The sequence below is a fragment of the Pseudomonas sp. UF-293 genome, from assembly GCF_058245595.1.
On the sequence record NZ_JBSICA010000018.1, the window covers coordinates 1 to 57,671 of the forward strand.

The 57,671-nt window shown below is 59.3% G+C and carries 47 protein-coding genes and 3 tRNA genes (1 of these 50 running past the window's edge); 17 read left to right on the plus strand and 33 right to left on the minus strand.

Translation table 11 applies throughout. The features are described 5' to 3' along the window. The first annotated feature begins 98 nt into the window (after window positions 1-98). Complete coding sequence (locus AC4IHP_RS18335) at window positions 99-1,022, plus strand: sugar kinase (protein WP_490832382.1); 924 nt, start codon at window positions 99-101, stop codon at window positions 1,020-1,022. A gap of 116 nt (window positions 1,023-1,138) precedes the next feature. On the opposite strand, the gene AC4IHP_RS18340 is transcribed toward AC4IHP_RS18335, so the two are convergent. Beyond that, window positions 1,139-1,414 (minus strand): peptidylprolyl isomerase, encoded by a 276-nt coding sequence (locus AC4IHP_RS18340; RefSeq protein ID WP_007912322.1) that lies wholly within the window; start codon window positions 1,412-1,414, stop codon window positions 1,139-1,141. 52 nt (window positions 1,415-1,466) lie between these two features. Then, window positions 1,467-4,004 carry a PAS domain-containing hybrid sensor histidine kinase/response regulator gene (locus AC4IHP_RS18345; protein WP_490832383.1) on the minus strand — a complete coding sequence of 846 codons (2,538 nt, stop codon included), beginning with the start codon at window positions 4,002-4,004 and terminating at the stop codon, window positions 1,467-1,469. Between the two features lie 109 nt (window positions 4,005-4,113). Here AC4IHP_RS18345 and AC4IHP_RS18350 point away from each other — a divergent pair, with 109 nt between their 5' ends. Together AC4IHP_RS18350 and AC4IHP_RS18355 are read left to right on the plus strand one after the other, a co-directional pair. After that, window positions 4,114-5,220, plus strand: a complete 1,107-nt coding sequence (locus AC4IHP_RS18350; protein ID WP_490832384.1) for a PilT/PilU family type 4a pilus ATPase — start codon at window positions 4,114-4,116, stop codon at window positions 5,218-5,220. A gap of 146 nt (window positions 5,221-5,366) precedes the next feature. Next, window positions 5,367-9,050, plus strand: a complete 3,684-nt coding sequence (locus AC4IHP_RS18355) for a hypothetical protein (RefSeq protein ID WP_490832385.1) — start codon at window positions 5,367-5,369, stop codon at window positions 9,048-9,050. Window positions 9,051-9,098: 48 nt separating this feature from the next. Here the strand turns inward: AC4IHP_RS18355 and AC4IHP_RS18360 are convergent, their stop codons facing one another. From AC4IHP_RS18360 to AC4IHP_RS18405, 10 genes are all read right to left on the minus strand, one after another. Then, window positions 9,099-11,054 (minus strand): acetoacetate--CoA ligase, encoded by a 1,956-nt coding sequence (locus AC4IHP_RS18360; RefSeq protein WP_490832386.1) that lies wholly within the window; start codon window positions 11,052-11,054, stop codon window positions 9,099-9,101. A gap of 64 nt (window positions 11,055-11,118) precedes the next feature. Next, window positions 11,119-11,892 carry a 3-hydroxybutyrate dehydrogenase gene (gene hbdH, locus AC4IHP_RS18365; protein ID WP_490832387.1) on the minus strand — a complete coding sequence of 258 codons (774 nt, stop codon included), beginning with the start codon at window positions 11,890-11,892 and terminating at the stop codon, window positions 11,119-11,121. Window positions 11,893-11,899: 7 nt separating this feature from the next. Then, complete coding sequence (locus tag AC4IHP_RS18370; protein ID WP_460118831.1) at window positions 11,900-13,291, minus strand: GntP family permease; 1,392 nt, start codon at window positions 13,289-13,291, stop codon at window positions 11,900-11,902. A gap of 275 nt (window positions 13,292-13,566) precedes the next feature. Continuing rightward, the gene (locus tag AC4IHP_RS18375) at window positions 13,567-14,982 is read right to left on the minus strand and encodes a sigma-54 interaction domain-containing protein (protein WP_490832388.1); all 1,416 of its coding nucleotides are present in this window, start codon (window positions 14,980-14,982) and stop codon (window positions 13,567-13,569) included. Between the two features lie 132 nt (window positions 14,983-15,114). Continuing rightward, a complete protein-coding gene (locus AC4IHP_RS18380) occupies window positions 15,115-16,689 on the minus strand; it encodes an ABC transporter ATP-binding protein (protein WP_490832389.1) in 1,575 nt (524 codons plus the stop codon). Window positions 16,690-16,698: 9 nt separating this feature from the next. Continuing rightward, on the minus strand, window positions 16,699-17,721 hold the full coding sequence (locus AC4IHP_RS18385; protein ID WP_490832390.1) for an ABC transporter permease: 1,023 nt from the start codon (window positions 17,719-17,721) through the stop codon (window positions 16,699-16,701). Next, on the minus strand, window positions 17,721-18,782 hold the full coding sequence (locus AC4IHP_RS18390; RefSeq protein ID WP_039758569.1) for a microcin C ABC transporter permease YejB: 1,062 nt from the start codon (window positions 18,780-18,782) through the stop codon (window positions 17,721-17,723). Before AC4IHP_RS18390 ends, AC4IHP_RS18385 begins: the two co-directional genes overlap by 1 nt. Then, entirely contained in the window at window positions 18,782-20,650 is a 1,869-nt protein-coding gene (locus AC4IHP_RS18395) for an extracellular solute-binding protein (protein WP_490832391.1), read from the minus strand. The genes AC4IHP_RS18390 and AC4IHP_RS18395 overlap by 1 nt, the downstream gene beginning before the upstream one ends. A 130-nt stretch (window positions 20,651-20,780) precedes the next feature. Beyond that, window positions 20,781-21,062: a peptidylprolyl isomerase gene (locus tag AC4IHP_RS18400; RefSeq protein ID WP_122590857.1), complete on the minus strand. Its 282-nt coding sequence runs from the start codon at window positions 21,060-21,062 to the stop codon at window positions 20,781-20,783. 95 nt (window positions 21,063-21,157) lie between these two features. Beyond that, entirely contained in the window at window positions 21,158-22,027 is an 870-nt protein-coding gene (locus AC4IHP_RS18405) for a lipase family alpha/beta hydrolase (RefSeq protein WP_490832440.1), read from the minus strand. Window positions 22,028-22,360: 333 nt separating this feature from the next. Here AC4IHP_RS18405 and AC4IHP_RS18410 point away from each other — a divergent pair, with 333 nt between their 5' ends. Next, window positions 22,361-23,440 (plus strand): hypothetical protein, encoded by a 1,080-nt coding sequence (locus AC4IHP_RS18410; RefSeq protein WP_490832392.1) that lies wholly within the window; start codon window positions 22,361-22,363, stop codon window positions 23,438-23,440. A 53-nt stretch (window positions 23,441-23,493) separates the two neighbouring features. Here the strand turns inward: AC4IHP_RS18410 and AC4IHP_RS18415 are convergent, their stop codons facing one another. Beyond that, on the minus strand, window positions 23,494-24,567 hold the full coding sequence (locus tag AC4IHP_RS18415) for a 3-deoxy-7-phosphoheptulonate synthase (protein WP_490832393.1): 1,074 nt from the start codon (window positions 24,565-24,567) through the stop codon (window positions 23,494-23,496). Between the two features lie 608 nt (window positions 24,568-25,175). Here AC4IHP_RS18415 and AC4IHP_RS18420 point away from each other — a divergent pair. The 6 genes from AC4IHP_RS18420 (at window position 25,176) to AC4IHP_RS18445 (ending at window position 29,063) form a co-directional block, all read left to right on the plus strand. Next, entirely contained in the window at window positions 25,176-25,619 is a 444-nt protein-coding gene (locus tag AC4IHP_RS18420; protein ID WP_490832394.1) for a GNAT family N-acetyltransferase, read from the plus strand. A gap of 127 nt (window positions 25,620-25,746) precedes the next feature. After that, window positions 25,747-26,388: a response regulator transcription factor GacA gene (gene gacA / locus AC4IHP_RS18425; protein WP_024012761.1), complete on the plus strand. Its 642-nt coding sequence runs from the start codon at window positions 25,747-25,749 to the stop codon at window positions 26,386-26,388. 2 nt (window positions 26,389-26,390) lie between these two features. Continuing rightward, window positions 26,391-28,214 carry an excinuclease ABC subunit UvrC gene (gene uvrC, locus AC4IHP_RS18430; protein WP_024012762.1) on the plus strand — a complete coding sequence of 608 codons (1,824 nt, stop codon included), beginning with the start codon at window positions 26,391-26,393 and terminating at the stop codon, window positions 28,212-28,214. A 32-nt stretch (window positions 28,215-28,246) separates the two neighbouring features. Then, window positions 28,247-28,807 carry a CDP-diacylglycerol--glycerol-3-phosphate 3-phosphatidyltransferase gene (gene pgsA / locus AC4IHP_RS18435; protein WP_460118847.1) on the plus strand — a complete coding sequence of 187 codons (561 nt, stop codon included), beginning with the start codon at window positions 28,247-28,249 and terminating at the stop codon, window positions 28,805-28,807. 60 nt (window positions 28,808-28,867) lie between these two features. Next, window positions 28,868-28,943: transfer RNA gene (locus AC4IHP_RS18440), tRNA-Gly, on the plus strand. Window positions 28,944-28,989: 46 nt separating this feature from the next. Next, window positions 28,990-29,063 (plus strand) — tRNA-Cys (locus tag AC4IHP_RS18445). 86 nt (window positions 29,064-29,149) lie between these two features. Here AC4IHP_RS18445 and AC4IHP_RS18450 read toward each other — a convergent pair. Continuing rightward, the gene (locus AC4IHP_RS18450; protein WP_490832441.1) at window positions 29,150-29,683 is read right to left on the minus strand and encodes a GAF domain-containing protein; all 534 of its coding nucleotides are present in this window, start codon (window positions 29,681-29,683) and stop codon (window positions 29,150-29,152) included. A 503-nt stretch (window positions 29,684-30,186) separates the two neighbouring features. On the opposite strand from AC4IHP_RS18450, the gene AC4IHP_RS18455 reads away from it, so the two are divergent. Together AC4IHP_RS18455 and AC4IHP_RS18460 are read left to right on the plus strand one after the other, a co-directional pair. Beyond that, window positions 30,187-30,273: transfer RNA gene (locus AC4IHP_RS18455), tRNA-Leu, on the plus strand. A gap of 160 nt (window positions 30,274-30,433) precedes the next feature. Further along, the gene (locus tag AC4IHP_RS18460; protein WP_256205753.1) at window positions 30,434-30,562 is read left to right on the plus strand and encodes a hypothetical protein; all 129 of its coding nucleotides are present in this window, start codon (window positions 30,434-30,436) and stop codon (window positions 30,560-30,562) included. Between the two features lie 7 nt (window positions 30,563-30,569). Here AC4IHP_RS18460 and AC4IHP_RS18465 read toward each other — a convergent pair whose 3' ends face one another. The 17 genes from AC4IHP_RS18465 to rfaH form a co-directional block, all read right to left on the minus strand. Then, window positions 30,570-31,907, minus strand: a complete 1,338-nt coding sequence (locus tag AC4IHP_RS18465) for an MFS transporter (protein ID WP_337957967.1) — start codon at window positions 31,905-31,907, stop codon at window positions 30,570-30,572. Window positions 31,908-32,195: 288 nt separating this feature from the next. After that, on the minus strand, window positions 32,196-32,870 hold the full coding sequence (locus tag AC4IHP_RS18470) for a polysaccharide lyase family 7 protein (protein ID WP_490832395.1): 675 nt from the start codon (window positions 32,868-32,870) through the stop codon (window positions 32,196-32,198). 42 nt (window positions 32,871-32,912) lie between these two features. Continuing rightward, on the minus strand, window positions 32,913-34,088 hold the full coding sequence (locus AC4IHP_RS18475; RefSeq protein ID WP_490832396.1) for an MFS transporter: 1,176 nt from the start codon (window positions 34,086-34,088) through the stop codon (window positions 32,913-32,915). Between the two features lie 407 nt (window positions 34,089-34,495). After that, window positions 34,496-35,974, minus strand: coding sequence for a family 16 glycosylhydrolase (locus tag AC4IHP_RS18480; RefSeq protein WP_490832397.1), 1,479 nt, complete (start codon window positions 35,972-35,974; stop codon window positions 34,496-34,498). A gap of 31 nt (window positions 35,975-36,005) precedes the next feature. Continuing rightward, on the minus strand, window positions 36,006-37,061 hold the full coding sequence (gene galE, locus AC4IHP_RS18485; protein WP_490832398.1) for a UDP-glucose 4-epimerase GalE: 1,056 nt from the start codon (window positions 37,059-37,061) through the stop codon (window positions 36,006-36,008). A gap of 31 nt (window positions 37,062-37,092) precedes the next feature. Then, entirely contained in the window at window positions 37,093-38,511 is a 1,419-nt protein-coding gene (locus tag AC4IHP_RS18490; RefSeq protein WP_490832399.1) for an oligosaccharide flippase family protein, read from the minus strand. 17 nt (window positions 38,512-38,528) lie between these two features. Then, window positions 38,529-39,458, minus strand: a complete 930-nt coding sequence (locus AC4IHP_RS18495) for a glycosyltransferase family 2 protein (RefSeq protein ID WP_490832400.1) — start codon at window positions 39,456-39,458, stop codon at window positions 38,529-38,531. Then, the gene (locus AC4IHP_RS18500; protein ID WP_490832401.1) at window positions 39,452-40,759 is read right to left on the minus strand and encodes an O-antigen ligase family protein; all 1,308 of its coding nucleotides are present in this window, start codon (window positions 40,757-40,759) and stop codon (window positions 39,452-39,454) included. Before AC4IHP_RS18500 ends, AC4IHP_RS18495 begins: the two co-directional genes overlap by 7 nt. A 1-nt stretch (window position 40,760) precedes the next feature. After that, entirely contained in the window at window positions 40,761-41,867 is a 1,107-nt protein-coding gene (locus AC4IHP_RS18505) for a glycosyltransferase (RefSeq protein ID WP_490832402.1), read from the minus strand. Next, entirely contained in the window at window positions 41,864-42,943 is a 1,080-nt protein-coding gene (locus AC4IHP_RS18510) for a glycosyltransferase (RefSeq protein ID WP_490832403.1), read from the minus strand. The genes AC4IHP_RS18505 and AC4IHP_RS18510 overlap by 4 nt, the downstream gene beginning before the upstream one ends. A gap of 11 nt (window positions 42,944-42,954) precedes the next feature. Next, on the minus strand, window positions 42,955-43,662 hold the full coding sequence (locus AC4IHP_RS18515) for a WecB/TagA/CpsF family glycosyltransferase (RefSeq protein WP_490832404.1): 708 nt from the start codon (window positions 43,660-43,662) through the stop codon (window positions 42,955-42,957). Next, window positions 43,659-45,017, minus strand: coding sequence for a UDP-glucose dehydrogenase family protein (locus AC4IHP_RS18520; protein ID WP_490832405.1), 1,359 nt, complete (start codon window positions 45,015-45,017; stop codon window positions 43,659-43,661). The genes AC4IHP_RS18515 and AC4IHP_RS18520 overlap by 4 nt, the downstream gene beginning before the upstream one ends. Before the next feature lie 46 nt (window positions 45,018-45,063). Then, the gene (locus AC4IHP_RS18525) at window positions 45,064-46,455 is read right to left on the minus strand and encodes an undecaprenyl-phosphate glucose phosphotransferase (protein ID WP_281895177.1); all 1,392 of its coding nucleotides are present in this window, start codon (window positions 46,453-46,455) and stop codon (window positions 45,064-45,066) included. A 66-nt stretch (window positions 46,456-46,521) separates the two neighbouring features. Beyond that, window positions 46,522-48,831 (minus strand): GumC family protein, encoded by a 2,310-nt coding sequence (locus tag AC4IHP_RS18530; protein WP_490832406.1) that lies wholly within the window; start codon window positions 48,829-48,831, stop codon window positions 46,522-46,524. Window positions 48,832-48,833: 2 nt separating this feature from the next. Continuing rightward, complete coding sequence (locus AC4IHP_RS18535) at window positions 48,834-49,367, minus strand: polysaccharide biosynthesis/export family protein (protein ID WP_375123650.1); 534 nt, start codon at window positions 49,365-49,367, stop codon at window positions 48,834-48,836. A 12-nt stretch (window positions 49,368-49,379) separates the two neighbouring features. Next, complete coding sequence (locus tag AC4IHP_RS18540; RefSeq protein ID WP_490832407.1) at window positions 49,380-50,537, minus strand: outer membrane beta-barrel protein; 1,158 nt, start codon at window positions 50,535-50,537, stop codon at window positions 49,380-49,382. Window positions 50,538-50,588: 51 nt separating this feature from the next. Then, window positions 50,589-51,107 carry a transcription/translation regulatory transformer protein RfaH gene (rfaH, locus tag AC4IHP_RS18545; RefSeq protein ID WP_460118880.1) on the minus strand — a complete coding sequence of 173 codons (519 nt, stop codon included), beginning with the start codon at window positions 51,105-51,107 and terminating at the stop codon, window positions 50,589-50,591. A gap of 684 nt (window positions 51,108-51,791) precedes the next feature. Between rfaH and AC4IHP_RS18550 the strand changes: the two genes are divergently transcribed. After that, window positions 51,792-52,766 carry an NAD-dependent epimerase gene (locus tag AC4IHP_RS18550; RefSeq protein ID WP_490832408.1) on the plus strand — a complete coding sequence of 325 codons (975 nt, stop codon included), beginning with the start codon at window positions 51,792-51,794 and terminating at the stop codon, window positions 52,764-52,766. A gap of 1 nt (window position 52,767) precedes the next feature. Here AC4IHP_RS18550 and AC4IHP_RS18555 read toward each other — a convergent pair whose 3' ends face one another. Continuing rightward, window positions 52,768-52,977, minus strand: a complete 210-nt coding sequence (locus tag AC4IHP_RS18555; RefSeq protein WP_490832409.1) for a hypothetical protein — start codon at window positions 52,975-52,977, stop codon at window positions 52,768-52,770. A 91-nt stretch (window positions 52,978-53,068) separates the two neighbouring features. Then, window positions 53,069-53,995 (minus strand): alpha/beta hydrolase, encoded by a 927-nt coding sequence (locus AC4IHP_RS18560; RefSeq protein ID WP_460118886.1) that lies wholly within the window; start codon window positions 53,993-53,995, stop codon window positions 53,069-53,071. 118 nt (window positions 53,996-54,113) lie between these two features. On the opposite strand from AC4IHP_RS18560, the gene AC4IHP_RS18565 reads away from it, so the two are divergent. From AC4IHP_RS18565 to AC4IHP_RS18580, 4 genes are all read left to right on the plus strand, one after another. Next, complete coding sequence (locus AC4IHP_RS18565) at window positions 54,114-55,019, plus strand: LysR family transcriptional regulator (protein ID WP_490832410.1); 906 nt, start codon at window positions 54,114-54,116, stop codon at window positions 55,017-55,019. Window positions 55,020-55,220: 201 nt separating this feature from the next. After that, complete coding sequence (locus AC4IHP_RS18570; protein WP_056785656.1) at window positions 55,221-56,468, plus strand: ABC transporter substrate-binding protein; 1,248 nt, start codon at window positions 55,221-55,223, stop codon at window positions 56,466-56,468. A gap of 76 nt (window positions 56,469-56,544) precedes the next feature. Next, a complete protein-coding gene (locus AC4IHP_RS18575) occupies window positions 56,545-57,420 on the plus strand; it encodes a branched-chain amino acid ABC transporter permease (protein ID WP_073474651.1) in 876 nt (291 codons plus the stop codon). Window positions 57,421-57,431: 11 nt separating this feature from the next. Next, on the plus strand, window positions 57,432-57,671 hold the 5' end (the start) of the coding sequence (locus AC4IHP_RS18580) for a branched-chain amino acid ABC transporter ATP-binding protein/permease (RefSeq protein WP_490832411.1). 1,542 nt of this gene lie beyond the right edge of the window; the window shows 240 of its 1,782 coding nt (coding positions 1-240); its start codon is at window positions 57,432-57,434; its stop codon lies off the right edge, out of view.

Below are 57,671 nucleotides of genomic sequence, written 5' to 3' on the forward strand. Positions count from 1 at the left end.
GGCTCGCTCCCACAAGATCAATGCGTTCCATTGTGGGAGCGAGCCTGCTCGCGAAGACGCCCGCTTAGCCTCCACTGAACCACCCGAGATCCCACCCGATGAAAATCCTCCGCAACACCCCACGCATCGCCCTGATCGGCGAATGCATGATCGAACTGCAGCAACGCGCCGATGGCAGTCTGCAGCAAAGCTTCGGTGGCGATACCCTCAACACAGCGGTGTATCTGTCCCGTGCGCTGGGCGATAAGGCGCACGTCGACTACGTCACCGCGCTGGGCGACGACAGTTTCAGCGATGCCATGTGCCAGATCTGGCGCAGCGAAGGCATCGGCCTTGATCTGGTGCAGCGTTTGCCCGGTCGGCTGCCCGGTTTGTATTGCATTCAGACCGATGCCAGCGGCGAGCGGCGTTTCCTGTACTGGCGCAACGAAGCGGCTGTACGCGATTGCTTCACCACGCCTGCGGCCGAGCCGATCCTCGCGGCCTTGCCGGATTACGACGTGCTGTATTTCAGCGGCATCACCCTCGCCGTGCTTGGCATGCAAGGCCGCGCCCGTTTGATCAAGACATTGAGCGAAGCCCGGCAGCGTGATGCGCGTATTGTCTTCGACAACAACTACCGCCCACGCCTGTGGGCGTCGGTGGAAGAGGCGCGGGCGGCATATCGCAGCGTCTTGCCATATGTGGATCTGGCGTTACTCACCGTGGATGACGAACAGGCGCTGTTCGGGTTTGCCGATTGCGCTGAGGTGTTTGCGTCGTATGCCCAGTTCGGCACACCGGAAGTCGTGCTCAAGCGTGGCGCCGAGGCGTGCCTGATCCGTTGCGGTGGTGAGGCGTTTGAAGTGCCGGCGCACAAGGTCGACAAGGTCGTCGACACCACGGCGGCGGGGGATTCGTTCAGCGCCGCGTATCTGGCCAGGCGCTTGCTCGGCGGCGGGCCGGCAGAGGCGGCGCAAGCGGGACATGAATTGGCCAGTCGGGTGATTCAGGTGCCCGGGGCGCTGATCCCCAAAGCCTGAAATGCACTCCCTGTAGGAGCTGCCGAAGGCTGCGATCTTTTGATTTGATCCGCAACGCCAAGGTCAAGAGATCGCAGGCCTCGTTGCACTCGTCAGCTCCTACACAGGAGCACCGATCAATCCCGATAAAACACCTGCACCAGGTGATAACCAAATTTGCTCTTGATCGGCCCATGCACGGTGCGCAGCGGTTTCTTGAAAATCACTGCATCAATCGCGCCGACCATCTGCCCCGGCCGCACTTCGCCCAGGTCGCCGCCGCGTTTGCCGGACGGGCAGGTGGAAAATTTCTTCGCCAGCACATCGAACGCTTCGCCCTTGGCGATGCGCTGTTTGAGTTGTTCGGCCTCTTCGGCAGTTTTCACCAGAATGTGGCGGGCTTGGGCTTTCATCGTGCGATACCTGATAACGGGGTGACGGCGGGGCGCGCGATTATGCCTCAAGTCACGGGGTCGGGGTGCTCAACTTGCGGATCTTGCTCGCCAGCACTTCAAGGACAAACGGCTTGGCGACCATGTCCATGCCTGCTTCGAGAAAGCCCTGGCGCTCGGCAGCAATTTGCGCGTAACCGGTCATGAACAGCACTTTCAGATCCGGACGATGCTGGCGAGCGATCTCCGCCAACTGGCGACCATTCATGCCCGGCAGCCCGACATCAGTGACCAGCAGATCGACGCGTTGTGCGGATTCGAGCAAGGGCAGGGCGGTCTGGGCGTTTTCCGCTTCGAAGGTTTTGTAGCCCAGTTCCTTGAGCAGATCGAGCACCAGCATACGCACCGCCGGATCATCCTCGACGACCAGCGCGGTTTCACCGGTCGATGATGAAGCGATCGGTTCGGCATTCTTCACCGACACCGCCTCGGCATCCAGTTCAAGCAAACGCGGTAAGTACAGACGTACGCAGGTGCCTTGCCCCGGCACACTGTCGAGGCTGACATGACCGCCGGACTGCTGGGCAAATCCGTAGATCATCGACAGCCCGAGTCCGGTGCCCTGGCCGATCGGCTTGGTGGTAAAAAACGGGTCGAACGCCTTGGCGCGAATTGACGGCGTCATGCCGGTGCCGTTATCGCTGACTGCGAGCATGACGTATTCCCCTGCCTTCACCGGTTCGAGAATGGTGATGTCACTGCTGTCGAGGTACACGTTCGCGGTCTGGATCAGCAACGCGCCGCCCTCCGGCATCGCATCGCGGGCGTTGATCACCAGGTTGAGCAGGGCATTTTCCAGCTGACTGACGTCGGTGCTGACTGGCCACACGTCGTCGGGCAGGCGCAATTGCAGATCGATGGCATCGCCCTTGGTGCGCCGGATCAGGTCTTCCAGCGAGTGCACCAGTTCATTGACGTTCAGTTGTTTGCGGTCCAGCGACTGGCGCCGCGAGAACGCCAGCAAGCGATGGGTCAGCGCCGCTGCGCGATTGGCCGATGACACCGCCGCCTCGGTGAACCGGCCAATCTCGTCGGCGCGACCGTTGGCGATATAGCGCTGCATCAAATCCAGACTGCCGATGATGCCCGTGAGCATGTTGTTGAAGTCGTGAGCGATACCGCCGGTGAGCTGGCCGACCGCTTCCATTTTCTGCGCGTGGCGCAGAGCATCTTCGGCGCGCTCGCGCTCGAACATCTCGTTCTGCAAGCGCTGGTTGGCCTGGGCCAGTTGTTCGGTGCGGGCACTGACCCGCTCTTCGAGGGTTTCATTGAGATTGCGCAGGGCTTCTTCGGTTTTTTTGCGCTCGGTCTCATCGATGACAAAAATGTAAAAACCGTTGACCGCACCGTCCGCGCCATGACGGGGCAGATAGTTCATCAAAGCGTGACGGGTGCTGCCGTCGCGGTGCGGCGTGTAGAAACTGAAGGAACAGGAGCGTCCGGCCAGCGCTTCAGCGATAAAAGGTGCGCGCAGGAAATACGCCTCTTCGCCGATGACTTCGCGAATTGTGCGGCCGTACAGCTCTTGCGGAGTCAGCCCGTACCAGTCGAGATAGGCCGCGTTGTTCAGGCGAAAACGTTCTTCGGCGTCGACGTAGCTGATCAGGATCGGCATGGCGTTGATGATCAACTGCAATTCGGTCTGGCTCTGACGCAGCGCCTGTTCAGTGTGTTTGCGCTCGGTCAGGTCCAGCGCCGCGCCGAGAAAGCGCGTCGGCCGACCATGGTGATCCTTGTAGCAGCGCCCGCGTGCGAATACCCAGCGCAGTGTGCCATCGGCCTGCAGCAGGCGATATTCCTCAGCGTACTCGGTGCCGTGGGTGATGCAGTGCTTGATGCCGCGCGCGACCATGGCGCGATCTTCGGGGTGCACCCCGTGCATATATTCGCTGATCGGCAACTGCCCGGCCCTGGTCGGATCGACGCCGTGCAATTCGGCGAAGTGCGCATCGGCGATGAAACGGTCTTCGCCAATGTCCCAATCCCAGGTGCCGACGGCGTCGGTGGCAGCGAGCGCCAGTTGCAGACGCTCCTCGGACTGGCGCTGGGCCTTGAGGCTTTCCTCGGAACGGCGCTGCAATTCCAGGGCGATGCGTCGGCGCTCGTTGGTTTCGATGGCGGTGATCAGAATCCCGGCGACCTGTGCGGTTTCGTCGCGAATCGGGCTGTAGGTCAGATCCAGCCAGAAATCGGTTTTTTTGCCGTCCCGCTGCACGCTGAAGCGCTGCTCGCTGAAGCTGCGCACCTGACCCTTCAGCACCGCCTGGTAAATCGGCTCGGCAAAATCCCGCACTTCCGGCCAGACCTCATGCGTCGGTTGCCCGAACGCTTCGGGATGCTTGCTCCCAGCGAGCAGGGCAAAGCCATTGTTGTAGATCTGCGTGAGTTGCGGGCCCCACAACAGCAGCATCGGCATCGGCGAATGAATGACGATATCCACCGCCGTGCGCAGGCTCTGCGGCCAGGTGCCGGCGGCGCCCAGCGGGCTGCGGCTCCAGTCGGTGCGGGCAATCAGGGCCTGAGCGTCATCGGTGGTGGGTACAGCGTTCATGTTTCAATCCTGAGCGTGGTTCGGTGAGACGGGGTCTATCATTGTTGCAGGAGCCGCGCCAAGCGTAGGCCAAATCTGCTCATCCAATGCTTCGCGGGTGCTTTCAGCCATGGAAATCGATGCACTGTTGACAATATTGTCGCAAAAAAACGGTTCTGATCTGTTCCTCTCTACCGGCGCAGCGCCGGGCGCGCGCATTGACGGTGTGCTCAGAGCGTTGAGCGATCAGCCATTCAAACCCGGCGAAACCGCAGCCATCGCCGCCTCCCTGATGGACGCCGAGCAGCGCCGGGAGTTCGACCGGGATCTGGAAATGAACCTGGCAATCTCCCGAACGGGCGTCGGACGCTTCCGGGTCAATATTTTCAAGCAGCGCAACGATGTGTCGATCGTCATCCGCAACGTCAAACTCGACATCCCCCGATTCGAAGACCTGAAGCTGCCGCCGGTGCTGCTGGAGACGGTGATGCTCAAACGTGGCCTTATTCTCTTCGTCGGCGCTACCAGTTCAGGCAAGTCGACCTCACTGGCCGCACTGATCGATCATCGCAACCGCCACAGTGCCGGGCACATCGTGACCATCGAAGACCCGATCGAATATATCCATCGGCACAAGCGCTCGATCATCAATCAGCGTGAGGTTGGCGTCGATACGCGCAGCTTTCATGCTGCACTGAAGAACACTCTGCGCCAGGCACCGGATGTGGTGTTGATTGGCGAAATACGCGATCGCGAAACCATGGAGCATGCCTTGTCATTCGCTGATACCGGCCATCTTGTGTTGTCCACGTTACATGCGACCAATGCCAATCAGGCGCTCGATCGAATTATCAATATATTTCCCGAGGAGAAGCGCGAACAGCTTTTGCAGACATTGGGCAACAACCTGAAAGCATTTGTCTCTCAGCGTTTGGTGCGCACCATTGACGGACAACGCAGGGCGGCTGTGGAGGTGTTATTAGGCACGCCAACGGTGGGAGATCTGGTTCGACGGAATGAACTGGGAGAACTTAAAAGCGTCATGGAAAAGTCGGAAGTTGCAGGCATGCAAACATTTGATTCCGCACTTTATAAACTGGTTGTAGAAGGTGTTGTTAGCGTGGACGAGGCAATTAAATACGCAGATTCTGTGAATAATTTAAGGCTGCGAATAAAGCTGCATTCGGACGATCGGGTTAATGATAGTTCGCCGGGCGATTGGGGGTTGGTTGATTGAGGGAGTTCTTGCTGGGTTGATAATTGTTTGGCTTAAAATTGTATTCTGAAATCTTGACTAATAACTAACTGGTTGATTGATGTTCTGTTCTGTCTAAAGTTCGAGGCGCCGATTGTGGCGTGACTGAATTTAAATAAGGATAGGGCGTGAAGATAAGAAGTGGTGTTGCTGGTGGTGCAGTTACGACTGTGCAGGACAATCAACTATGTATCAAAGCTGATGCGGTGGAGCGGAAGAGAATAACTTCAGTGCTTTACGCACTCTATAAGGTGCGACAAAGTGCGGTATCGCTCGATATGGACGCAATCACTCTGACCCTGCACGAAGACTCGTCTTTTTATTATGTGCACAGGACTTTCAGCGGGATGCTGGCGAATCTGATCAAGTCTTACCATCGTGATGCAGTTGCAATCGTCACCAGCGCCGGACTGGACGTTTGGATCGATAACGGCAGTGGCGCTGATAGCATTCGACAGCAAATCCATTCTGATCCGAGTGCACAAACCGTCCTGAAACTGATTATGCAGGGTGCGGAGCAAACGGGTGGAGCAGTCCGCTCGGTAGTGGATGACGCCAGTTATGCTCAGTGGCTGCGTTTTCATGGACTGCTCGTCCCAACTGATGTCGAGCAACTGGAACGTCTATTGACTTTTCTGCAATGGGAATTTCGAAGTAGCAACCGTATCGCCAATTACTGGGAGTACATAAACGGGCATGAGGGTGGCTCAGCCGCATTGACCGAGGCTCAATGTCGAGAGATTCGAACTTTGACCGGAAGGCTGGTTCCTGATGGAAAGAGCTTGCTGAGCATGTTGTATGAAAACGTCAAGCCTGTTTTACACGATGGTATTGATTGGGAAACTGCCGATGAGGTCTTGCAGGAACTCGTGCATCATGATTATTCCTACGATTTGGCGAAGAGGTATATTGACGCACTCGCGTGGTGGGGCGCTGGTGCCGGGGAGGCGTGTGACGCGAATGACTACGCGCAAGTTCTCTATACGGCCGTTCTTCTTCAGCTTGATCCAGGTATCGGCAGCGAAACACAGCGCAACCTGATCGCCGGCTATGATCTCTATCATCCTGCTGTTGCCGCTGATAAGAGCTTGGCCAGTATTCGGCAGAGCTTTGAGCAGCATCTTGTCAGCCAAAAAAGCGTGACCCGCGTATTGGTGCCTTTAGCTTCACACATGCTACTGTCGGCGCGGGCCCCGGCGCTGCTGATCAATAATGTGCCGAAGTGGCTCACGGCTGGATCAATCGGATGGGTAACCTTTACTCAGGCGGTCGGCATGATCGAGCTCAGCGTCAGAGGAGCGTCACGCTTTGTGGATTACGATGACGTGATGCTATTTGCCGACATGGGTTCGATCAGTCATGCATTGAGCCAGCTTCAGGGCCTGGCGGCAGTTGGTGTCATCATCGATTGGGCGTTGATAAACGAGGTAATCGTCCAGAGTGATCTGAGTGCTTGCGTCGCGAGTGCTGCCGAGAGGGCTTTGGGTGCTTATCGAATTCATGTAGAAACGATGGTCAACGGCGTAGAGGCGTTTTCCACGCCTGTACCCAATCGGAAGAAACTAGCGCTGACGGCTTTGCAAAAAGCTGTACCGGAATGTGACTTCCTTGAGGATCCGATACTTCGGCCAGAGACGTTTTCCAACACAAGAGTATCCATGCTGGATTTGCATATTGAGGGTGAACTGACTTCGGGCGTATGGGACTGGAATGAAACACCACACATTCTGAGCCAGTATCCACAATTGATGGGGCTGGCGAATAATCAAAGTGTCTTTGAGGATGAGGTTCGAAAGTATCACCGGAACATTCACAAGGCGATAGCTTCCAATATAAAACTGGCGTTGTCGGGCATGCCACGTCAGGATCGCGACGTATTTTCCAAAAGCCAGATAACTTTCTTTACTGTTCGGGCGCCAGTCACTGAGCTAGTCTATTCAGCTAGCAATTACAACTTGATTGGCGTAGGCAACAAGGGGGCTCAACTTGTCGAGGTTCAAGCAAAGAAAGATCAGGCAAGGGGTCGCTTCGCGGTGATTATGATCGCCTCTTGTGGTGACAATAAATTTCTGTGTTATGAGTTATTCAGTCTCGTGGGCGAGTGTCGAAGAAATGATGCTCTGGGTGACTTGGTTCTGAAAACGCAAAAGATGAATATGCCAGCCAGGCTGGATTTTAAAGGTAATAGCAATGATGCCTTTTTTCCTCTGCCTGAAACCCATCATGTTCCGACTGACTTCCAGAGCTATACACAGGGTAAACGCCCCCGTCCTGATGCCTCCGATATCATGGTCATAGAAAAGCTGGGTACGCTCGCAGCGCCGACAACTGCGCCAGAAAAAAAGCACAGCCTTTATCAGTTTTTTATCAGCGAGCATATAAATAATATTGCGCAATTCGTGGTTGCCCATCGGCCTGTCGGTAGTATTGATGAGCTCACATTAGCGTTTACTGAGCTCACAAAAAGAGAGTCTCTTACCAAGAAAACCGACGAATGGGTGACATTTGTAGTTGATCTGATTGTGCCTTTCAAACGATGCATTGAAGACCTTGCTTCGGGCGAGCGCAACAAAGTCGTGGATGGCATTTATGCTTGCACGATGGATGCTATCGGGATTTTCTTTACCATATTGGGCGCCCCGGCAAAAATTCTGACAATTGCAGCAAGAACAGTTTCGTTGACGGCGAAACTAGCTAGCGTCGTGAAGTACTCATTGAAGCTGACAGTGTCGACATTAAACCCTATAGATGGTCTTCCGACGGCCGGATACCTCGCGACCAAGTCACTTTTGAAAAGCGGACTTGAATTAAGCAAGGATGGCCTCAAACTGCTTGAAACGGCTACCTCTCAATTACATCGAATGACTGGCAGGCGTCAATCCGTAGACTTTGTTCAATTAGCGAGTTTGCCCCAAACCGGTCAAGGTAAATGGAGACCGCGTGCCAGTGCCGCCGATGTGGTTAACGTATGTGCGATGAGTAGAAACAATCAATGGTATGCGATCAGTACACGCGGTACACCGTGGGGAAAAAAACTTGCGGACTTTCAGTTCCAGCAAGCATTCACTGTGCCTAGCGTGCGTCCCGAGAGCTATACGCGGCATATCATTCAGAACAGTTTGCCGATTATGCGGGAAAAGGTTGACGCGACTATCAAACTTCTCAATCTGCCAAAGCTCAATACCAAGACTGATCTTGCTATTGGCTTGTTTTTAGGTAGCACCCCTGGAGGGCGTGATGAGTTTGCGACTGTATTGACGGCTGTCCGCCTCAACATCCTCGACACGTCGGTCAGCAATTTCGTATTGGACAGTGCGAAGGTCAATGATCAAACCATTCAAGTCAACCAGACACAATACAGCGAATGGAAAAAAGCCGGTTTGCACGAGAAGGAAAATTTACAGTACCTGAGCATCAGTAATCAAAATCTCAATCGCCGTTTCAACGCAGCAGGTTTCAATTATGGTGAGGTTGCTGACGATCTGCTTCATGAGATGTTCCGTGCAGGGTCAGGCAAGACCGATTTGATTGTCGCCACGGCGAGTATGCAGAACAGCGCTGCGGTATTGGATGTAGCACCTTTGCTGAATCTTGCGGCGGGGCGCCTGCCCAAGGCGGGCGGAGGTTTTCATAGTGCATCTGAAGCCCGGTCGAATGCCGACTCTTATGCGCTGCTGACTGCTCTGCTGAGTCAAGTGGGAAGTGATGCCGCTGCGTACTTCAAGAACATCGAAATCCTGAAGGCAGCTGTTGCCAGTCACACCGGTCGTACAATAGAGAAAGAGGTTCTCATTCAACTGAACGGCGAATGATCTGTATCGATGCCCCACGCTGGCATGGGGCAGTGATGTTGGCGGCGCTCAGTCGCCGAGCTCCGGCCGATCCCGAAACTGCTCCAGCGCTTCGGGATTGGCCAGTGCGTCGGTATTTTTCACTGGCCTCCCATGCACGACATCGCGCACCGCCAGCTCCACGACTTTTCCGCTGATGGTGCGCGGTATATCGGTTACTGCGACGATGCGTGCGGGAACATGCCTGGGTGTGGTGTTGGCGCGGATCACTTCGCGGATTCGCTGTTCAAGCCCTTCATCCAGCTCGACGCCGTCGCGCAAACGCACGAACAACACGACGCGCACATCCTCCTGCCATTGCTGACCGATGGCGACGCTGTCCAGTACCTCAGTGATTTTCTCGACCTGCCGATAGATTTCCGCCGTGCCGATGCGTACGCCGCCCGGGTTCAACACCGCATCCGAGCGGCCATGGATCATCATCGCGCCATGGGGCAACTGTTCGGCGTAATCACCTTGTGCCCAGACGCCGGGGAACAGGCTGAAGTAGGACTGGCGGAGTTTTGTGCCGTCGGGGTCATTCCACAACCCGATCGGCATCGCCGGGAAGTGCCGCGTGCAGACCAGTTCACCTTTCTCACCGACAAACGGCTGGCCAGCGTCGTTCCACACCTCGACGGCCATGCCCAGGCTCTTGCCCATGATTTCTCCGCGCCGTACCGCTGACAGCGGGTTGCCATTGACGAAGCACGAAACGATGTCGGTGCCACCGGACATCGAGGCCAGACACACCTCGGTTTTGAAGTCGCGATAAACGAAATCGTAACTTTGCGGTGACAAAGCCGAGCCTGTGCACAGCAGGGTTTTCAAACTGCTCAAGTCATGACTTTCGCGGGGCCTGGCGCCGCTGCTTTCCAGCGTCGCGAGGAATTTCGGACTGGTGCCAAACACGCTGATGCGTTCATCGTCGATCAGGTCGAGCAGGCGCTGGTGATCCGGGTGGAACGGCGAGCCGTCGTAGAGCACCACGGCGCTGCCGACTGCGAGTGCCGAGACCAGCCAGTTCCACATCATCCAGCCGCAGGTCGTGTAGTAGAACAAACGGTCACCGGGACCGAGATCGCAGTGTAGGCCGTGCTCTTTGACGTGTTGCAGCAGCACGCCGCCGGTGCTGTGGACGATGCATTTCGGCACGCCGGTGGTACCGCTGGAGTACAGCACGTAGAGCGGATGATTGAACGGCACCGGGGTGAAATCCGGTTCGCCGCCGGGTTGATAAAAATCTTCCCAGAAGCAGACATCGGCTAGGGTTTGGTAATCCTCGATGCGCGCTTGCGGACGGGCGTACGGGACGATGATCAACTGCTGCAGTGACGGCAGTTGTGCAAGGATTTCGTTGAGCTTGGCGGTCTGATCCAGAGTTTTTCCGGCGTATTGATAACCGGCACAGGTGAGCAGCACTTTCGGTTCGATCTGGCCAAAGCGATCGATCACGCCGTGGGTGCCGAAGTCGGGCGACGAGCAGGACCAGATCGCGCCGAGGCTGGTGGTGGCCAGCATCGCCACCAGGGTTTGCCAGGTGTTGGGTATGCAAGCCGCCACGCGATCACCCCGACCGACGCCCGCAGCGCGCAGGCTCGCCTGAAACCCGGCGACCTGTTCGGCCAACTCGGCCCAGGTCAGTTGTTCGCGCTGACCATTCTCTGCAACTGCGATCACGGCCACGGCATCGTCGCGGCGGCGCAACAGGTGTTCGGCGAAGTTCAGGGTCGCGCCGGGGAACCACTCGGCGCTGGGCATTTCTGCACCTTCACGCAAGACGGCGTCGGGCTGAGTGTGGAAGCGGATGTCGAAGAAATCGACGATCGCCTGCCAGAACGCCGGGCGCTGATCGATGCTCCATTGGTGCAGGGCAGGGTAGCCGTCGAGCTTAAGCGAATGCCGCTGATTGATATCGCGCCGGAAGGCATCCATACGCGAACCGGCGATGCGCTGGGCGTCGGGTTGCCAGAGAATGTCGGACATGGGCTTGCCTCTTCTTATCTGATTCGCACAGGCCAGGGAGATCGCCCCCACAATGGCCAGGTGTTTATTGCGCCAGCCAGCCACCATCGATATTCCACGCCGCGCCGCGCACCTGGCTGCCAGCTTCGCTGCACAAGAACAGCACGAGCTCACCCAGATGCTGCGGGGTGACGAACTCCAGCGACGGTTGTTTTTCGGCGAGCAGATCATGCTGCGCCTGCTGCGGGTCGACGCCCTTGGCCGCGCGATCATCGATCTGCTTCTGCACCAACGGCGTCAATACCCAGCCGGGGCAGATCGCATTGCAGGTGACATTGCTGGTGGCGGTTTCAAGCCCGACCACTTTGGTCAGGCCGATCACACCATGCTTGGCGGCGACATACGCGGCTTTGCCGGTAGAACCGACCTGACCATGCACCGAGGCGATATTGATGATGCGGCCCCAGTTCTTGCTGCGCATGCCCGGCAGGCTCAAGCGCGTGCTGTGAAACACCGACGAGAGATTGATCGCGATGATCGAATCCCAGCGCTCCACTGGAAATTCTTCCACCGCCGCAACGTGCTGAATACCTGCGTTGTTGACCAGAATGTCGACGCCGCCAAACTCACGCTCGGCGTAAGCAACCATGTCGGCGATCTGCGCCGGGTCGCTGACATCGGCGGGATGATGGCCGACCTTGCCGCCGTACTGAGCGACTTCGGCGATCACTTTCGAGGGGTCGCCGAAGCCATTGAGAATCAGATTGGCGCCGGCCTTGGCCAGGCCCAGCGCAATGCCCAGGCCGATGCCGCTGGTGGAGCCGGTCACCAAAGCTGTCTTGCCGGAAAGAGTGGTCATGAATACCTCACACAATGCCAGTGGCGTAGAAAGTGCCGATCACCACGAAAACCGCCAGGGTCTTGATCAGCGTAATACAGAAAATGTCTTTATAGGCTTCGCGGTGCGTCAGCCCGGTCACCGCCAACAGCGTGATCACCGCACCGTTGTGCGGCAGGGTGTCCATGCCGCCACTGGCCATGGCTGCGACGCGATGCAGCACTTCCAGCGGAATATTCGCCGCATGCGCCGCGCTGATGAACTGCTCGGACATCGCCGCCAGCGCAATGCTCATGCCGCCCGAGGCCGAGCCGGTGATGCCGGCCAGCAGCGTCACGGTGATCGCTTCGTTGACCAGTGGATTGGGAATCTGCTTGAGCCAGTCGGCCAGTACCAGGAACCCCGGCAGCGACGCGATGACTGCACCAAAGCCGTACTCCGACGCAGTGTTCATGGCCGCCAGCAACGCGCCACTGACCGCGCTTTTGCTGCCTTCGGCGAGTTTGCTGCGAATCGCCTGAAAGCCGAACGCCAGGACCATGAGGATGCCGACCAGCAACGCCGCCTGCACCGCCCAGATCGCCGTGAGCTTGGCGATTTCGGTAGTGACCGGCGTGGCCATGCCCGGCAGCGCGAGGCTATGGGTCTTGCCGTACCACTGCGGAATCCACTGGGTGAACAGCAGATTCATGATGCCCACCGCCAGTAATGGCGACAGCGCAATCCAGGGGTTCGGCAGCTTGAGATCTTCTGCGGTTTCCGGTTCGTTGCGCAGTTCGGTGCCGTAGCCTTCGCCGGCACGTTGCGCCTTGTTGCGCTGACGCTGCAGAAACAGCATGCCGGCGCAGAACACGAAAATCGTGCCGATCACGCCCAGCCAAGGCGCGGCCCATGCGGTGGTGTTGAAGAAGGTGCTGGGGATGATGTTCTGGATCTGCGGCGTGCCGGGCAGGGCGTCCATGGTGAAGGAGAACGCACCGAGGGCAATGGTCGCCGGGATCAGGCGCTTGGGAATATTGCTTTGGCGGAACATCTCCGCTGCAAACGGGTAAACGGCAAAGACCACAACGAACAACGACACGCCGCCATAAGTCAGCAGGGCGCAGACCAGCACGATCACCAGCATCGCTTGCTTAGTCCCGAGCAAGCGAATCGCAGCAGCCACGATCGAGCGTGAGAAACCCGAAAGCTCGATCAGCTTGCCGAACACCGCGCCGAGGAGAAATACCGGGAAGTAGAGCTTGATGAACCCGACCATCTTGTCCATGAACACCCCGGTAAACGCGGGGGCAACGGCGGACGGATCGGTGAGCAGGACCGCGCCGAGGGCGGCGATCGGGGCGAAGAGGATGACGCTGTAGCCACGGTAGGCGGCGAGCATCAGCAGCGTCAGGGCTGCCAAGGCAATGATCACACTCATGGTGTGTCTCTCCAGGATTGTTATTTTTGTGGGTGGAACGGTTGTAGAGAGGACGTAGCGAGTTTTGTGCCAATCTTCTAACTGGTTGAAATATAACGAATTTAGATCTCAGTCGCGTTCTGGGAGCTGTTTTTGTCTCTTTGTTGAGATTTTCTTTGAATGGGCCGGCGCCTTCGCGAGCAGGCTCGCTCCCACATTTGACATGCATTCCCCTGTGGGAGCGAGCCTGCTCGCGAAGCTTCTGTTCTGTCTTGATACAGAGATTCGATATCTCTTTATGTAGACTCAACGATCCCCAGCGACGCCATTTTCTTGTACAACGTCGACCGCCCCAGCCCTAGCCGAGCCGCAGCCTCCGGTACTTTCCCCGCGCACTGCGCCAGGGCCGACTCGATCAACTGCCGATCAAACCGCGCCCGCGCCTGTGCAAATGTCTCCCCAGCGCAGGCTCGCATGCTCGGTTCGGCCGTTCGCTCAACTGGAGTAAACGTGCCAATCGCCCCGCGAATATCCTGTTCAGTCAACAGCAGATCATCACTAAGCAACGCAGCCCGCTCCAGTACGTTGCGCAACTCGCGAATGTTGCCTGGCCAGGCATGCTGAGCCAGTAACGCCAGCGCATCGCGGTGCAGTTCATGCTGGCTGCGCAGTTCTTCCAGAATCGCCTCGCTCAGCGCCGGCAGATCATCGAGACGTTCACGCAGCGGCGGCACCTGGATCGGCAGTACGTTGAGGCGGTAGTACAAATCAGCGCGAAATTCGCCGCGCTTGATCGCCGCCTGCAGATCCGTCGAGGTCGCGGCGATCACCCGCACATCGCTCTGGATCACTTCGTTGGAGCCGACCGGTTCGAACTCCTTTTCCTGCAACACGCGCAGCAGTTTGCTTTGCAGCGGCAACGGCATATCGCCGATCTCATCGAGAAACAGCGTGCCGCCCTGAGCGATCTGCAGTTTGCCGGTGCGCCCCTTGCGGTCAGCGCCGGTGAAGGCGCCGGGTGCGGTGCCGAAAAATTCGGCTTCCAGCAGCGCCTCGGGAATCGCCGCACTGTTGATGCTGACAAAGGCTTTGTGCGCCCGTGGCGAGGCGCTATGGATTGCCTGCGCGAGCAATTCCTTGCCGGTACCGGTCTCGCCGAGCAGTAACACCGGCGAATCAGCGCTGGCGCTGCGCCGAGCGCGGCGTTTGACTTCGAGGCTGGCGGTGCTGGTGCCGATGAAATGGGCGAAGTTGTATTTGGTCTGCCGCGCACGCAGCAGCGAGCGGGTCGAGGCGAGTTCTTCCTGCATGCTCAGGTAGCGCTTGAGCATCGGCGACAGCGTGCGCAACTCGTCGAAAAGGGCAAAGCCGATAGCGCCGATCACGCTGCCGGCGTCGTCGTGGATCGGCAGGCGCATCACCACCAGCGGTTCCTTCGGCGTGTCCTGCATGTCCAGCAGAATCGGCCGACCAGTGCGTACCACCTCGCGCAGCAGACTGCCAGGGATGACGCTCTCGCAGGGTTTGCCGATAGCGCCTGCCGCCGATTCGAGACCAAAGCGCCGGGCATAGCGTTCGTTCATCCAGACGATATTCGCATCGCGATCGACAATCACCGTCCCCTCACTGGATTGCTCGATGATCTCGAACAGCGAACGGATCGCCAGGGTGCGAACCCGTTGATAGTCCTTGAGGCTTTCGGTGGTGTTCATCGAGTCTGGTCCTGATTGTTTGTTGCCGGTACCGATCCCTTCGCGAGCAGGCTCGCTCCCACAGGGGCCTGCATTCCAAATGTGGGAGCGAGCCTGCTCGCGAATGCCGCGCCGCGAATTAGCAGAAAAAACCTACCCCGGATGCGCCGCCGCCAATAGCTCTTTGGTGTACGGGTGCTGCGGGTTATCGAACACTTCGTGACTGGCACCCCGTTCGACGACCTGGCCGTCCTTGATCACGATCATGTCATGGGCGAGGGCGCGCACCACCGCCAGATCGTGGCTGATGAACAGGTAGGTCAGACCGTGTTTTTCCTGCAGATCACGGAGCAGGGCGACCACTTGTTTCTGCACGGTGCGGTCGAGCGCAGAGGTCGGTTCATCAAGCAGGATAAGCGCGGGTTTGAGCACCAATGCCCGGGCAATGGCGATGCGCTGGCGCTGGCCGCCGGAGAATTCATGCGGATAACGATGGCGGCTGTCCGGATCCAGACCGACTTCCTTGAGGACGCGAATGACCTGCTCGTCGCATTCGTCAGCCGTCGACTCCCAATGCACTTCCAGGCCTTCGCTGATGATCTGTGCGACCGACATGCGCGGGCTCAGGCTGCCGAACGGATCCTGAAACACCACTTGCATCTTTCGGCGCCACGGCCGCAGTTGCTTCTGATTGAGGCCATCAAGTGCTTCGCCCTGAAAGCGAATACTGCCTTCGGAGTCGAGCAAGCGCAGGATCGCCTGTCCCAGCGTCGACTTGCCTGAACCGGATTCGCCAACAATTCCCAAGGTCTTGCCGCGCTGAATGTTCAGGCTGATGCCGTCGACCGCGCGCAAATATTGCTTGCGGCGAAACAGTCCGCCACCGACCTGGAAATCGACGCGCAGGTCAGCCACTTCCAGCACATTTTCACGTTCGTCACAGGGCAGTGCTTCACCTTCCGGCTCAGCATTCAACAGTACGCAGCTGTAAGGGTGCCGGGGTTCGGTAAACAGGGTCTCGCACGGTGCCTGCTCGACAATCTCACCGGCCTTCATCACGCACACTCGCTGCGCGATGCTGCGCACCAGATTGAGATCGTGGCTGATCAGCAGCAGCGACATGCCCAAGCGTTGCTGCAGAGATTTAAGCAGCAAGAGGATCTTGCGTTGCACGGTGACATCCAGCGCCGTGGTTGGCTCGTCGGCAATCAACAACTCCGGTTCGCAGGCCAGGGCCATGGCGATCATCACCCGTTGCCGTTGCCCGCCAGAGAGTTGGTGCGGATAGGCTTTCAAGCGTTCCTTGGGTTTCTGGATGCCGACCAGCCCGAGCAATTCGAGAATGCGCTGCTGCGCTTGCTTGCCGCCGAGGCCACGGTGCAATAACAGGGTTTCACCGATCTGCTTTTCGATGGTGTGCAGCGGATTGAGCGACGTCATCGGCTCCTGAAAGATCATCGCAATGCGATTGCCGCGCAGCTCACGCAAGACTTTCGGGTCTGCACCGAGCAGTTCCTGTCCGCGATAGCGGATGCTGCCACGGGTTTGCGCCTCAGTATCGGGCAGCAGCTGCAGGATCGAATGCGCGGTCACCGATTTCCCCGAGCCCGATTCGCCCACCAGTGCCAGGCACTCCCCGGGGCGAATATCCAGGCACAGGTCACGCACCACGGTCTGGCCATGGAAGGCGACATTGAGGTTGCGGATTTCAATCAGGTTTTCAGTCATGGCCACGCTTCAGGATCGAGGGTCAAAAGCGTCACGTAACGCTTCACCGATGAATACCAACAAGGAGAGGATCAGCGCCAGGGTAAAGAATGCGGTCAACCCGAGCCACGGCGCTTGCAGGTTCTGCTTGCCCTGACCGATCAGCTCACCCAGCGAGGCACTGCCGGCCGGCATGCCGAAGCCGAGGAAATCCAGCGCGGTCAGCGTCGAAATCGCTCCGGTCAGAATGAACGGCAGGTAACTCAGCGTCGCGTTCATTGCGTTGGGCAGAATGTGCCGGAAGATCACCTTGCGGTCAGTCAGGCCCAGGGCACGTGCGGCTTTGACGTATTCCAGATTGCGCCCGCGCAGGAACTCGGCGCGCACCACGTCCACCAGCGCCAACCAGGAAAACAGCGCCATGATCCCCAGCAGCCACCAGAAATTCGGCTCGACGAAACCGGAGAGAATGATCAGCAGGTAAAGCACTGGCAGTCCGGACCAGACTTCCAGCACCCGCTGACCCAGCAGATCGACCCAGCCACCGTAATAGCCCTGTAACGCGCCGGCGGCGATACCGATCAGCGCGCTGACAAATGTGAGCATCAGGGCAAACAGAATCGACACCCGAGCACCAAAGATGACCCGTGCCAGCACATCGCGTGCCTGATCGTCGGTACCCAGCCAATTCACTGAAGTCGGCGGACTCGGTGCTGGTTTGTTCAGATCATAGTTGGGTGTGTCGTCGCTGAACGGAATTGGCGGGAACAGCAACCAGCCGCCGTCCTTGCGAATCAGATTCTGCACGTAATCGCTGCGGTAATCGGCCTGAAAGGGCAGTTGCCCACCGAATTCCTGCTCGGTGTGGCGCTTGAATACCGGGAAGTACCACTGGCCCTGATAACTGACCATCAACGGCTTGTCGTTGGCGATCAACTCGCCACCCAGTGTCAGCATGAACAGGCCAATGAACAACCACAGCGACCACCAGCCGCGACGGTTTTTCTTGAAACGTTCGAAACGTCGGCGACCCAGAGGCGAGAGCTTGAACATCAGGCATTCCTCGCGGCGAAGTCGATACGCGGGTCGACCAGGGTGTAGCAGAGGTCGCCGATCAGTTTTATCAGCAGGCCGAACAGGGTGAAGATGAATAGCGAGCCGAACACCACTGGATAGTCCCGCGATACCGCTGCTTCGTAACTCATGCGCCCAAGGCCATCGAGGGAGAAGATCACTTCGATCAACAACGAACCGGCAAAGAACACACTGATGAACGCCTGAGGTATCCCTGAGACCACCAGCAGCATCGCGTTGCGAAACACATGCCCGTACAGCACGCGACGTTCGCTCAAGCCTTTGGCCCGGGCCGTCACTACGTACTGTCGGGTGATTTCATTGAGAAACGAGTTTTTCGTCAGGATCGTCAAAGTCGCGAATCCACCGATCACCAGCGCGGTGACCGGCAGCACCAGATGCCAGAAGTAATCGGCGATCTTGCCCAGCGTCGATAGCGATTCGAAGTTGTCCGAAACCAGCCCGCGCACCGGAAACCAGTTCAGCGAAGTGCCGCCGGCAAATACCACGATCAGGAACATCGCGAACAGAAACGCCGGCATGGCGTAACCGATGATGATCGCTGTGCTGCTCCAGATGTCGAAATGGCTGCCGTGGTGCACCGCCTTGCGGATGCCCAGCGGAATCGAAACGAGGTAGGTGATCAGCGTCGCCCACAGCCCGAGGGAAATGGTCACCGGCATCTTTTCCAGAATCAGGTCGGTGACCGTTGCACCACGGAAGAAGCTCTTGCCGAAATCCAGCTGCGCGTAGTTTTTCAGCATCAGCCACAGGCGTTCGTGGGCAGGTTTGTCGAAACCGTACTGCTTTTCGATGTCCTTGATCAGTTGCGGGTCGAGGCCACGGCTGGCGCGCGAAGCGTTGCTCGATGTCTCGCTGGCGCCGCCACCGACACTGGCACCGCCGATGCCTTGCAGATGGGCGATCGCTTGTTCCACCGGTCCGCCGGGCGCGGCCTGAATGATCACGAAATTGACCAGCAGGATGATCACCAGCGTCGGAATGATCAGCAGCAGGCGCCGCAGTATGTAACCCCACATCAGTGCGGCCCTCCGGGTCTGCTGCGAGTGATTTTTTCAGCGGTCATTTGCTGATTGGTCAGCGGCGTCCGGCTGATTTCCCACCAGCTCTCGATGGCTTCGTCATTACTCGCCTGTACCGTAGGAATACCGAAGCGGTTCCACCAGACAGTTGAGGTTCCCGGCGGGTAGTAATTGGGAATCCAGTAGTAATTCCATTGCAGTACCCGGTCCAGCGCATGGGCGTAATGCAGCATGTCCGATTGGCTCGAGGCGCGGATCAGGCCGTTGATCAACGTGTCGACCGCCGGGTTTTTCAGCACCATGTAATTGTTCGCGCCCGGATCGTTGGCTGCCACTGAACCGAAGTAGTTGAGTAATTCACCGCCAGGGGACGTGGTGACGGGATAGCCGGTGACGATCATGTCGTAATCGCGGCTCATCAGGCGATTTACATACTGCGAGGAGTCGATGCGGCGGATGTTGAGTTCGATGCCGATCTGCTTCAGCGTGCGCTTGTATGGCAGCAGCAGGCGGTCCATGCCGTTCTGGCTGACCAGAAAGGTGAAGCTCAATGGCTCACCGGCGCTGTTGACCAGTTGATCGCCGTCCGGTTTCCAGCCGGCCTGCTCAAGCAAATCGAGTGCTTGCAATTGCTTGTCACGGATGATGCCGCTGCCATCGGTCTTCGGCGCTTCGAAGACTTTAGTGAACACTTCTTCGGGAATCTGATCGCGCAGTGGTTCAAGGATTTTCAGTTCCTGTGCGTCGGGCAACTGTCGGGCGGCCAGGTCGGTGTTGGAGAAGTAACTCTGCTGGCGGATATACACGTTGCGCATCATCTGCCGGTTGCTCCACTCGAAATCCCAGAGCATCGCCAGAGCCTGGCGCACGCGACGGTCCTGGAACATCGGCTTTTGCAGATTGAACACGAAGCCTTGGGCCGACTGTGGTGCTTCGGTGGCCAAGTGGGCTTTCTGCAAGCGACCATCGCTCAGCGCAGGGCTGTCGTAGCCGATCGAGTAGCCGGTCGCGGAAAACTCGCGGTTGTAATCATAGGCGCCGCCGCGCAGAACCTGGCGGGCGACGTCGGTGTCGCCGAAGTACTCGATGCTGAAGTGGTCAAAGTTATACAGGCCGCGACTGACCGGCAGGTCTTTGCCCCACCAGTCGCCATTGCGTTCGAAGGTGATGCTGCGCCCGGAGTCGACCTTGCCGACCCGGTACGGCCCGCTGCCCAGCGGCGGTTCATAACCACCGCCACCGGCGAAATCGCGGCTCTTCCACCAGTGTTCGGGAAACACCGGCAGGGTCGCGATATCCAGCGGCAAGGTGCGGTTTTCGTTGCTTTTGAAGTCGAAGCGCACGGTCAGTGGGCCTTCGATTTCAACGCCTTTGACGTCGGCGAACTGGGTGCGATAACGCAGGCTGCCCTGGGTCATCAGCAGGTTGTAGGTGTAGCGAACGTCTTCGGCGGTGATTGGTTTGCCATCGGCAAAACGTGCCTTTGGATTGATGAAGAAACGCAGCGAAAGACCGTCGTCCGAGCGTTCCATCTGTTGTGCGACCAGGCCATAGACGGTGTATGGCTCGTCCAGCGAGCGCTGCGCCAGTGGAGAGTAAAGGAGCCCGTCGATTTGTGTTACACCGATGCCTTTGTCTATATAAGGCAGTAAATGGTCGAAGTGCCCGATTTCGATCGCCGAACGACGCATTGTCCCGCCCTTCGGCGCTTGCGCATTGGTGTAGTCGAAATGGCTGAAGCCGGCGGGGTACTTGGCCGGTTCGCCGTAGACGGTCAGAGCGTGTTGCGGCGCAGCGGTCACACCGGCGGCACCCGTGAGCAGGGCGAGGGCGGTGAGCATCAGTGTGGGAAAAACCAGTCGCATCGTCAGCCTTGGAACGGAAAATCGATAAGCGCAAGTTGTACGCGAGCCGCGCGCCACTCGCCAGCCGTATATGTAACTGAAACACAACGGCCCACCAGAAGGCGGGCCGTTGTAGCGATCGGACGACGAATCAGTCCTGACGGCTGGTGACTTCCAGCAGGTGATAACCGAACTGAGTCTTTACCGGGCCTTGCACGACGTTGATCGGCGCGCTGAACACCACGGTGTCGAACTCCTTGACCATCTGGCCTGGACCGAACGAACCCAGATCGCCGCCCTGACGGCTGGACGGGCAGGTGGAGTTGGCTTTGGCGACTTCAGCGAAATCGGCGCCGCCTTCGATCTGAGTCTTGAGTTCGTTGCACTTGTCTTCGCTGGAAACCAGGATGTGGCGGGCAGTGGCTTTAGCCATGGGAAATTCTCCGAACTGTTTCAATAAAAGGTGGAGCCTACCGGAATCAGTGGGCGAATTCTCGGCAAAGTTCCATTCTTGATGGCGGATCCGGTTCAGAGATCCGCCGCTCGCAGGCGCCGTGCATGTTCAACATACAGCTCAATCGGATCGGGTGAAGGCACAGTTGCCCCAGCGGTACGCCGCAGGCTGGCCAGATGATCCATTGGATAGTCAGAGCGTATTACCTGCCCCAGATGCGTACTGAACCGTCCGACGAAACCGTCATTCTGCTGGGGTTCGGTGGTGAAGTATTGCGCCAGAACCCGGCAGACGCCCTGGACGGGATCCAGTGCTGGCTGCGTCGATTGCGGAACAACTCCACTCCATGAGTAATAACGCACGCCGTTGACTTGCTCGGCGCCGTGGCCTCCCCATGTTTGCGGCAGACCTTGTGGGTACTTGTCATTGAATTGACCAACGCCAACGGTCGTCAGCGCATTGAGGGCGGACAGCGCATTCTGCGGTAATGCCACGCTGCCGCTGAGCAGGCACAGAAGATCGGCAAATTGTGTCGCGACATTCTGCGCAACGACTTCCGGCAGCTTGCCGGGAATCAGTGCCTTGCGCAGAAAATCGGCGAGCTCCGAGCCATGATTCGGGCCACTGACGGATGTAACTGAAGCGACGAGGTCTGGTGCAAGCGCTGCCGCATAGCGAGCAGCCAAGGCGCCCTGACTGTGTCCTATCAGATTGACTTTTTTCGCACCTGTGCCTCGCAGCACGCAGGCAATCTGTGACAGCAATTGCTCACCCCTGATTTCGTTGTTGTGAGTGGCGCAAAGGTGTGGAACAAACAATCGACAGCCGGCCGCTTTAAGCGCGCACCTGACGTCATGGAACAGCTCGAAATGACCGATACGCTCGAACCCGAACAGACCGTGGACCAACAGGATTGGATAACGAGTTGTAGCATTCCGTTGCATGTTCTTACCTTTTTCGTAGAAGTTCATCGGGAAATCACCGGGCCACTCTAAAACACTCATCTCGTTGAAGAAGTACGAAGAGGCTTCACTTGGTGTTTGAAAATGGACTACGAGGTGTACGAAATTTCGGAGACGCGTGAAATCCGAATCGGAAGTTCATTGGGTCGTTTGTCGGCATAACAGTGCGAACGCCGTAGTTGCCTACTTTGCGAGTGGCGGTTACGCCGTTGTCGCGGTGTATTCGACTGACATCCAGAACACCCAAAGAGGTCCTCAATGTAGATGTCAGTGCCGTCATTCGGAACGGCACGTTTTCCAGGGAGTGGAGACGAAATGAACAGCCATGAAATCGAGTTTTGCTGGCGGATGCGTCAGTCCGCAGTTGCCGAAATGTCTATCGAGCCTCTGATCGCGCCGACGATTGACGGGTTGGAGGGCAGCGTCCTGGAGCCTTCGCTGGCCAGTGCCGTCGTTCGCATTGCCCCTTATGCCAACATGCATTGTGGTGATCAGCTGACGTTGAACTGGGAGGGACTGGATATCGAAGGCTTCGCCTATCAATACGAGAAGGTTCGATTCGTCAGTCAGGCCCAGATTGGCAAAGAAGTCATCTTCGTCATCAAGGGCATGCATGTAGCTGCACTGGATGGGGGTTCACTGCAGGTCTACTGGTCACTGCAAAGTGCGCGGACGACCAGCCCCGTGGAATCCGCACGCCTGCAGTTATCAGTGGGGGATGTCCGCGCGCAATTGCTGGCGCCACAGATAGAAGGATCGGTAAACGGAGCGCTGGAGCCGTCGCGAGTGACCGAGGGCACATTGGTTATGTTGCAGCCTTATGCGCGAATGTCTGCGGGTGATCGGGTGATGTTGTCCTGGCATGGAGATACCTCACCCGAGATTTTTACCGATACGTTGAAAGTGGAGGCCTATGCCGTTGCACAGAATCTGTCGTTCTGGGTGCCGGGCAGTTGCATCGAAGCGCATCGCGGTGGTGAGGTCGTCGTCGCCTACCGTGTTGAATATCCCTGTGGAACGGTTCGCACGTCGGAGCCAGCGAAAGTTTTCATCGGGCCTGCGGTGCGTGCTCAACTCGCTGCGCCGGATGTCGTTGAAGCGATTGAAGACGTGTTATCAGTGAAGGATTCGGTAGACGGGGTTTCCATTCGCATTGAGGACGCGCAAGTGCAGGAGGATGAGTTGGTCTATCTCAAGCTTGACGGTGAATTTTTCAGTCACCGGGATGATCTTGAAATCACTTCGGAGATGGCCGGGCGACCGCTGAGTTTCATTGTCCCTCACCGGTTCTGGCGTGAGCATCATGGGACAGCGGTCGAGATTGCTTACACCGTTGAACGCCTGGATGACGTCAGTCAGCAGTCTGCGGTGAGGCGGATCAACGTAGTGGCATAGCCTGGGAACGTCAGCCCTCCGCGCTCTGAATGGAGCGGGAGGGCGACTTGCGATCACATCCTGGTCTGTGCGAGACGGTTCGCGGCGTCGGTCAGCAGTTGTTCCGTTGCGCCGAAGCCGAGGCAGCCATCGGTAATCGATACGCCATAGCGCAAAGAAGTGCTCAGCGGCTGGCAGCCTTCGAACAGGTGGGATTCGAGCATCATGCCGATAAGCGAATGGTTACCGAGCAAGCGTTGTTCAAGCACGTCGTTGAACACCGCTGGCTGACGCAGTGGGTCCTTGCCGCTGTTGGCGTGGCTGCAATCGACCATGATTCGGCTGGGGATCCTCAGCCGACTGAGTTCGGCGCTGATTTTGGCCACGCTGGTTGCGTCGTAGTTTGGCCCCTGATGGCCGCCGCGCAGCACCATGTGGGTGTCCGCATTGCCAGCGGTTTGCACGATCGCCGGATGCCCTTGGCTGTCCACGCCGAAATGCCGATGCGGATGAGCTGCCGAGCGCATGGCGTCGACGGCAACGGCGGCGCCGCCGTCGGTGCCGTTTTTGAAGCCGACCGGCATGTTCAGGCCACTTGCCATCTCTCGGTGAATTTGCGATTCGGTGGTGCGGGCACCAATGGCCACCCAGCTCAGCAGGTCATCGAAGTAATTGCCAGCCATGTGTTGGAGCAGTTCAGTGGCAACCGGTAGTCCGAGCTGGATCATTTCCAGCATCAGTTGGCGGGAAAGCGTCAGGCCGGCAGCCATGTCGTCAGTGCCATCCAGATGGGGATCGTAGGCCAGGCCTTTCCAGCCGATTGTGGTACGTGGCTTTTCGACGTAGGCGCGCATGACCAAGAGCATTTCACCGCTGACATCCTCAGCCAGACGAGCGAGCTTGCTGGCGTATTCGATTGCCGATTGCGGGTCGTGGATAGAGCAGGGACCCACGACAACCAGCAGTCGCGAATCTTCACCATTGAGGATGGCACGCACCGCCTGGCGATGGGCGTTAACCTGTTGATGCAAGGAGTGACTGAGCGGTAATTGCTGTTTGAGCTGCAACGAGCTGGGCAGGCGCAGGGTCAGTGCTTCGTTGGCAGAATCGAGGGCGGACAGCGGCAAAGCGGAAACGGAGGAATTCATATTCGGTCTTCCTGGGCGGATGGCGGGCATTTCCCGCGCGCTCGGCCCTACTGGGGTGTTCGACAAATGGCCGTACTGGCTAGGCGTGTGTGTTTGCCACCTGTGGGCGACCGATCGGAGGCGGCAGGCTGTCCCGAGCGGAGGCTGGTAAATCGCCAGGCGCTGAAGCTGTCGTCGCGGTAATAAGTGCTGTAGTTCATGGTGAAATCCTCAAAGTGTCTGGTGTGGTGCTGGAAAAGGTCGGGCCTGAAAAAACAAAACCCCCGGTCGGGAGGCCGACCGGGGGTTGAGAAATCTCTGGTAGGCGACCCGTTATGATGGGCGCCGTTTGGGTATCAGGCGCGCCAGTGGCTAAACCAATACCCAAAATAAAAGTTGGCTGGAGCACACACGTCATTCACCCGGACAGGCGCAATCGAGCGCGGGGCGCTGGCGATGCAGATCTGTGGAAGGGCGTTGGACATGGTTTTCTCCGTTGAATGCGCCGAGCTTACTCGACGCCGATACGCGTCAGCAATCAGAAAATGCTATTGCCTGCCGGTCGAAATGACTATTGAGTTGCAAACCATGCGGGTGAGATAAACTTTTTGCAGTTATGGAGGCGGAGAATGAACTACCGGACTCGGCATGCCACCGATGATGACCTGGCTTTCTCGCGGGATCTGACATGTCGGAACATGCTGCGTTATTACATTGACCACGATCTGTTGTGGCAGGACGAAGCGTTCGACGCAGGCTGGCAGTACCGCGAGAACTGGATGATCCTCCAGGATCAAACGCTGATTGGCTTTTTCAGTCTGAGCCAGGATGCCCGGGCGCTGTACATACGCGAATTACAGATTGATCAGGCCTGGCAAGGGCAGGGTGCCGGTTCCTGGGTCATCGATCAGGTTGTCGAAATGGCCGCTCAGGCAAGGCGACCGGTACTGCGCTTGACGGTGTTCGATAACAACCCGGCGCAGAAACTCTATGCGCGCAAAGGACTAAGCATCGTGGGCGTGGACGAGTGTTTCCTGAGGATGCAGCTTGTTTTGAGCACAGCTTTGCCCTGAAACCCACAGCCGGCAAGCCCTGACTGATGAATTGAAACTTTTTAAATGCGGCTTTCCGCTAGGTCTGTCTGGCACTTTTTGCTAAGGTGTCCGGCATCCCAATAAGACCATATCGCGAGGTGTCTGCTTGATTAGGGTGCTAGTGGTCGACGACCATGATCTCGTTCGCACAGGCATAACACGGATGCTGGCCGATATCGACGGCCTGCAAGTGGTGGGGCAGGCCGAGTCAGGTGAAGAGTCCTTGATCAAGGCCCGTGAGTTGAAGCCTGATGTAGTGCTCATGGACGTCAAGATGCCCGGCATCGGCGGCCTCGAAGCCACGCGGAAACTGCTGCGTAGCCATCCGGACATCAAGGTGGTTGCTGTTACGGTGTGCGAGGAAGACCCTTTCCCGACACGTTTGCTGCAGGCAGGCGCCGCCGGTTACCTGACCAAGGGCGCGGGTCTGCCGGAGATGGTCCAGGCGATTCGGCTGGTTTTTGCCGGGCAGCGCTATATCAGTCCGCAAATCGCCCAACAGTTGGCGATCAAATCCTTCCAGCCGACCAATGATTCGCCGTTCGATGCCTTGTCGGAGCGGGAAATCCAGATTGCGCTGATGATTGTCGGCTGCCAGAAGGTCCAGATCATTTCCGACAAGTTGTGCCTGTCGCCGAAAACCGTGAACACCTACCGCTACCGCATTTTCGAGAAGCTTTCGATCAGCAGCGACGTCGAATTGACCCTGCTCGCGGTGCGTCACGGCATGGTGGATGCCAGCGCCTGACCATGACCGAGACATTCGATTCCAGTGCTTTCCTGTCGACCGTCAGCGGTAGGCCCGGCGTCTATCGCATGTTCGACAGCGAGGCGCGCCTGCTCTACGTGGGCAAAGCGAAAAACCTGAAGAAACGTCTGGCGAGCTATTTTCGCAAGACCGGCCTGGCACCCAAGACCGCTGCATTGGTCGGGCGTATCGCTCAGGTCGAAACGACCATCACTGCCAACGAAACCGAAGCGCTACTGCTTGAACAGACGCTGATCAAGGAATGGCGGCCGCCGTACAACATTCTGCTGCGCGACGATAAATCCTATCCTTATGTGTTTTTGTCGGATGGGCAGTTTCCGCGCCTAAGCATTCATCGCGGGGCCAAAAAGGCCAAGGGCAAGTATTTCGGCCCGTATCCAAGTGCCGGCGCTATCCGCGAAAGCCTGAGCATTCTGCAAAAAACCTTTTTCGTCCGTCAGTGCGAAGACAGCTATTACAAGAACCGTACGCGTCCCTGTCTGCAATACCAGATCAAGCGCTGCAAGGCGCCTTGTGTGGGTCTGGTCGAGCCTGACGTTTACGCCGAAGACGTGCGCCACTCGGTGATGTTCCTTGAAGGTCGCAGTCATGCGTTGACCAACGAGTTGTCCACCGCGATGGAAGAGGCGGCGATTAATCTTGAATTCGAACGTGCCGCCGAATTGCGCGACCAGATTGCCTTGCTGCGTAGAGTACAGGACCAGCAGAGCATGGAGGGCGGAACCGGCGATATCGACGTCATTGCCGCATTCGTCAACCCTGGCGGCGCCTGTGTCCACCTGATCAGTGTGCGCGGCGGCCGAGTGCTGGGCAGCAAGAATTTCTTTCCGCAAGTCGGCATCGAGGAAGACGTTTCCGAGGTCATGGCAGCGTTCCTCGGCCAGTACTACATCAGCAGCCCCGAACGCGATCTGCCGAGCGAACTGATCGTCAACGTGGTTCACGAAGACTTCCCGGCGTTGATAGAAGGCATTCATACCTTGCGCGGCCGCGAGTTGGCAATCAGCCATCGAGTGCGCGGCACACGGGCACGCTGGCAGCAATTGGCCGTGACTAACGCTGAGCAAGCGTTGGGCGCACGCCTGGCGAACCGTCAGCACACCGCTGCGCGATTCGACGCGCTGGCCGAGGTGCTGAACCTGGATGAACCACCACAACGCCTGGAATGCTATGACATCAGTCACTCCAGCGGTGAGGCGACAGTTGCGTCCTGCGTGGTGTTCGGGCCGGAAGGCGCGATCAAGTCGGATTATCGGCGCTACAACATCGAAGGCGTCACCGCCGGTGACGATTACGCCGCCATGCATCAGGCGCTGACCCGCCGCTTCAGCAAACTCAAGGACGGCGAGGGCAAACTACCCGACATCCTGCTGGTCGACGGTGGCAAAGGCCAACTGTCGATGGCCCGTGACGTGCTCAACGAACTGGCGGTCCCGGATCTTATTCTTTTGGGCGTGGCCAAGGGCGCCACCCGCAAGGCGGGTTTCGAAACGTTGTATCTGAATGATGCAGCGCACGAGTTCACCTTGCGTGGCGATTCACCTGCCCTGCACCTGATTCAGCAGATCCGCGATGAGGCGCACCGCTTCGCAATCACGGGCCATCGCGCCCGTCGCGGCAAGACCCGCCGTACCTCGACGCTGGAAGGCGTGGCAGGGGTAGGACCGACGCGCCGCCGTGACCTGTTGAAACATTTTGGTGGATTGCAGGAGCTGTCTCGTGCAAGCATCGAAGAGATCGCCAAAGCCCCTGGGATCAGTAAAAAGCTCGCAGAGTCGATTTATGCGAACCTGCATAGTGAGTAGAATGCCCCTTCACCTCGTAGCCAGTTGTGCCGATGAATATCCCTAATCTGATTACCGTTCTACGCGTCCTGCTCATCCCGATCTTCATTTTGCTGTTCTATCTGCCTTACCAATGGAGTTACATGGCCTCCGCCTCGGTGTTCGCCTTCGCGGCCGCAACCGACTGGCTCGATGGTTATCTGGCGCGCCGACTGGAGCAAAGCACGCCCTTCGGTGCGTTCCTCGATCCCGTCGCCGACAAGCTGATGGTTGCAGTTGCCTTGGTCTTGCTGGTGCAGGAACACGGTAATCTCTGGCTAACGCTGCCCGCAGCGGTGATTATTGGCCGTGAGATCGTGATTTCGGCCCTGCGCGAATGGATGGCCGAACTCGGCGCCCGGGCACAGGTGGCCGTTTCCAATCTGGGCAAATGGAAAACCGCTGCACAGATGCTCGCGCTGGTGATCCTGCTGGCTCATCCAAAGGCGTTCAGCTTCTGGGTCGTGCTCGGTTACACGCTGTTGATCGTGTCGGCAGGGCTGACCCTGTGGTCGATGGTTCAATACCTTCGCGCCGCCTGGCCGCACCTCAAGACCGATGTGGAAAAGAAATAAAAGTTTTTTGAATCAAGGGGTTGACGGGGCTTCTTAATTCTATAGAATGCGCCACACCAAGCGGGAATAGCTCAGTTGGTAGAGCACGACCTTGCCAAGGTCGGGGTCGCGAGTTCGAGTCTCGTTTCCCGCTCCAATTTGTACAGTGTTTGTTGTTGCGCTACTGACAGCAAAGACTTTGAGGCCGAGTAGCAAAATGGTTATGCAGTGGATTGCAAATCCACCTACGCCGGTTCGATTCCGACCTCGGCCTCCACTATCAAAAACCCCGTAGATCAATGATCTACGGGGTTTTTTGTTGCCTTGGAAAAAGAGGGGAGTTGCGCACCCCCTTAGACAACGTCACTCGCTCAGGCATGCTCCGGTCTTGATATGGCTGGCGCCTTCCACTGTAAGATTCGAAAAAAAGATACAGCCGATAAGCCGTGCGAACAGTGTCAATGTCTCTGCAAGATCCGGGTTATCAAACAGAACAGCTCGGGAATCCAAAGCACAGAGCGCTCCCCACAGTCGACCATCCGGCAGGAAGACCGGAGCGCCCGCATAGCTTTCAATCGAATATTGTTTCACGACCGGGCGTGACGACAGTCTCCCGTCCTGGCTGATTTGTGGAAGGAAGAGGGCTTGAGGATCCCTTCGAAACTCACTGCACAGCGTGGTTTCCAGATCCAGCGTATCGCCGACGTTTATACCCAGTTCGATCGGATCGTAGGCGGAACAGACGATCCACTCGGTTTCCGTAAATTTTGCGATGCCGGCGAAGCGCGTACCGGTCAAACGGGTGACGAGCTGGAGAATATTGGTCGTCGCTTCGATCTCGGCGATCGCCGAGCGCTCCTCATGGCTCAACGATGCCTTGAGCACGGTGTCACTCATTTGCATAGGGTCAAATCTCCTGATTTCTGGTACATCCCTGAGCTGGGCTCTGGTGACGTGTTGTGGAAGCCAGCGCCTGTAGGGCGGGGTCGTGGTGGATAGGTACAAATTGGTGAGGTCCAGTCGCTGATCCGGCGTCAACGTTTAGCGTAGACACTCAGGCGAGTGGCGGGTTGCTTCGTCATGATCGCCAGCGCAGGAAAATCATTGACCAGCTTAGCGAAGGTTGCGTTAACCTTATGAAACTATTGGGGTTTATCTCCAGTTTTCGCTCTGATTGCTGAGATCTGTTTTTCACCTTGGCCTCTACTTCAAGCAAGCGACATAGCTCCATGATTTAGTTAGCTTTTTGTTTTTTTGAGCCCTGCAAAATTTAGTTTTCAAATCGCGCACTCCAAACTTGCTTCACCGGGACGTGATGTATATATTCCCCGCTCGGCTTTTCAAGCAGCCATCCTGTCAGGATCGCAACCGCAAGCTGAGCAAAGCAACACCGCGCTACCGCCCGAATGGCGAAACTGGTAGACGCATGGGACTTAAAATCCCCCGCTCGTAAGGGCGTGCCGGTTCGATTCCGGCTTCGGGCACCATCTTTCAATAAAGGCCTGCGAGCGAAAGCTACGCAGGCCTTTGTTCGTTTACCCTTCGCTATTCTTTTTTTCGCCACGCGCATGGCAGGGCGGAGTGCGAAATCCGGAACCACCAGCCCTTCGCCGATGCCGAAATAGCATCGACAACGAGGGCAAAGCCATGACTGAAGAAAAAACCGAAGTGCCGGAAGAAGTACCGGATCAAACAACCCCGGCGCATTCCACTGAAGAAGAGCGCGAGCGCTTGAAGGACTTCAACAAGGACGGCATCCCGCCGGGCAGTTGCTGATCACCTGTCACCGTGGCTGCGTCACCAGTTCTCCGCTGATCGCATCCATCATCGCCGGATGCTCCTCAGCAGCCACGCGCAAATCCTCGGTGACCCGCAACTCCGCACCCGTCGGCGAATAGGTGGCTGCCGCCGTGAACGGTGCGGGGTTGGCCGGCACCGGGCGTTTGCCGCGGCGCCAGAAGAAAAAGCTGACCATGCTCAAATTAACCACTGCGAAGACCCAGAACAGGCCGTTGGCACCGAACGAGTTCATCACCGGCGAGATCATCATCGGGCTGATGGCCGAGCCCAGCGAGTTGATCAGCAGCAAGCCCTGAATCATCGGCACCAGCGCTTCGGCCGGGGCGCGGTCGGCCGCGTGGCTGACGGCAACCGGGTACAGCGCGAAGACGCCGCCACCGAGCAGAAAAAGCATCGCCGCGAGCATTGTCGAAGACAGCGGCAGCAGCACAATCACCAGTGATAACGCGGTGCACGCCACCGTCAGCAGCGTCAGCACCTGCAAGCGATCGGTGCGGTCGGACCAGCGTCCGACCGGATACTGCAGCAACATCGCGCCGAGAATCGTCCAGGCCATCATGCTGCCGACTTCACCGACGTCCAGACCTCTGCGTTGCAGATACAGCGGCAACAAGGTGTAGATCGCCGCGATGGTCACCCCCGAACCGAAACAGCCGACCAGCCCGGTCGGCGTCACGCCCAGCAGTTGCCGGGGCTTGAGCGGCTCGACCTGATCGAGCAGCGGCGATACGCGCGGCAGGATCACGATCGGCAGCACCGACAACGCAGCAAGCATGCCGGCGACCATGAACGGCGCGCTGTCGCTCATGCCGGTGATGGTCCCGAGCGTCGCCTGGCCCAAAACGCCAGCGCCATACAGGACGATCATGTACAGCGCGAGCAAGCGCCCGCGAATCTTCTCGTCACCGGCCAGCAGCAGCCAGCTCTCGATTACCAGAAACACACCGACCGTGGCCCAGCCGTTGATCAGGCGCAGGACCAGCCAGCCCCAGGTGTCATAGAACAGACCCTGCAACAGGATGGTTACGGCAATCAGCGAGGCGAAGCTGCCGTAGGCGCGTATATGGCCGATGCGCAGAATCAGCCGGTCATTGAACACCGCGCCCAGCGTCAAGCCGATGAAATAGGCCGACGAAACAACTCCGATCATCGTCGCCGAGGCGCCAGCGGCGTCCAGGCGAAGGGTGGTCAGGGAAGACAGAAAACCATTGCCCAGAGCAATAATGAACAGCCCGAGCAGGGGCGCCAGCGCCATGGCCAGCAAACGCGGAGACATAAAAACCTCAAGAAATCGAACAGCGCAACGTGCGCCTCTGCGCATGCGGTTGCCTGGCTGGAACAGGTGTTGTGCAAATGTCTGCCGATCGGGCAGGGCGGTGGCGTCGGCCGACATGGCCAGCCCTGCAAGTGCGCGTCTATGACCAGACGCGCGCTTGCAAGAGCGCGCGGGATTCTACGGCTTGCGCAGGATTTGCCAATAGCTGACGGCTGCGACGTTAGGACGCAGGCAATTTCGAAGTCGAAGAGGAGGCTGAAAACCCACCATCGAGCTCAGCTCTGACAAGGGCCTGCCAGCGAAGCTGACCCAGGCCCTTGCTCGTTTCAGCGCCTAGGTATGCGAAATCAACAAATCACTGATGATGCAGATCGAGCCATCCTCCGGCGGCGTGGCGTCGGTGTAGTCGATCTGGTTGTAGACCCCGCCGTGGAAATTGAACACCTGCGAATTCCAGGTTGAGTCGAGCTGCAAATCACCTGATGTGCCGACAACGCCGTTGTAGTCGACGGTGACGCGGGCCACGCCGTTAGAGTTGGCGCGAATGGTCACCTTGAACTTCGCTCCCAGCGGCACGCCCTTGAGCACCGTGGTGTTGACCGGGGTGGGCTGGTTGAAGCTCTGGCGGAAGCCCATGGTGATGTTGCCTTTTTGCCAGAACACCTTGATGGCCGGGCTGTCGTCGTTTTTCACATGCATCTGCGAGATGACCACCTTCTGCGCAGAGTTGACCTTGGTCACAGTCATCTCCTGATAGTTGAGGTGGTCAGCGGCGCTGGCCAGCGACCAATAAAAGGATTCTTTCCATTCGCAGCGGGTTCGGTGGGTGCTCTTGCTTGAGGCGCCTTTGGTTGGCGCGGACAGTTGCAGCGAACCGTCGGGCAGCACCGTGACGATGCTGGGGAACTGCGCAATCGCTTCGGCGCCGTTGAGCTCCAATGCGACAGGATTGGTTGCCGAAACGGGAACCGGGGTGGAAAGGGTGAGATTGCTGATGTTTACGGCCATGGTTTCTACTCCTGACGATAAAAATCATTGGCACTCCAAGCCTCAGGCCATTCCTGATCCGCACATTTGCCTGCGCGAACTTTCACCACCTCGAGGGCTCAGGAGCATGGCGACGCACGCGGCCGCCGCAAAAATACACAGGGCAGCGGTCACCCCCGTCGCCTCCAGCACTGCACCGAAAATCGGCGTGCCGGCGGTCTGACCCAGTGCCAGCACCAGAAACGGAATGCCCAGCCCCAAGTCCGGGCGATCCGGGAACAGGCGGATGCCTTGCAACAGATAAACGCCTGAAGAAACGATATAGGCCGCGCCAAACAGGCTCATCGCGGCGAGGCCGTAAATGGCAGAAGCGCCAGTGGCTACAAGTCCCAGCGTGCCGGCCGCGATCCCTGCGAGCGCCAGATGCTGCATGCGTGCGACCCCAAACCGGTCGGTCAGGACTCCGGTTGCGCAACCACTAATGCCCGCGGCGCCCAGCACTATCCACGCCCAGGCAATCGACTGATCGGAGAATCCGGCCTCGCTGCGCAGGATGTCGGCACCAAATGTCCAGATCGCAGTGCTCGCCAGGCCCATCAGGAAAGCGCTGGCGCACAGAGGCAATACGCCGGGTCGTCGCAGCATCGGCAGGGAAAAATTCTGCGTAACCTCATGCTCGATTCGGCGTAGTACCGCAAACCAGAGCCAGACCGTGACGCCGATGCCGATCAAGGCAAACAGCGCATAGAGCTGCCGCCATTGCCCGGCCGCCAATATTGCCGCCAAGCCGGAGAACACAATACCTGCCGCCGTCCCAGCATTGATAAAGCCATTCGCGCGCGGACGATCCGCATCATCAAGACGCGCCGCCACTGCGCTGGCCAATGGCGGCGAGGTCAGGCCCGTGCTCAATCCTGCCAGCGCCACGCCGCAGCCCAACGCCAACCCCGACGAAGCGATAACAACCAGGCCCATCCCCAGTGTCGCCGCTGCACCGGCCATTACCGTCAACCCGCGCGGACTGACTTTGCCGTTGCAGATAAACGTCGCAACAATGCCCACACAGTAAGCGGCAAAAGCGCTGCCACCGATCCAGCCAGCAGCGGTCACGCTGAGGGCCAGATCCTGACGAATCTGCGGTAGCAGCAGTCCATAGGCGAAGCGCGCGAGGCCATAGGACAACGCCGTCAGCGCGAACGCTGCCGCGACCAGATTGAAGCTGCGCCGGTCAAGACTCACGGCGAAATCGGATCGCTGGCAGGGAAGGTTTTCTCGACCGCATGCTCGGGCCTGGGCCCCGTGCGATCGGAGATGTAGGGATCATTAGCCATGAGTGTCCTCAAGGATGTCTGTTGCTTAAGTGATTACCGATTCTGATAGCGGACTTGCACCTGGGTTTGATGATTTTCCATCACAGCCGATGGATGGTAGAGCAAAGGGCGAGGGCAGCCCCTCGATTGGCTTGGCGCACGTCGACCTTTGCGAGCAGGCTCGAGGGATTCTTGCGGGTATTGAGGGCAGGGGGATGGCACTTGGAGGGAGGCGAGATCGTGCAGGACCGCACGCCGGGAGAACTGCGCAAGCGTCAGGGAGGTTTCCACGCTGTGGCGGATGCAAGCGGGGGTTGAGAACTGTTGAAAACAGCACTACTGCGGCGAGCGCGTCCAGACTCTGACGTAATCGATGCGAAACACCGACGGCAGGTCAGCATCGTCGACCACACCGAACCAGTCCCACATCGCTTCGCTGTCGAAGACGATTTGCATGGGGAAGTGCCAGTAGTTGTTCTTCGCTTCCCGGACCAATACGCCGTCGACGTACCAGCGCAAAGTCTCGGGTTGCCAGTCGAAACCGTAGACATGGAAGGTATTGGCCAGCCGCCAGGGTGCAATCCAGGTGCTGCCGGAACTCAGGTGTTGATCATTCTGCGGTCTGGCCCAGACATGCGCGTTCATGTTGTAGCGCCGATCAAAGGCTTCGTTGCGGGTCTTGCCGCCGATTTCGAAAATGTCGATTTCCGTGGCATTGTCCGGCAGCCCGGTCCACGCCAGCCAGAACGCACTGGAACCGGCAGAGTTCATCGGTTTCGCCCGGGCTTCGTAATAGCCGTACATCCCCCGTTCGTTGGTTCGCACCATCGCCGAGCTGTAATCCTTATAGCCCAGGGCTACGTATTTTTCCGGCAAGGTCTGTTTGCGGAAAGTGATGTTCAGATTGCCGCTGCCGACCTTGGCGTTCTCCGGCAAAAACAACGCCGGTTTGCGTCCGAGGGAATCAGTACCGGTGGCGTTGTTGACGTGCCAGCGCTCGGCATCGAGGGTGCTGCCGTTGAATTCGTCGGACAGCCGCGTATCGCGTTTCCAGCCGCCGGCATTGGCCTGGTCCGACAACGGCAGATCGGGCGTAACGTACGTCGGGGTCGCGCCTAACGGGCCGACGCGAGTCCAGGCATCGACCTGTTGCGGAATGGCGACCGCCCACTTTTGCGCCAGATACTCGAACACATTGCGGCGTTCTTCCTGGCTGCTGAATGGGCGGTCATAAACCAGTACTTCGGCAATGTCGCCACGCAGAATCTCCGAGGTGCCAACCACGTTGCGCGCCACCGCGAACGGGCCGATCGGTACGTCATTGGTCTCCAGCAAGGCCAGCGCCGGTTCATAGGCGGTGGTCTGCTGCACGCTGATGCCGAAATTCGGCGCGACGTTATCGTTGTCCGCCAGTTGCGGTCGCGAGCTGAACAGTCGCTGCCAGGCCTTGCCGCCGGCCTGCTCGGGCAAGCGCCGCGAGACGACAAAGACTGTCACCGGGCCCTTGGTGGTGCGGATCGCCTGGCCCATGAACGCCGCCGTGCCGCTGAAGCGCACCACGCCGTGGCCGTTGAGGGCGTTGTCGACGTGCGTCGGCAAAGTCGTCGCCGCGCGGTTGTCGACGACCACGTCATTGCCCTTGCCGGATTTATCCAGCCAGCGCACGACCTGGTTTTGCCCCTCCAGTGTCATCGAGGCCGGATCATTGCCGTCCAGCCACAACACCAGGCCGTCAGCCACCGGTCGTGGAATATTGGCGCTGACGCCTGCACTCAGCAGTAGCAAAACCAACAGCAAGCAGCGTGATCTGTTCATGAGTCGTCCCTAACTTGGGTTTGCGCCGTTATTACGTGCCTACCGCCAGCAACGGCGCCGGTTGCGGGCGATAGCCCCAAGGGTTGGTGGTCTGCCAGCGCCAGCTGTCGATGAGCATCTGCGTCAATTCGCGCTGTGCTCGCCAGCCCAGCTCGCGCCCGGCCTTGCTCGCATCGGCGCGGCATTCGGCGACATCACCAGTGCGGCGCGGGGCGAAGCGGTAGGGAATGCGCAGGCCGGTGACGTCTTCGAAGGCGCTGATGATCTGCAACACGCTGTAGCCGTTGCCGGTGCCGAGATTCCATACGTGCAGACCATGTTCATCGTCCTGCAAAACCTGTAGCGCCTTGAGATGACCTTCGGCCAGATCCAGCACATGGATGTAATCGCGAACGCAGGTGCCGTCGACGGTTGGATAGTCGTTGCCATACACGGTCAACGCAGCGCGCTGGCCGCTGGCAACCTCAGTCAGGCACGGCAGCAGATTGTTCGGCCGTCCATTGGGCGCTTCACCGATCAATCCGCTTTGGTGCGCGCCGATCGGGTTGAAGTACCGCAGCACGGCGATGTTCCAGCGCGCATCCGCGAGGGCAAGGTCGCTGAGCAATTCTTCGATCATCAGCTTGGAACGCCCGTAGGGATTGGCCGGTTTGCCGGTGCCGTGGTCTTCGATGATGGGCATGCGGGCGGGCTCGCCGTACACCGTCGCCGAGGAACTGAACACCAGATTGAACACGTGGGCGCGGGCCATCGCCTGACACAGGTTCAGTGTGCCGAACACATTGTTGGCGTAGTAATCCATCGGCCGGCGCACGCTTTGCGCAACCGCCTTGAGCCCGGCGAAATGCAGCACCGCGTCGATCGCGTAGGTGCTGAAAATCTCGTCCAGCAGCGCGGCGTCGCGGATATCGCCCTCGATGAAATCGACGTGCGAGTGACTCAACAGCTCCAGCCGTGCGACCGCTTCGCGGCTGCTGTTGCACAGGTTGTCGAGGATCAGGACCGAGTGTCCGGATTCGATCAGTTGCAATGCCGTGTGCGAACCGATGTAGCCGGCACCGCCCGTGATCAACGTGGTTTTGCGCATGACGACGTGCTCCATTGCGAGGAAATCCGGCTCAGCGGGCGGTGAACACCAACTTGAATTCTTGCGGCCAGCGCGGGTGCAGCAGGCTGTAGGCCAAGGCGTAGGTCAGCGCGCCGACGGCAATGTCGCCGGCCAGGTGCGCGTAGCCGGACAGGCCGGTTTGCCGCGACGTCCACAGCACCACGACGACCATCAGCAGCGAGGCGAACAGGCTGCGGTAACTGGACTGAAAGAAGCAGCGCCAGTCATAACCAATCGCGGCGTGCAGGCCGCGCACCTGCAACGGCGTGATCAGCAGCATGCGCAGCAGCAACGCCAGCGCCGCCGCCATGCCGCCGTAGCTCGCGCCGAGCAGGTAGACCAGCGCGAGCGCGAGCAGGGTGGTGGCGACTTCCGCCTTGAGGGTCAAGTGCGTGCGATTGACCGCCACCAGCGCGGTGGTCGCGTACAGCGCCAGATTGCCCAGCGCTGCCGTGCAGGCGAGCACTTGCAACAAGGGAATCGCTTCGGCCCATTTCGCGCCGAAGATCAGCAGGATGATGTCTTCGGCGGTCAGGGCGATGCCGAAGAACAGCGGTGTCAGTACGAAGCCGCTGATTGCCGTGGAATCGCCGATTATGCCGATCAGCCGTGCCGGTTCCGCACTGCGCCGGGCGAACACCGGCAAGGCGTAACTCATCAAGCCGTTGTAGATCGCCGAGCGCGGCAGGTCGATGATGCGCATGGCGAGGTTGAACATGCCCACCGCATGGGCGCCAGCGGTAAGGCCGAGAATCAGGTTGACGCCACGTTGCAGGGTTTGCGAACTCATCACGTTGACACAGACCGGGAGACCGGAGCGCAGCAGTTCGCCCAGCACCTGGCGGTCGATAAGAAAGGGAATGCGCCGACGTTCGCTGCGCATCAGCACCAGCGTGGAAATGCCGTCCATGATCAGCGCCTGCGCGACCACCGCCCACGGGCCGAAACCCAGCAGCGCCACGGCCACGCCGCCAACCCCGCCAGCCACTTTGCCGAGCAAGGTGCGCGAGGCCAGCAGCCTGAAATTGCCGCTGCGGCGCAGCTGCGCCACATATACCCGCGCCATCAGGGTGAAAAGGATTTTCACCGAGGCCACAGCGGTCATCCAGCGCAGCGCGGTGGACGGCGTGTAGAGCACCACCGCCAGCGAAATCAGCGCAATCGACAGCAGACTGACCAGCACGGCAAACCAGAAAACGCTGCTGATGTGTTTGTCTTCCACCCGCTGCAGGCGCACCAGCGGGTCTTCCAGCATCGACGAGAACAGAATGCCGACCACTTCGACCACGGCGATGATCAGCGTGCCAATGCCCAGCTCCGTCGGCGTCAGCAAATGCGCGTAGACGACGAAGGTAATCATTGACAGGAAAATCAGGCCGAATTTTTCGGTGAAAATCCATACGAGGGTCATCATGCGGCGGTTGGCCATGGCGCGATCCTCGAAATTCAGCTGTTTCTACCCAGGCTTTTGAAGCAGGCGTAGAGGTAGCGCAGGGTCGGTTTGCCCTGAAAGAAAAACAGCGTCTGCCACGAATGCCCGAGCATCTGCCGGAACACCTCGATGACCCGTCGATGATCGCCGCGCCGGGAAAACGCATTGAGGAATTCCGCGTGGTTGGCGAGAACGAAATACATCCGCTGCTGCTTGTTCAGCCGGGTGCCGTAGCGCGCCAGATACAGCTGGATGAAACGCAGTTTGTGCGGGTAATACTTGTGCGGTTGCGCGGTGATGTTGGCGGCGTTGACGGCGCGCCAGTGCAAAATCTGCGGCACGCTGTGGATCTCGCTGATTTCGGCGATGCGCGTCCACAGCAGGCGATCCTCGGCAAAGCGCAGGCTCTGATCGAAGCCGCGAATGGCGACAATGATCTCGCGCACGGCCAGCACGCCGGACGTGCCGTTGATGATGTTCTCGCGCATGAAATCGGCAAAGTGCTCGCCGTGTTTGCAGCGATCCTCCAATTGGCGTTTGCCGTCGCTGAATTCGCTCATCTGAAAGCAATCGATCAAACCGACTTTGCGTCCCTGTTGGGTCAATTCCGCGTGCAGCGCCAGTTGCTTGTGCAGTTTCTCCGGATGCCAGCGGTCATCGGCATCGAGGAAGGCGATAAAGGTTTCTTCGGCACTGAACACGCCGCGATTGCGCGCACTCGCCGGGCCTTGATTGGGCTGCTGCAACAGGACGATGGGGAAGGGCGCGGCGTAGTGCTTGACGATCTCTGGCCCGGCATCGCTGGAGCCGTCATCGACGACAATGACTTTGTCCGGCAGGCGGGTCTGTGCAGACACCGAATCCAATGTGCGTTGAATGCTGGCGGCGGCGTTGTACAGCGGAATCACCACGCACACGGTGACGGCCGAGGGATCATTCAGCATGGGCGTTGCTCCCTGAAAGTGCCGCGCATCGGCCGGGCGCTGGCGACTGGCAGCGGCTGGGTACGGGCGACGAGGTGGTGGCGGAAGGTCAGGCTGAGCACGCAGAAAATCAGGAACTCGCCAGAGCGGTAGTTGGGGATCACGTAGGCGACGTAATTGGTGACCACAAACAGGCCGATGACCACCAGCGCACAGGCCTGATAGCGCGCCGAATGATCTGCGGTGATTGCCCGATAGCGCTTGTTCAGAGTCTGGGCAAACATCAGCAGCAGCGCGATCAACTGGATCAGACCGCCGTTGAGCAGGGTTTCGACGTAGCCGCTGTGCGCGTTGCCGATGTAGCCCCAGCGCGTGATGAACGCATCGGCATCGCCACTGGCCCAGAACGCACCGAAGCCGTAGCCCTTGAGAAATTGTGCGTCTATCAGCGGCTGCAGCAGCTCCCAGATCAGCGTGCGGTCGGTGAGCGACGGGTCGCGGCCCACCAGTTCCAGCAGTATGGCGTAGTTGGCGTAGAGCACGCCGCACAAGAGGAAGAACACCAGCGTTGCAGCCATGAACGCCAACAGTGAGCGGTTGATGCGCAAGCGGATCAGGGTGATGAAGTACGCATAACTGGCGGTTCCGGCGACGATCAAGGCAATCGCCGTGGCCGACTGCGCCAGGCCAATGGCAATCAACGCGAACAGGCCGTAGAGCATGGCCATTGGGTTGCGCTGGCGGATCATCGGCAGCAGCAACAGGATCGCAATAGCGTTCAGGCGTGCACCGGCATTTTTTTCCGCGAACACGCCGCGAAACGCACCGTCACGGATGCCGCCGGAAATAAAGGCGATGTCCGGGCGAATCAGGGCGAAGATCAGGCCGACCAACGCCGCCGCGCCGATCACACAGCCGAACAGAAAAGCGATGCGTTCCAGGCTGTAGCGCCAGGCAATGAAGCCAGCAAAGAACACCACGCTGAGCAGCGCGACGAAACGCTTGAAGCTGAGCATCGGCTCGCTCGACCAACTGATCGACGCCGCCACGCAGCCCAGAAACAGCAGCAGAAACAGGTTTTGCCGGTAGAAGCTCTTGCTGAGGAACACCTTGTGGCGAATGAAGAAAAACAGCGGCACCAGCAAGGTCAGCAAGCCGCAGACCTGATTGGCCAGATTGCCTTCCAGGTCCTGCTGGGCATCGTCCAGCGTGCTGACGTTGCCCAAGCGCAGAAAAAAGCCGATCACCTGGGTATAAAACAGCACGCCGAACAGGGTGAAGGCGTCGGCCAGCGTCGAATAACGCACTTGCAGGCGGTTCATCTCAGCGCCTCCCAAGTAACGCCTTGAGGTAGGTCTGCACCGCGCGAGCATTGACAAAGCGCGAGGCAGCCTCGATGCGGCGCTGGCGATGCACGGCTCGCGGCGTGGCCAATTGTTGGCTGATCGCGGCGGCGAGCGCGGCGGGGTCGTCGACCTCGACCAAGGGCGCAACGGCGCCATCGCCGAGAATTTCCTGCGGGCCATACGGGCAGCGTGTCGCCACTACCGGCGTGCCGGTCGACAGGGCTTCGACCAAGGCGTTGGGGCTGCCTTCGAAACGCGACGACAAGACAAAACAATCGGCCCGAGCGATTTCGGCGATGGGGTCGCTGGCATACCCCGGCAGATCGCAACGCTGTGCAACGCCGAGCGAGGTCGCTTGGGCCAGCAGTTCGCCGCGCAAGGCGCCTTCGCCGAAAATGATCAGCCGCGCATCGCATTGCGGCAGGCGGGCGAAGGCGTCGATCAAAGTGTCAAAGCCCTTTTGCTGCGCTAGCCGACCCACGGCGACGATCACCGGAGTGGTTTTGTCCTTCAGCCAGGGATGGCTGGGCGCGGCAGCTGGTTTGTCGCGAAAATCGTTGTCGAGCACCGGGTTGTCAGCGGTGGTCACATCGCGCGGGCGGGCGATGGTGGTGTCGACCAGGTCTTCGGCGACACCTCGCGACACGCAGATCACCGGGTTGGGAATCAGCCGGTACAGCCAAGGCGCCAGCCAGTAGGCGAGCTTGACCGACAGGGCCGGGTTGACGTGTTTGTCCCGCGAAAAGGCATTGCGCTCGCTGACATGCAGCCGCGCCAGGGTACCGGACAGTGCGGCGGCGGCAATTGCCACGACGTTGACGTGAGTGAGCACCGCCAGTTGCGCGTCGTAGCGGTTGCTGCGCAAAAAGCGCATCAAAGCGGGTACGGCGGCGGCGCTGCGCGGGCTGTCGAGCAGCACTTGCCTGACCCGAGGGTCGAGCGCCGGTTGATTGATGCCGGCACCGGTGAGCATCAGCAGCGTCACTTCGTTGCCGGCCTCGACCAAGGCACCGGCGAGGCGCACCATCATTTTCTCCGCGCCACCGGCGCCGAGGTCCTGGAGAATGATCAGCAGCTTTTTCATCGGTTCCACACCTGGTAATAGGCCTGAGCGGCGTATTGGCTGGTATAGGGCAGGATCGCTTCGCTGACTGAACGTCGAGCCGGTGTCGCAGGTTCGCGACTGGCCAGACTGTCGAGCATTGCCTCGGCCAGTGCCGGAACATCATTGACACTGACCAGACGGCCGAGGCGTCCGTCATCGAGCAACTCGCGCGGACCGCTGCCGCAATCGGAGGAAATCACAGCGGTCCCCAACGCCAGCGCCTCGACCAGTACCGTCGGCAAGCCTTCGTGCAATGAACTGAGCACCAACACCTGCGCATGGCGGATCAACGGATAGGGATTGCGCAGATGCCCGGTGAAATGCACCAGACGTTCAATACCCAGCCGTTGCGCCTGCGCTTCAAGCTGAGCGCGCAACGGGCCGTCGCCGGCAATCACCAGATACGGCAGCGGGCGTTGTTGCGCCGCCAGCGCATAGGCTTCGAGCAGCAGATCAAAGCCCTTGGTGTCCACCAGTCGGCCGATCCCCAGCCAGTAATGATGGGGCACGCCACCGGGCAGCGGCGCTTGTGCCGCGCGCATCAGTTGTTCGCTGATCACTGCGTTCGGGCAATAACGGATGCGCGGTCGCCCCCACGGCATCAATCCGGCAAGCGACTGGCGCAGACCGTGGGACACCGCGACCACCTTGCCGCTACCGCACAGGTACAGCGCGTACAACAGCCGCAGGCTGGCGCGCCCGGTGTTCTGCTCGGCGCAATCCAGCGCGGCATGGCGGGTGTAAATGACTTTGCAGGGACTGCCCAAGGTGGCGAACCAGGTGCACAGATTGGCCTGTTCCTTAGCGCCGATCAGGTGCGTCACGCCTTCGCGGCGAATCATGCGGCGCAGCAGCACGATCGATCTCAGCCAGCCCGCGAGCCCGCTGCCGCCACCGGCCATGCTCGGCGCGCCGTCGACATTGGGCGAGTCGCCGTTCATGACGAAAAAACTCACCCGTCGACCGTCCGCCAGAAACTGCTCGGCGAGGCGTTGCTGCACGCACTCGACGCCGCCGCCAGTCTGGTAATCCTTGAGCGTGAACAGAATATGCATCGGCACAATCCTCATGGGGCAGTGACATTGATTGCCACTTGCTGGCGCAGAATCAGTTCGGTCAGGCGCAGGGCATTGCTCGGGTAGTCGAGCAGGTAACGCTTGATCGTGTGCGGCTCGCGGTACATGCGGTGGAAGGCGCGCAGGTGCAGGCGATTGATCGCGTCGGGGTAGTAACGCTCGCTGGCATTGGCCTCCTGACGAATGAAACCGCCGCAGGTGAACGCCACGCCGCTGAAACCACCGCGCAGCGCTTGGAGGACAAAGCGCTCCTGCAGGCCGGCGCCAAGGCCGACCAGCAGCAGGTTGGTCCGCTGTCGGCGGATGTCAGCTTGAATTGCCGCACCTTGTTCGGCGTCGAAATAACCGTTGTGCGCGCCGACCAGTTGCAGGCGTGGGTACTGCATGCCGAGCTTGTCGACGAAACGATCAAGCTCCGCCTGCTGCGCGCCGACCACATACACGCGCTTGCCGCGCTGCTCGGACTCGCGCAACACCGGGTCGGCGATCGAGGTGAAATCGAAACTGACCCGTTGCACCGCGCGCCCGGTGATGCGCGACATGAACCCGGACATCAGCATGCCGTCGCAGAAATACGCCAGCGACGGCGGCGGCTGGCGGATGAAACTGCCGACCGAGGCGAAGTTGAGAAAGGAGAACGCCCGGTTCGATTCCAACAGCGCCGGCGAATAACGGTCGAGCAATTCCAGGCGGATCATGACGCGAGATCCTGTGCTTCAGCCGCGCAGGTCGGCCGGCCGACGCTGATGTAGGTGAAGCCGCGTGCGCTGAGGCGTTGCGGATCGAACAGGTTGCGCCCGTCAAAGATCAGCGGATTTTTCAACTGGCGGGCGAGCAATTCGAAGTCCGGTGCGCGAAACGATTGCCACTCGGTGACGATCACCAATGCGTCGGCATTTTTCAGCGCCGCCTCCTTGGTCCCGGCCAGGGTCAGGTCGTCGCGCGGGCCGTAGAGCTGCTGCGCCTGCTCCATGGCTTTCGGGTCGAATGCCTGCACATTGGCGCCGGCACGCCATAACGCCTCCATCAGCACGCGGCTGGGGGCTTCGCGCATGTCGTCGGTATTGGGCTTGAAGCTCAAGCCCCATAGCGCAAAGGTTTTGCCTTCCAGCGCGCCGTTGAAGTGCTCGGCGATCTTGTGGAACAGCGTGCTTTTCTGCTCGTTGTTGCGCGACTCGACTGCGCGGAGCAGGCGCGCATCGATGTCGACGCCGTGGGCGGCATGGATCAGCGCCCGCACATCCTTGGGAAAACACGAGCCGCCGTAACCGATGCCGGGGTAAATGAACTGATAGCCGATGCGTGGATCCGAGCCGATGCCGTGGCGGACCATTTCAATGTCGGCCCCAAGTTTTTCGGCGAGCCCGGCCATTTCGTTCATGAAACTGATCTTCGTCGCGAGCATGCAGTTGGCCGCGTACTTGGTCAGCTCGGCGCTGCGCACATCCATGACGATGATTTTTTCGCGGTTGCGATTGAACGGTTCGTACAGCTCGCGCATCAGCGCTTCGGCGCGCGGGCTGTCGGTGCCGATGATGATCCGGTCGGGGCGCATGCAGTCGTCGACCGCGCAACCTTCCTTGAGAAATTCCGGATTGGAAACCACATCGAAGGTCAGTCCACCACGGCCGCTTTCGGCGAGGATTGCATTGATGCATTCGCGCACCCGATCCGCCGTGCCCACCGGCACCGTGGATTTGTCGACGATGATCTGCTCGCCGCGCAGGTGCTCACCGATGGTGCGTGCGACGCTGAGTACATGCTTAAGGTCGGCCGAACCGTCTTCGTCCGGCGGGGTGCCGACGGCGATCAGCAACACGTCGCCGTGCCTTACGGCGGCGGCCAGATCACTGCCGAATTGCAGGCGGCCGCTGTGATGATTTTCCCGCACCAGGCTTTTCAGGCCCGGCTCGTAGATGGGCAGGCTGCCGTCATTCAAGGCCTGCACCTTGGCCGCGTCGACATCCACACACAGCACGTTGTGGCCGACCTCGGCCAGCGCGGCGCCCTGGACCAGTCCGACATAACCGATACCGAATACACTCACATTCATGGGAAAACCTCATGCGTGGCGGGGTGGGCCAGAGCGCTGGCCGCTGTCAGTAGATGTTTTTCGAGAACAGGGTGAAGGGCGTCTTCAGCAGGATCTTGATGTCCAGCCACAGCGACCATTGATTGATGTAATTGAGGTCCTGGGCGACCCGGCGCTGCATCTTTTCCACGGTCTCGGTTTCGCCGCGATGGCCGGTGATCTGCGCCAGCCCGGTGATGCCAGGCTTGAGCCGATGCCGCGCCATGTAGGCGCGCACCTTGCCGGTGTAATAGATGTTGTGGGTAACCGCGTGGGGGCGCGGGCCGACCAGCGCCATGTGGCCGAACAGCACGTTGAATAGCTGCGGCAGCTCATCGATCGAGCTGCGTCGCAGAAAGCGTCCCAGCGGTGTGACGCGGTCGTCGTCGCGGGTGGCCTGACGCACTTGCTGATCGTCGTGCACGCGCATCGAGCGGAATTTCCACACGCGGATCACTTCGCCGTCGCAGCCATGGCGGTTCTGCTTGAACAGCACCGGCCCCGGCGAGGTCAGCTTGACCGCGATGGCGACGCCGAGCAGCAGCGGGCTGAGCAGAATCAGCGCTACCGCTGCGACGCTGCGTTCGAACAGGTCCTTGCAGAACAGGCTGCCGGGGTGCGAGGTGAGCAGGCTTTCGTTGAGGTAAATCGCCGGCATCCGCTCGATCTCGGAGATCGAATGATTGAGCAAGACCATGCTGCCCAGATCCGGAATCCACACCACGTCGACGTTCATGTCGAGCAGGTTGATGTACAGCGCTTCGATGGTCGCTGCCTCGGCCATCGGCAGCACGATGTATACGCGCCGCGCCTGCAAGCGGGTGATGATTTCGCGAATGTCCTCGACCTCGCCGAGCAGCGGCAGGATGCTCGGCGCCGGGCCGCTGTCGGCTTTCGCCGCGACAAAGCCCAGCAGCAGCGCACGATCCGGGTCGAGCAGTTTGCGCGCCAGTTCATGGGCGGTCGGGCAGGTGCCGATGATCACCGCGCGGCGCTCGTTGCAGATCATCTTGGTGTAAAGACGCACGAACAGGTGTAGCGGCAGAAACGTCGCCGCCTGGGCGAGAAAACCCACCACGGCCCAGACAATCACCACTTGCCGCGAGAACAACGCGCTGGTCTGGGTGACGAAGGCGATGCTCATCAGCAGCCCGAGCAGAATCAGCCAGCCGGCCAGCAACCGCCCCAGCCCGACCAGCAGGCCATGGCGCTTGTGGTAGACCTGCACCAGGCCGTAGACCGGCATCGAGCCAAGCACCGTGAGGATGATCAGCAGCCGATATTCACTGGGCAACTCGCCGATGCGCCAGTGCACCAGCACGATCAGCAACAGGTTGACCAGGGTCATTGCGCACAGCCATTGCACCCAGAAGGTGAGGCCACGACGGTGTGCCATTTGCGCGGAATATTGCGAGGTCATCGGCGCGATCTCCGATTCGTCGAACAGGGAAGGAAAGGCTGCGGCCGGGCGGCACGGCCCGGGGGATCAGCGCGGGGCGAAGTCGTAGTCGTAGAAGGAGCGGGAATGGCCATGGCCGTACTTGCGCGCCTTGCGCAGATCGACCTGATTGAGCACCACGCCGAACACCGGCGCCTGGCTCTGCTGCAACACGGCAATGCTCTTGCGCACCTGGCCGACCGGCGTGCTCTGCGCCTTGACCACGTAGATCACCGCGTCGGAATGCTGCGCCAGCAACAGCGCGTCACTGACAATTTCGGCGGGCGGCGAATCGATGATGATGTGCCGGTAGCGCGACTTGAGAATCTGCAACAGCCGGCCGAGGCGCGGCGAGCTGAGCAAATCCTGCGCGGGCGCCACGGCGTTGCTCGAACTGCTCGAGGCTTTGAGCCGTGGTGCATCGAATGGGTCCAGCGCCGATGGCGACAGGCAGCCGGCCGGGAGCATGTCGAGATTGCCGACGCTGCGGATGCAGTCTTCCAGCCGCGCGGTGCCAGCCATGAGGTTGGCGAGGCCTGGGCTCTGCGGCGGGAAATCGAAGTTCAGCGACAGTGTCGGCTGACGCATGTCGGCATCGATCAGCAGCACCCGTTCCAGTGGCGCCAGCGACGAGGCGAGATTGTTGGCGATGGTGCTTTTGCCTTCGCCGGACACCGAGGACGTGACCAGCACCACCTGCGCCGGCCGTTCGTTGTTTTGCAGCATCAGCCAGGTGCGCAGGTTACGGATGGTTTCGCAGAAGCGCGGGTGGTCGTTGTCCTCGAACAGCCGCGCCAACTGCCGCCGGCTCTTTTTCATCACCAGCGGCACGACGCTGAGCAGCGGCACATTGAGCAGGCTCTCGACGGTGTCGTCAGTCTTGAAGGTGTTGCTCAGCGTGTCGAAGAGAAAGGCGAGGGCGACGCCGACGACCGCAGCCACCAGCGCGACAATGGCGAGGATCAGATTCTTGCGCGGTTTGCTCGCTTCCAGCGGCGCGATCGCTGGGTCGACGATGCGCGCCTTGGCCGAGTCCATGTCCGAGGTGGCGGCGGTTTCCTTGAGGCGGGTGACGAAGGTTTCGTAGAGCGCTCGGGTGCTGTCGACTTCACGCTGGAATTCGCGTAGCTGGAATTCCTTGCGCGAAATGTCCTGAATCTGCGCCTTGTTGCTGTTAAAGGATTTGCGCAGCGCGTCTTCGCTGGCCACCGCCAGTTGATACTGGCGCTCGATGCCGGCGACCACTTGCTGCACTTGCAGGCGCAGGCTATTGGCCGCCGTCCGTTGTTCGGATCGGGCAGAAATCAGCGCCGGGTGCTTGGGCCCATAACGGCCGGACAACTCCTCGACTTTGGCCTGGGCCTTAGCCAGATCGCCCTGGAACTGCTGAATCAGCGGGTTACTCAGCACTGCCGGAACGCTCGACAAACGACTGATGTCGCCGTTGCTAAGGGCTTGCGCCTGACGGAACTGGCTCTCCGCTTCAGCACGGTCGCGGCGCGCGTCGATCATGCGATTGCCGGTCATTTGCAGCTCGTTGGCACTGATGGTGGCGACGCCGTCGACATCGACCAGACCCTGTTCCTCGCGATAGGCCTGCAACTTGTTTTCGGCCACGCGCAGGTTGTCACGCAGTTCGACCAGGCGGGTGTTCATCCAGCTGGTGTTGTTTTGCGAAGACTTCAGGCTGGTGTCCTGCTGGCTGTCGATGAAGCCTTGCGCGAGGGCGTTGGCCACCGCCGCAGCGAGTGCCGGGTCGGGCAGTTCGACGTCGATCTCCAGCAATTGACTCTTGCCGACAAACTTGACGCTGGTGTGCAGCATCAGGTTTTGCGTGACGTCATTGAACACTTGCTCTTCGGTTGCTGGCGGCTTCGGCGGCGGCAGCAGATCCAGCCATGGCAGCCATTGGTCGCGATTTAGCTCCGCCAGCCATTGGCGCGGGGTGAACCAACTCTGCGCCTGCTGGCGTGGATCGGTGATCGGGTGAGTAGTCAGGCCAAGTTTGCGCACGGCGCGCTCGGCCAGTTCCCTCGATTGCAGCAGGGCTTGCTGGGTCTGCAAGTAATCAGTGGTGGTGGCGCCGCCGGATTCGGCGGCCTGCTGAAAACTCAACACCGGTGGCGTCTTGTCCTTGATCAGCAACGTCGCACTGCCGACGTATTGCGGCGTGATGAACGACAGCGCCACCACGGCCAGCGCGCAACTGAGCAGCACAAGCCAGGCGATGTTCCACTTCGCCGACCAGATCACCCGCCACAGATGCAGCAGATCAAGGGTGTCCGACTCATCAGCGGCTTGCGTTGGCAAGTGGCCCTGGAGCGGACGTTCGAGGTAGGTGCTTGGGCTGTTGTCCATGATCAGAAAAAGCCTTGTGCAATGGAAATGGTGTCGCCGGGGGCGATGACGGTGGTGCGCGAAATGTTCTCAGTGACCGGTGGGCCGCCACTGCCGCGCAGGATCGTCACGCGTTTCATCGAGGCGCGTTCGGTCAGGCCGCCACCCAGGGCGATGGCTTTTTCCAGGGTCAGGCCGGGCTGAAACGGATAGCTGCCGGGCTTCTGCACCTCGCCGTTGATGTAAAACGGGCGGTATTCGATCTGGCTGAGGCTGACTTTCGGATCGACCAGATAGCCTTGCTTGAGACCGTCGACGATCTTTTGTTCGACCTGATTGGGCGTCAGGCCCTTGGCTACGATTTCGCCGAGAAACGGGTAGGAGAACGTGCCGGCATCATTGAGGCGGATCTTCTTGAAGCTCAGTTCCGGCTCGCCGAACACGATGATGCGCAAGACATCGCCAGCGGCCAGGCGGTAATGGGTGTCGGTGTCCGCCGCCTCGACCGTGGGCACTGTCCAGAGCAGCAACAGCAGTAAAATCAGGCGCGTGTGCATGGCCCAACCCTCCTAAAGACTGACGTCGAACGTGATCTGGAAAACATTGCGGGTGAAGCTTTCGTTGTCGGCATCGGAGTCGTTGTCGCGGTGGCGGTAGGCGACTTCGACGTCCAGCCAGCGGCGCATTTCGTAATTCACGCCGAGTTTGTAGTCCTGCAGGTCGTCGCTGCGGTCCTGGCCTTCGTAGACGTAATGGCCCATGCCAGCTTCAGCGACCGTGGTGATGCGCTCGGTCCAGCCGTGGCGCCAACCGATCTGGGTGAAGGTGGCCTTCACCGCGTCGGAGCCGTCGTCGCCCTCGGCCATGGCCTGGCGCGCGAGAAAGGTGAAGGTCGAGTAGGTGCGCGGTTTCCACGCCAGATCCACTTGCCAGGTGGGGTTGCTCAGGTCGTCGGAACCGTTCTGGTCGAAGTTCTTGCGCTCGTAGCCGACGCGCAGCTTGCCGGTGGTTTTCGCCGTCATGTCCCATTCGGCACCGGCCAACACTGCATCGGAGCGGCTGCTGCGCGGGCTGTTCGATTGCAGGTAGTCGAAGCGGGTGTGGTCGTATTCGAGCAGGCTGCGGGTCTTGCTGCCGAGGCGGTGATACCAGGTGGTGGTCAGGTTGCTGGTGTCGCGTTCCTTGTCATCGTTGATGCCGTCGGAGTTGTCGTAGCGCAGCCTTGCGTAACTGGCGCCGAGGTCGATCTGGTTCAGCGCACTGCGCGCGCCGAAGGTGTAGACGCCGCCGACGCGCTGGCTCTCGATCTTGTCGTTGATGCCGTCGACGGCGGTCGAAGTGGTGCGCTCGTATTTGCGCGCCTCGGCTTCGAGTTTCAGCCGATGCCGATCGGTGAATTCCATGATGCTGTCGGCGCGCAGCCGCTGGGCGGTGTTCGAAGCATCCGAGGCGCTGTGGTAGATGTAGCGGGTCGGTTCCCAGATCACCCGCGTGGCACTGTTGCGGTCCTCGGCCTTGAGCTCGAAGGCTGGCGCCAGGCGGGTGACCATGGTCGATTCGACATCGTGTTCGACTTCGCGAAAGTTGTCGTCGTAGCTTTCCGACAAAGCAAAGGTCGGGGTGAAATCGAAGCCGTAGACATTGATCGCTTGCGGCTCGACGCTCCAGGCTTCGGGTGCGCAGCAGGCGACGGCTAAAATCAGGGAACAGCGAGGCTTCAGAGCCATGGATCACGCTCCGGATGAAGGGGGTCGGTGTCAGGGCGAAGCGGATCCGGACTATTGTCGCTGGCGTTCGAGGTAACTCAGCGGGACGCTGACGTGCTGTTGGCGGTTGAGGAAATTGAGCAGCATCATCACGCGCTCGTCGCCCTGCATGGACAGGAACACGCCTTCAAGCGGGGACAGTGGACCCTGGACGATTTGCAAAGAATCGCCGGGCTTGAGCGTCGGCTCCGCAGGAAAGCCGATCGACTCCTGACTGCGCTCGCGCAGTTGCGCAATCACGTCCTCGTCGACCCGGGCCGGTACATGGTTGAATTCAACGATGCGGCTGACACCGCGGGTCGAGCGAATCGGCGCCCAGTTGTCGTCGCGGCTCAGTTGAATGAACACGTAGCCGGGAAACAGCGATTCGAGTGTTCGTTGGCGTTTGCCTCGAATACTGCGCTCGCTCATCAGCTGCGGCCGGAAGGTTGAATAGTTCTGTTGCTGCAGATTGAGTTGTGCCCGTTCATCCTGGCGGGGCTTGCACTGCAATAAATACCAGTTAGAGCCGTTGCGGCAAACCGTTAGCATGCTGGAGTACTCCATACATAGCGATCGTTTAAGCAGGGCGGCCGATAGCGTGGGACGAGCCGTCATGCTTGCTAGTAGGTAGTAGGCTGATCAAGGCAAAGTGCCGAGCCAGATGCATCAATGTTTATTGGCAGAAGAAGTGTTTCAAAAATGAATCAACTTGATTGGGTTGTTGTTATATCCATGGCCGTCTTGGCTATAACGAATCCGCGCTTTTGTTTAAGCAAAGCTACCGCACGGTTCGCAGTTGCGACCTTCAGGATCCAATTACATAAATAGCCAGAGAACAGAAAAGTGCGCGTCGGCGCGAGCTCATCGGGCAGTGCTAAGTTATCGGCCAGTCTTCGCAAGCTGTCAATTGCTAACAGTCAAAAACATTACCTTTCATCCGCTGGCGTTGACAGCGTTTCGTAACGCATTGATTTTAAAAGATGAAAATTATTCGTCGGAATTTTTAAACTTTTCCAAGTTATTGAAGTCGAGGCGTTTAGATGGCGGGCGTGATAGCAAATTAGTTTCAATCTTACATGTTTCGGTTCGTAAGAAGTTCGGCTTTTAAATGCCTTGCGTCGGATGCCGCTGGTCGTGATAACTAAGCTCGTCTATGAATAGTTGCCGTCGTTCGCAGGCAAGTGTTCAGACGCATATGTCCCCTTTAAGTCAAACCGGTGGGTCGAGATAATCATGAGTGTTCTGGTGACGGGCGCAGCAGGCTTTATCGGTTATCACACCGTCAGGCGTTTATGCCACGAGGGTTTTGAGGTTATTGGTGTCGACAATCTCAACGCTTATTACGACGTCGAACTTAAACAGGCGCGTCTGTACAGATTGCAAACGCTGGCCAACTTCACTTTCCATCGGCTGGACATTGTCGATCAGGCTGCGTTGACCGCGTTGTTCGCGCACGGCCACTTCAAACAGGTCATTCACTTGGCCGCGCAGGCCGGGGTGCGCTACTCGCTGGACAATCCTGATGCGTATGCGCAATCGAATCTGGTCGGGTTTCTCAACGTATTGGAAGCTTGCCGTCGCCATCCGCCGCAGCACTTGATCTACGCCTCGAGCAGTTCGGTGTACGGCGCCAATACCAGGATGCCGTTTGCAGAAGACGACCCGGTCGACCAACCGGTTTCGTTGTACGCCGCGACCAAGCGTGCCAACGAACTGCTCGCCCACAGTTACTGCCATCTCTACGGTTTGCAAGCCACCGGCCTGCGCTTCTTTACCGTGTACGGCCCGTGGGGGCGGCCGGACATGGCGCTGTTCAAATTCACCGAAGCCATGCTGCACGGGCGCGCCATCGACCTCTACAACCAGGGCGAAATGGCGCGGGATTTCACTTACATCGATGACATCGTCGAGGCGATTTTGCGCTTGCTCGACAAACCGCCCGCACTCAGCGCCGAGCGTGGTACCAACCGGCTGTTGAATATCGGCCGCGGCAGTCCGGTGGCGCTGATGAGCTTCGTCGAATGCCTGGAGCAGGCACTGGCCATCAAAGCCCAGCGCCGTTATCTGCCGATGCAGGAGGGCGATGTATTGAAGACCTGGGCCAACGTAGCGGCGCTGGAACGCTGCATCGATTTCCGCCCGCAGGTGCCGATCGAGCAGGGCGTGCAAGCGTTCGTGCAGTGGTATCGCGAGTTCTATCAGGTCTGATTCAGTGCAGGGTGACGGCCCTGCGACTTTCACCAATGCGGATCCGGTCGAGGGCGCGGTTCAACGCATCCAGCGCATCCAGCAGCGCGTTGGCCTCGGCTTCACGCCCGTCGCCCCACAGGCGTTCGGCCATTTTGTTCAAGGCCAGAATCGCACGCTCGATGTCGGCTGCACTGGCGGTGTCGTTGGGGGCTGGTGGTTTTTCCGGCATTCAGGGTTCCTCGGCGGTCGGCACACCATACCGCCAAGGCGCCGAGCAATACAGCCACAAGTATCCCCGATCAGCAGCGGACGCAGTTTGGTCAGCGATTAGCCTCAGTCAACCCCGTCTCGATAAACCGCACCGAACTCTCCAGCGCCTGCTGCCCCTCGGCCAGCATGCCCGCGTAGAAATGCCAGGCGTGAAACATGCCGGGCCACACTTCAAGATTGACCCGGACCCGGTTGTCCGCCAGGTGATTGGCCAGACGCATGGCGTCACTGAGCATCAGTTCGTTTTCGCCGATCTGCACCAGAATCGGTGGCAGTCCGGTGACGTCGGCGAACACCGGCGAGGCCAGCGGATGGTTGGCCAGGGTGTCGCCGAGAAAGGCTCGCGCGAGGATGTCCAGCACTGGCTTGGAGTTCAGCAGATCAAGGCCTTCACGATTGCTCATGGAGGCGCCGGTGTGTTCGAGGTTGGCCCATGGCGAAATTGACGAGCCCACCGCAGGCAATGGCAAGCCTTTGGATTTTGCCGCGACCATCACGCTGACCACCATCGCGCCACCCGCCGACTCGCCTGCGAAGGCAATCTTGCTGGCGACGACGCTCTGCTCAAGCAACCACTCATAGGCGCGCAAAGTGTCATTGATGGGGGTGGGGAACTGATGCTCGGGTGCGAGGCGGTAATCCGGCATGTACACCCGCGCGCCAAGCATTTTTGCGTAGTTGCCGCCAATGCCGTGGTAGCCGTCAGGTCGACCGACGATGTAGGCGCCACCGTGGATGTACATCAGCACCGCGTCGGTCTTGAGCTCATCCGGAGTCACCAGCGTAGCGGGCACGCCGCCCATGTCGACTGTTTCAAACCTCACGCCAGCCGGCGGCTGATTCTGCCCGAGCATTTTTGCGTAGGCATCGCGGATGTCGCTCATCTTTGTGGTGGTATCGGTGCCCTTGAGCACGGGTACCAGATCGCTGAGGCTGTTGGCCCAGGTTTGCACGGCTGCTTTTACTTCAGTGTTCATATGACCTCGATCAGGCGTTAGTGATGGCTTAACTAATCGAGATGTTATGCTCATGATTGGGGAATAGGGTTCCCCATAACCGGTGCCAACCCGCCTGAATGCCAAACCCGGAGGCCTCATGGAACTGCATAACCTGAACGACATTGCCGCCTTCGTCGCCTCGGTGGATACCGGAAGTTTTACGGCGGCGGCCAGGCAACTCGGGCTGACTCGCTCGGCCGTCGGTAAATCTATCGTGCGGCTCGAATCGCGTCTGCAGGTCCGCCTGCTGAACCGCACCACCCGCAGCCTGAGCCTGACCGACGATGGTCGGGTGCTGTATGAGCGATGTGTGGGCATCTTGCAGGATCTGGACGAGGTCGAAGAGGCTTTGGCGTTCCGCCGTTCGACGCCCAGCGGCCGCTTGCGCATGAGCCTGCCGGTAGCACTGGGCCGGCTGCACGTTGTGCAGCACATCGAGCGCTGCTTGAGAGACTGGCCGTCGCTCGCCATCGACGCGACGTTTTCCGATCGGCTGGTCGACCTGATCGACGAGGGTTTCGATCTGGCGATTCGCATCGGTCCGCCCAAGGAAGACTCCGGGCTACTCACGCGCACGGTGGCTTACCAGCAAATGATCACCTGTGCTTCGCCCAATTACCTGAATGAACATCCGGCACCGCAGACACCCGAAGATCTCGCCGGGCATGCGTGCCTGCACTTCGTCAGCGGTGGCCGATTGCTGCCGTGGAATTTTCGCGTCAATGGTCAGCCTGTGCCGGTCATTCATGCCGGGCGGCTGCAGATGGACAGCGCTGAGGCCTTGCATCAGGCGACTGCCGCAGGCCTCGGTATCGCGACGTTGCCATCCTATGTGGTCAACGATGACTTGCGCAGTGGCAAGCTCGTGCAGTTGCTCGCAGATTACGCCGAGGCTGCCGAGCCGATCCGGGTGATTTACCCGAGCAAGCGACACCTGTCGCCGAAGATTCGGCTGTTCATCGACAGGCTGGTGGAAGCGTGGTCGCCGGCGCCTTGGGACTGATCAGCGGCGATAGAAGCTGTGCCGCAAATTCACAGCAGGTGTGCTTTTTCAGCTATATCCAGCCAATCTCGGCGAGCCGTACTCTTGCAAACAGTGGCGCAGAAACTTGCGTGTCATCGCCACTGTAATCCGACGATGTCTGTGCTCGGCACGGATCATTTGAAGGAACAATAAAAACAATATCTGCGGGAGATGAATCCAATGAGACTCGCTCAAGAGGAAGCCGTGGCCGTGGCGGCTACCGCGAAAAGCTGGCTGAAAGCTGCCGGCATCCTGCTTTGCCTGTCCACTCCGGTTGCCGCGCTCGCGGACATCAGGATCGGTGCGCTTTATCCCCTGAGTGGATCCCTGGCGTTGCTGGGCGACGAGAGCTTTCGTGGCCTCGAACTGGCCGTCGCCGAACGAAATGCCTCGGGCGGTTTGAAGGGCGAGCCGATCAAATTGCTCAAGGCCGACGCAGTCGATGCGGGACAAGCGGTCGGTGCCGCGCGCCGGCTCACCTCTGTTGAGAACGTCACTGCTGTATTTGGCAGCTATTCCTCGGCGCTGTCATTTGCGGCTACGCAGGTGACGGAGATGGCGGGGGTGCCATTTTTCGAGTTGGGTGCGGTGTCCGACCACATCACTGAGCGTGATCTGAGCTACGTGATGCGCAGCAACCCGACCGCCAGGAATTTTGCCGAAGGCACCATCACCGCCATCACGGAGATTGTCAGCCCATCGCTCAAGGTCGATCCGAAACAATTGAAGGTCGCGATCATCCACGAGGATGCGCTGTACGGTACGACCATCGCCGGGTTTCAGAAAAAAATCGCTCAGGAGCAAGGTCTGAATGTGGTCGAGGTACTACCGTATTCGGCCAAAGCGGTCGATCTCTCATCGCTGATCCTGCGTTTGAAAGGCGCCCAGGCGGATGTGGTATTGCAGACCAGTTATCAGAACGACACGACGCTGTTTTTCCGCCAGATCCGCGAAGCCGGTTTCAGGCCCAAAGCCGTTATCGGCGCCGGCGGCGGCTATTCCATGCAGGACACGGTCAAGGTTGTCGGCGCAGCCAATATGGAGGGCGTGCTCGATGTCGATTTCCCACAGTTCCAGACCAATGAAAACGGCGCTCCCGGTATCGGTGCGTTCGCCAAGGCATACAAGGATCGCTATGGCAGCGAACCGCGCTCGGGCCACAGCCTGATCAACTATGTCGGGGCGAAGATATTCCTCGATGCCATGGAAAACAGTACTTCGCTGGACGCCGATGCGATTCGTGCCTCGGTGGCAACCATCGATATTCCTCTCGGCGGCACGGCTGCCGGCATCGGTGCCAGGTTTGGCAAGAACGGCCAGAACCAGCGCGCCAATACGGCAATCATGCAGTGGCAGAACGGACTGCTGAAAACCGTTTACCCCCAGGCAGCCGCCGTTGCCCAAGCGCGTTTTTCCGACCAACCCTGATAGCTGAACCCGCAATCTGCTGAAGCTTGTTCATTGAGCTTCACGGGTTCGTTCGCTCGCAAAGAGGGCGCCAACCGTGGAAATTTTCATCCAGCTCCTGTTGAACGGCTTATTGCTCGGTGGCACGTTGGCCATCATCAGCATCGGCCTGACGTTGATTTTCGGCATCGTGCGTGTGGTCAACTTCGCCCATGGCGAGTTTCTGATGATCGGCCTGTATGCCGTGTATTTGCTGAATTCGCACTTCGGCATCCACCCGTATATAGCGATCATTCCTGCGACGATCCTGTTGTTTGCCGCTGGTGCGGCAATGCAGCGTTTCATCATTCAGCCGTTGCTTGGCGCTGAGGGACATATCCAGATTTTCGCCACCGTCGGCGTCTCGATTGCCCTGATGAACGGCGCGTTGCTGATCTTCGGTGCCGACGTCATGACGGTGAAGAACATCAGCGTCGGTACGACGACCGTCAGCTTCGGCGCCTTTCGCGTCAGCAGCGGTCAGTTGATCACGTTTGTCGCGTCGCTCGCACTGGTCGCGGGGCTGCACTGGTTTTTGCAGAACACATTTCTCGGCCGGGCTGTCCGCGCTACTGCACAGCATCGCAACGCGGCGCAACTGATGGGTGTCAACGTCAAAAACATCTATGTGTTTGCCTTCGGCCTGGGTTGCGCCTGCCTGGGCGTCGCCTCGGGACTGATCGCTCCGCAATATCCGGTCTTTCCAACCGTTGGCACTTTCTTCGTGTTGACGGCGTTTGTGATTGTGGTGCTGGGCGGCCTGGGTAGCCTGTCCGGCGCACTGATCGGTTCAATGCTGATCGGCATCGTCGACAGTCTCGCCGGTTACTACATCGCGCCGGACCTCAAGGAGGTCGTCTACTTCACGATTTTCCTGGGCATCCTGGTGTTTCGTCCGACAGGTCTTTTCGGCGCCGGTCGCGGGTCTGAGTGAGGAAGATGTTCATGAATATTTTGCACCCGCGTGTCTATGTCAGTGCACTGGCCCTGGCGCTGTTACTGATCATTCCATTGAGCGTTGGCTCGCCGTTCGTTTATCACCTGTTCATCCTCATATGCAGTTATGCGGCACTGGCCAGTGCCTGGAACATCGTCGGCGGGTTTGCCGGCCAGCTGTCGTTGGGGCATGCCGTGTTCTACGGGGTGGGCGCTTACACGACGACGCTGCTGATGATGAAACTGGGC

Excerpts from the sequence above, each read along its gene's own strand:
- AC4IHP_RS18385 (WP_490832390.1), bottom strand. The coding sequence starts at position 17,721 with ATGTTCAAGCTCTCGCCTCTGGGTCGCCGACGTTTCGAACGTTTCAAG.
- AC4IHP_RS18560 (WP_460118886.1), bottom strand. The coding sequence starts at position 53,995 with ATGAACACTGAAGTAAAAGCAGCCGTGCAAACCTGGGCCAACAGCCTC.
- AC4IHP_RS18405 (WP_490832440.1), bottom strand. The coding sequence starts at position 22,027 with ATGCAACGGAATGCTACAACTCGTTATCCAATCCTGTTGGTCCACGGT.
- AC4IHP_RS18360 (WP_490832386.1), bottom strand. The coding sequence starts at position 11,054 with ATGTCCGACATTCTCTGGCAACCCGACGCCCAGCGCATCGCCGGTTCG.
- AC4IHP_RS18460 (WP_256205753.1), top strand. The coding sequence starts at position 30,434 with ATGACTGAAGAAAAAACCGAAGTGCCGGAAGAAGTACCGGATCAAACA.
- hbdH (WP_490832387.1), bottom strand. The coding sequence starts at position 11,892 with ATGACCACTCTTTCCGGCAAGACAGCTTTGGTGACCGGCTCCACCAGC.
- AC4IHP_RS18340 (WP_007912322.1), bottom strand. The coding sequence starts at position 1,414 with ATGAAAGCCCAAGCCCGCCACATTCTGGTGAAAACTGCCGAAGAGGCC.
- AC4IHP_RS18535 (WP_375123650.1), bottom strand. The coding sequence starts at position 49,367 with ATGCACACGCGCCTGATTTTACTGCTGTTGCTGCTCTGGACAGTGCCC.
- AC4IHP_RS18570 (WP_056785656.1), top strand. The coding sequence starts at position 55,221 with ATGAGACTCGCTCAAGAGGAAGCCGTGGCCGTGGCGGCTACCGCGAAA.
- AC4IHP_RS18495 (WP_490832400.1), bottom strand. The coding sequence starts at position 39,458 with ATGCTGAATGATCCCTCGGCCGTCACCGTGTGCGTGGTGATTCCGCTG.
- AC4IHP_RS18345 (WP_490832383.1), bottom strand. The coding sequence starts at position 4,004 with ATGAACGCTGTACCCACCACCGATGACGCTCAGGCCCTGATTGCCCGC.
- AC4IHP_RS18530 (WP_490832406.1), bottom strand. The coding sequence starts at position 48,831 with ATGGACAACAGCCCAAGCACCTACCTCGAACGTCCGCTCCAGGGCCAC.
- AC4IHP_RS18515 (WP_490832404.1), bottom strand. The coding sequence starts at position 43,662 with ATGATCCGCCTGGAATTGCTCGACCGTTATTCGCCGGCGCTGTTGGAA.
- AC4IHP_RS18375 (WP_490832388.1), bottom strand. The coding sequence starts at position 14,982 with ATGAACACCACCGAAAGCCTCAAGGACTATCAACGGGTTCGCACCCTG.
- galE (WP_490832398.1), bottom strand. The coding sequence starts at position 37,061 with ATGCGCAAAACCACGTTGATCACGGGCGGTGCCGGCTACATCGGTTCG.
- AC4IHP_RS18420 (WP_490832394.1), top strand. The coding sequence starts at position 25,176 with ATGAACTACCGGACTCGGCATGCCACCGATGATGACCTGGCTTTCTCG.
- AC4IHP_RS18555 (WP_490832409.1), bottom strand. The coding sequence starts at position 52,977 with ATGCCGGAAAAACCACCAGCCCCCAACGACACCGCCAGTGCAGCCGAC.
- pgsA (WP_460118847.1), top strand. The coding sequence starts at position 28,247 with ATGAATATCCCTAATCTGATTACCGTTCTACGCGTCCTGCTCATCCCG.
- AC4IHP_RS18415 (WP_490832393.1), bottom strand. The coding sequence starts at position 24,567 with ATGAATTCCTCCGTTTCCGCTTTGCCGCTGTCCGCCCTCGATTCTGCC.
- AC4IHP_RS18350 (WP_490832384.1), top strand. The coding sequence starts at position 4,114 with ATGGAAATCGATGCACTGTTGACAATATTGTCGCAAAAAAACGGTTCT.
- uvrC (WP_024012762.1), top strand. The coding sequence starts at position 26,391 with ATGACCGAGACATTCGATTCCAGTGCTTTCCTGTCGACCGTCAGCGGT.
- AC4IHP_RS18540 (WP_490832407.1), bottom strand. The coding sequence starts at position 50,537 with ATGGCTCTGAAGCCTCGCTGTTCCCTGATTTTAGCCGTCGCCTGCTGC.
- AC4IHP_RS18510 (WP_490832403.1), bottom strand. The coding sequence starts at position 42,943 with ATGCATATTCTGTTCACGCTCAAGGATTACCAGACTGGCGGCGGCGTC.
- AC4IHP_RS18550 (WP_490832408.1), top strand. The coding sequence starts at position 51,792 with ATGAGTGTTCTGGTGACGGGCGCAGCAGGCTTTATCGGTTATCACACC.
- AC4IHP_RS18400 (WP_122590857.1), bottom strand. The coding sequence starts at position 21,062 with ATGGCTAAAGCCACTGCCCGCCACATCCTGGTTTCCAGCGAAGACAAG.
- AC4IHP_RS18395 (WP_490832391.1), bottom strand. The coding sequence starts at position 20,650 with ATGCGACTGGTTTTTCCCACACTGATGCTCACCGCCCTCGCCCTGCTC.
- AC4IHP_RS18525 (WP_281895177.1), bottom strand. The coding sequence starts at position 46,455 with ATGACCTCGCAATATTCCGCGCAAATGGCACACCGTCGTGGCCTCACC.
- AC4IHP_RS18500 (WP_490832401.1), bottom strand. The coding sequence starts at position 40,759 with ATGAACCGCCTGCAAGTGCGTTATTCGACGCTGGCCGACGCCTTCACC.
- AC4IHP_RS18465 (WP_337957967.1), bottom strand. The coding sequence starts at position 31,907 with ATGCGCAGAGGCGCACGTTGCGCTGTTCGATTTCTTGAGGTTTTTATG.
- AC4IHP_RS18335 (WP_490832382.1), top strand. The coding sequence starts at position 99 with ATGAAAATCCTCCGCAACACCCCACGCATCGCCCTGATCGGCGAATGC.
- AC4IHP_RS18370 (WP_460118831.1), bottom strand. The coding sequence starts at position 13,291 with ATGAGTGTGATCATTGCCTTGGCAGCCCTGACGCTGCTGATGCTCGCC.
- AC4IHP_RS18480 (WP_490832397.1), bottom strand. The coding sequence starts at position 35,974 with ATGAACAGATCACGCTGCTTGCTGTTGGTTTTGCTACTGCTGAGTGCA.
- AC4IHP_RS18410 (WP_490832392.1), top strand. The coding sequence starts at position 22,361 with ATGAACAGCCATGAAATCGAGTTTTGCTGGCGGATGCGTCAGTCCGCA.
- AC4IHP_RS18450 (WP_490832441.1), bottom strand. The coding sequence starts at position 29,683 with ATGAGTGACACCGTGCTCAAGGCATCGTTGAGCCATGAGGAGCGCTCG.
- AC4IHP_RS18505 (WP_490832402.1), bottom strand. The coding sequence starts at position 41,867 with ATGAAAAAGCTGCTGATCATTCTCCAGGACCTCGGCGCCGGTGGCGCG.
- AC4IHP_RS18490 (WP_490832399.1), bottom strand. The coding sequence starts at position 38,511 with ATGGCCAACCGCCGCATGATGACCCTCGTATGGATTTTCACCGAAAAA.
- AC4IHP_RS18470 (WP_490832395.1), bottom strand. The coding sequence starts at position 32,870 with ATGGCCGTAAACATCAGCAATCTCACCCTTTCCACCCCGGTTCCCGTT.
- AC4IHP_RS18380 (WP_490832389.1), bottom strand. The coding sequence starts at position 16,689 with ATGACTGAAAACCTGATTGAAATCCGCAACCTCAATGTCGCCTTCCAT.
- AC4IHP_RS18390 (WP_039758569.1), bottom strand. The coding sequence starts at position 18,782 with ATGTGGGGTTACATACTGCGGCGCCTGCTGCTGATCATTCCGACGCTG.
- rfaH (WP_460118880.1), bottom strand. The coding sequence starts at position 51,107 with ATGCTAACGGTTTGCCGCAACGGCTCTAACTGGTATTTATTGCAGTGC.
- AC4IHP_RS18520 (WP_490832405.1), bottom strand. The coding sequence starts at position 45,017 with ATGAATGTGAGTGTATTCGGTATCGGTTATGTCGGACTGGTCCAGGGC.
- AC4IHP_RS18565 (WP_490832410.1), top strand. The coding sequence starts at position 54,114 with ATGGAACTGCATAACCTGAACGACATTGCCGCCTTCGTCGCCTCGGTG.